Here is a 57,671-nt window from a genome sequence, read left to right as displayed (position 1 = left end):
ATAGAGATCATTGGATATTTCGCCACTCAATACGCCGTCTATTCTATTGAGGCCATAATCTGTTGTGGTGTACTTGAAGGTTCCTTCTGTATCTGATTGACCACGTTTAAGCTGAAAGTTCGTGGTCAACCCCGGTTGTCCGTTAGACACAACTGGGTTTGGGCCACCACGCAAGCCTTCCATCATACTAATGGTTTCATCGAGCCTGAAGATTGACGTATTTTCTAAAAAAGAGAGTGTAGGGGCAGGGTAAATAGGACTACCTTGCAAACTCACTGTTAAGAAAGGCGCGTCACCACCGCCCGGAAAGCCGCGAACAAAAACATTAGCACCGGACTCACCACCTGAACTTTCAACCCATATCCCTGGCACAGCTTTAAGTAAATCAGCTGTACTTTTGGGTGCAAGCTTATCGATTTGTACGGCATCAATATTGGTTACCGCAAAACTGGCATCAATTTTTCTTATACCGGCACCGCCAGGGGTACCTGATACAATAATTGTTTCTACTTTTTCTTTGTTTTTATTCGACTGTTGCTCAGCCTGTGCTGTTGTGCTTAACGCAAGTGTTACAGCTGCGGCGATCAAGCTTAATGAGTTCGTTTTTATCACGGCTAAAGCCCTCTTGTTGTTGTCATAGACTGGTATTTTACGACTGTCTATTTTTTAAAATAGATCTTAATGCAAACGTTTGCAATGGTGTTGTTTAAAAATTTGTCATAAAACGATGAAAGGCATGGCAAATATACTTTGATTGGTTATCTTTTATGCTTATTTAGGATAGGAGATTCAATTAGTTATGGTTTAAGATCAAAAAAATTGTAAGAATACTACTCTAGTTAACTGCATGAGTAAGGGGATTTGCTTGGCTTCAACACAATTAAAGTTATCAGACTTGGCAAAATTAGCTGGTGTTTCAACCTCGACGGCGTCCCGTGCACTCAACGATAACCCACTGATAAAAAAAGAAACTCGAGAGCGTATTCAGGCGTTAGCGAAAGAACATCACTTTAGTATCAATGCTGCAGCAAGTCGCCTGCGGATGCAAAAAACCAAAGTTATCGCTGTTATCATCAATCTTGAAGCAGAAACCAAGCAATCGGTTGATGATCCCTTCTTGCTAAAAGTTGTCAGTGATATAAACCGTGCCGTGAATCGTCAAGGGTATGAGTTGCTTCTGTCTAACTCACATATGGCAGGTGAGGATTGGCACGGCTACTTTATTTCTGGTCGTAGAGCCGATGGCGTAATCGTAGTTGGGCAAGGTAAGGAGCAAGCAAAAATCGAACTAGCTGCAAAAGCTGGTACTCCCATTGTAGTGTGGGGCGACCCGAAAACCTCTGCAAACTATCCGATTGTAGGTAGTGATAATTTTGTCGGAGGGTTAACAGCTACCGAGCACTTAATTGCCAAGGGGGCTTCTAAACTGCTGTTTATGGGAGATCCAGCACACGCAGAGTTGGGAGAGAGATATCGAGGCTTTTGCCACGGGGTGGAGAAGGCCGATGTTACTGCAAAGCTGGTTAGAATTGATATTACCTCAGAAGCCGCCTATGCCAGTATTAATACATTGCTAAGAGAAAATGGGCTGACTTTTGATGGTATTTTTGCGTGTAGTGATATGGTTGCGCTTGGGGCATTAAAAGCATTAAAAGAGCGCTATGTCAGCGTGCCAAATGATGTCAAAATTGTAGGCTTTGATGATATTGCTATGGCGCAGATAAGTTTTCCAGCGCTCACAACAATTAAACAAGACACCCATGCAGCAGCGCAATTACTAGTAGAAAAACTACTCATACAGCTAAGTGGTAAGATGTGTGAATCTCAAGAAGTACCTTCGTCACTGCTTATCAGGCAATCTAGTTAACCTGAAGTTCGGTTATGAGATGAACTAACTCATTGCTGTTAAAGCAGAGCTTAATTTTTCAACTCGTATTAGAAAATAACACTCTGGGTAGCGTGATAGCATGTTTCCAAGCAGAGGTATTTTAGTTGACTCACTAGTTCTAGCTTTGGTTCAGGTTAAATAAGAAAATACAATTACTATCGCAATCATAACGTTAAGGAACTCTTAATGGTTTTGAAATGCAAACGATTGCAAAAGCGAAAAAGTCTGTCTAGACTAAAAAGGAATCACAGTGTCTTAACGAGAATAACAATGAACCGAGCACGTATAATACTTGCGATGGCTGTTAGTTACTTTCTGTTCGCTATTTTGCTCAATAGTGTTGGAACAGTCATTTTACAATCAATTCATTCCTTTGGAATTACAAAACCACAAGCTGCGACATTGGAAGCATTTAAAGATCTTCCCATTGCTATCGTGTCATTTTTAGTCGCCTCCATCATTCCAAGAGTTGGATTTAAAATCGCTTTGACTGTTGTGCTAGGAGTTGTGGCGCTGATCTGTAGCATTACACCACTGGTTGCTGAGTTTTGGATTTTAAAACTGGGCTTTGCTTCTGTGGGCGCTGCTTTCGCGGTAGTGAAAGTGTCCGTTTACGCGTTAGTTGGGCAAGTAACCGAGGGGAGTAATCAGCATTCAAGCCTTCTTAATTTTATTGAAGGTGTGTTTATGCTGGGAGTGCTTGGCGGGTACTGGGTTTTTGCGGCCTTTATCGATAGCGGTGATAACACACTTGGCTGGCTAAATGTATATTTTGTACTGGCGGTATTAAGTGCATTTACTGCAATCATTGTATGGATCTCGCCCATTGCAAAACCAGAGCCGACACAAGCGGCGGGATCTAATATTTCAGCTTTTACGGCAATGTTGAAGCTCGTCACAAAACCTTTGGTACTGGTGTTTGTCATTTCCGCATTTTTATATGTATTGATTGAGCAAAGTATCGGAACTTGGCTACCTACGTTTAACAATGAAGTCTTGTCTTTACCAGTTGATATAAGCGTGCAAATTACCAGTATTTTTGCAGCCTGTTTAGCACTAGGTCGACTTGGTGCTGGAGTTGTGCTTACCAAAGTACACTGGTATGTGGTGTTAAATGTTTGCCTTATCGCCATGGCTGTACTTGTGGTGTTGACTCTACCCATGACGGAACATATTGAAAAGGCAGCCATAACGTCTTTATTTGACGCGCCACTGGTAGCTTTCTTAATGCCTTTGATTGGACTCTTTATGGCGCCTATATATCCGGTGATTAATTCGGTAATGCTAAGCAGTTTACCTACCACTCAACATGCCTCTATGACCGGGTTAATCGTGGTATTTTCAGCCCTTGGTGGTAGCACTGGCTCTATGATAACAGGGTTCGTATTTCAGCACTTTGGGGGGCAGCAAGCGTTTTATGGCGCGCTTATTCCTATGTGTGTCATTGCGGTATGTTTATATTTTTTCAAATCGATGAGTGAGTCTAGCCAAGCAAATCCAGCTCACACACCAAGTCAACAAAAGGTGAGCTGAGGTTTTACATGCAGTACCAATCAGATTTTTACAACACAGAAATTTTTAAGGCAGTACAAAAGGCCGGTTTGTTTACAGATAGTAAAGCCTTTGCTGACGCCATCGCAAAAATACCACTAGCAGAGATTGAACAGCTGTACGCCAAGCAAAAACCAACAGGAGCGGCGCTGCTGAACTTTGTTCATACGCACTTTGATTTTGTCGCCAGCAAAGAGTTAGAGGCCTTGCCTGACTTTGCTTGTGCACAGCAGTACATCAGTGCACTTTGGTCACGTTTATCCAGAAAACCGAGCACGGTTGCTACAGGCTCTTTATTACCGTTACCTTACCCTTATGTGGTACCGGGTGGGCGTTTCAATGAGATCTATTACTGGGACAGCTATTTCACTGCACTTGGACTATTAGATGCAAATCGAAACGATCTCGTTGAGGGAATGTTAGACAACTTTATCAGTTTGATTGACCGTATCGGGCATGTACCAAATGGCAATCGAGATTATTATCAAAGCCGCTCACAACCACCTGTGACGGCATTAATGGTGGATTTGCTGTGGCAACAAAAGTCTGATGACATGCAGTGGCTCAAGCGAGTTACCCAAGGGTTAATAAAGGAACATAACTTTTGGCAAACCGGTGGTGATGTTGGTAGCACTGAGGGTAATGCGCGGCTGCGTGTCGTCACAATGCCCTGTGGCGGTACATTGAATCGTTATTGGGATCCGCTGGCAGCACCACGTCCGGAGTCGTATGTAGAAGATGTTGAATTGGCTAGTAAAGCAGTAGACCCAAGTGTGCTTTACCAACATATTCGGGCTGCATGCGAGTCGGGATGGGATTTTAGTAGCCGTTGGCTTGCAAACCCCGATGACTTGGCAAGTATCCGCACAACCCAAATTATCCCCGTAGATTTAAATGCACTGCTGGTCTTGCTTGAATTGCAGCTCGCAAGATGTTTAAAGAAACTAAATAATGAAACACAAGCCGAACATTATGATTCGCTGGCGTCAAAACGCAGTGCACTTATCCAGCGTTACTGTTGGTGTGATGAAACAGGCTGGTTTTATGATGTTAACCTTGATGATTATCAACCAACCAAAATTGTTTCACTGGCAGGGGTTGTCCCCATGTTTGCTAAGCAGGTTACACCAGCACAAGCACAGCGAATGGGTGACAAACTAAGATACGATTTTTTAAAATCAGGCGGGCTCGTCAGTACGCTAACCCCTACCTCACAACAATGGGATAGTCCAAATGGTTGGGCGCCACTGCAATGGTTTGCGGTATCGGGGCTAAGATCATATGGTCAAAACCAACTTGCAAGCGAAATTATGCAAGCATGGATTTATGCTGTTGAAACAGGCTTTGCACATCTGGGTTGTTTGCTGGAAAAGTATAACGTGGTAGAGCCAGACAAGCAGGCAGAAGGAGGAGAGTATGTTGTGCAACAAGGCTTTGGGTGGACAAATGGCGTTACCAGTCGCTTTTATCGACTGTTATCACTTGAAAATTCGAGTACTTTGACGTGATGTTAAGGCACTCTTGGCTGTGTACAAGATTAATGGCGTTATCAGTCGCTTTTATCGACTTTTAGCGTCTGAAGTTGATAGTTTTTTGGTGTAATATTAAAGGCTTGTTTAAACGCTCGGCTAAATTGACTCGGGTGCTTGAAGCCGAGTGTAAAACTAACTGCGGTGATCTGAGCCCCAGCTTTTAATTTTGCCTTAGCTTCTGTGAGCCTCCTTGCTTGTAGCCACTGTTGTGGCGTAGTTGCAAATGATTTTTTGAATTGACTAAAAAATCGACTGCGACTCATGCAGCTGAGCTTACAGAGCTTATCTACATCCAAAGGCTGCTCTAAATGCGTCTCCAAATAATGCACTGCTTGGTATAATCCATTGCGATCCGGAGTGTGTTTGACCGCATTGAGCAGAAGATCTCGGCTTTGTTGTTGTAGGAGCCTCGCTATCAGTTCATCCATTGCTAAATCGATAAAGTATTCTCGATTATTTTCATTTTCGCTAAACAGGTGGAACAGCTTTGCCAAACAGTGTTGGGTTTGCCAGTTGTGCTCGGTATGAATTAGCTGTGTTTGGTAAGTCACTTCATCGCAGAGGCTCAGAGATAATCTGTCGCTAACCGCCTTAATTTTCTCTCGGCTGATCTCAATGGCTAAGCAGGTAGTTGGCGAAGATAAGCTCGCATCTGGAAAGTCGATATGTACAGTTTGCTCGGGTGCCAGCACAAAGCTTTGATGTGGCAAAAACGGTTGATGGTAATCACAACTGTCTACATGCATCACTTTTTTGCCACTTACCATAGCGCAAAACAGCACTTCACCGGAGGTAAGCTTTACTTTATTGGCACTTTCATATGTGTCATAGATACTTAGCTCAACATTGTTGGCAGCAAAGCTTACTTTGTTTTCGATCAAACGATCAATGTGACTAACACGTTTCGCAATCTGCAAGCAATATTCTCCTTATCCGATACTTTTTGGACTGTGTGTATATATTCCAAGACGCCTTGTTAAGTTTTTAAAGCTGAATTTGGCTAATGTCAAACAGAAAAACAAATCTGGAACAGTAAGATCCAGGATAAATAACACAAGTTGCAGAGGTCAAAATGATATACGCAAATCCAAATACTGAGGGTGCTGTCGTCAGCTTTAAAACACAATACAACAACTTTATTGGTGGCGAGTGGAGACCACCTGTTGAGGGGGATTACTTTGATAATATAAGCCCAGTAAACGGTGAAGTTTTTTGTAAAGTTCCACGCTCAAGCGCAGCTGATATTGAACTTGCACTAGATGCTGCGCACGCAGCTAAAGCGTCTTGGGGTAAAACATCCGTTACTGAACGCAGTAATATTTTACTTAAAATTGCCGATCGGATTGAAAAAAATCTTGAATATTTAGCTGTTGCAGAAACGTGGGATAACGGAAAGGCTGTGCGCGAGACATTGGCGGCAGATGTGCCTTTAGCGGCGGATCATTTCCGATATTTTGCAGGGTGTATACGCGCGCAAGAGGGGACAATAGGTGAAATTGATGAGTCAACCGTCGCGTATCATTTTCACGAGCCTCTAGGGGTAGTGGGGCAGATCATCCCTTGGAACTTTCCATTGCTTATGGCTGCTTGGAAACTTGCCCCCGCGCTTGCTGCAGGCAATTGCGTGGTGCTCAAGCCAGCAGAACAAACGCCGGTCTCTATTTTGTTACTAATGGAGCTGATAGCCGACTTACTACCAAATGGTGTCGTTAATATCGTTAATGGCTTTGGTCGAGAAGCCGGTGAAGCACTTGCTACTAGCCAGCGTATCGCAAAGATAGCATTTACAGGCTCAACTCCCGTTGGTTCACATATTTTGAAATGCGCGGCGGAGAATATTATTCCTTCAACCGTCGAGTTAGGCGGTAAATCTCCCAATATTTACTTTAGTGATGTGATGCAAGCGGATGATGACTATTTAAGTAAATGTATTGAAGGGGCGGTACTGGCTTATTTCAACCAAGGTGAAGTCTGTACCTGTCCTTCTCGATTACTCGTACAAGAAGACATATATGATGATTTTATCGCAAAAGTGATTGAGCGAACCAAAGCCATCAAGCGCGGTAATCCACTCGACACCGAAACTATGGTTGGTGCGCAGGCTTCACAAGCACAGTTTGATAAAATTCTTAGCTATATAGATATAGGTAAAAAAGAAGGGGCTGAAGTTTTAATAGGCGGCGAAGTAGAAAAGCTTGGTGAAGGTTATCATCAAGGTTTTTATATCCAGCCAACCCTGTTAAAAGGCAACAACCAGATGCGTGTATTCCAAGAGGAAATCTTTGGCCCAGTAATTTCTTTATGCACCTTTAAAGATGAGGCTGAGGCATTAAAATTAGCGAATAGTTCAGAGTTTGGTTTGGGTGCAGGCGTCTGGACGCGAGATATGAATCGAGCATATCACTTTGGTCGTCAAATTGAAGCAGGCCGCGTTTGGACTAATTGCTATCATATGTATCCAGCGCACGCAGCATTTGGTGGCTACAAAAAGTCGGGTATTGGCCGCGAAACGCACAAAAAGGCCTTAGATCATTATCAACAAACCAAAAACCTACTGGTGAGCTATAGCACCAGTCCACTGGGTTTCTTTTAGCCATAGCGGGAGATACCTCCCGCAATCTTAAAGCGCTGCGCCGCCCAGCTAGGGTTAAATACAACGGTATAGTGATAGGGCAATCTCTCACATCCCTAACAGAAATAACGTAAAAAGTAGTAATCTAGTACCTATACTCGCTAAATTTAAAGCGCTGATTTTTTAAAACTATTCCTTATATAACAGTACTTTATTATTTTTCTTGCTTCGAAGTGTATCGTTGGTTGTTTTATGAATATTGTTCGAAAATATAGGCTAATACTTTGGTATACTTGTTTTTTTAAACTAATAACTCTACAATTTTCGACTGATTCTTGGGAGTTCTGGAAAAGAAACTCAAGATTTACACCGCAAATATCACCAATAGCAAACGGAGCTGCTATGTTTAAGTTTATCTCTTGGATCTTTTCGATCACCGCATTTTCACTTTCTTTCTTTTTTATCACGCAAGGCCATTACACGTTGTGTGTGGTGTTACTACTCGCAGGGCTTATTGCTTTGCCAAAGCGTGATACTGAGCTGCAACCGTTAGGTATGCGCTTACATACTAAGCATTTTGCCAATGAATCACGTTCTATCAGTTCAAAAGAAGTCATTAATTTCTTAGTTGCATTTTCACTTGCAGGGCTGAGTCTGGCGTTTCAATGGCAGAGCGTCGTTATATAAAACGGCCAGTCTGATTTTGGGTATCAGCTTGAGGCTGCAAATATGTTTAAACTGATACCTAAAGTTGCTTGTTAAATTTGTGTTAGGGCATCTCCACTTCCTACATGTTGTTCTCAGGCAATCACTCTTGTAACTGGCTAAGCTCTACTCGGATATACGTAATTTAGCCGTTTTAAATTGCAAATTCTGAGCGGTCTACCGCAATATTTTATCTTCATGCAAAGGGTAAGTTTACAGCTTCAATAAAATTCTGAACAATAGTGTGTATAATACGCAAAATGATAAAACAACACAGGTTTTGCTGTTACTTCTATGTTTAACTTATGCTGACGATAAGTCATACGCTTTTGATAGTCTAATTCATTGCTAACTGTTTAATTTACTTTAATAATATACTGTTAGCACAAAGAGCCAAGGGTCAATACCTAGGGTAATACGAGAATGGCAATACTCTTGAAGCTTTCCAGTTAGGCTGATAAATAAAGCGACAATAGGCAAGTTGATTCTTTGCCTAAACTATAGAGTGATTAAGTGAAATCGTGTAATTGATATGTGTGGTTATGTAGTTTATGTGCGAGCTTTTAGGGATGTCGGCAAATGTACCGACGGACATTTGTTTTAGCTTTTCTGGTTTATTAGAGCGAGGCGGTAATACTGGGCCACATAAAGATGGTTGGGGTATTACCTTTTATGAAGGTAAAGGGTGTCGGACATTTAAAGATCCTGAGCCGAGCTGCCAGTCGGAAATCGCTAAATTGGTAAAAGCCTACCCGATTAAAAGCGTATCAGTGATCAGTCATATTAGGCAAGGTAATCGCGGCCGAACCTGTTTAGAAAATACTCACCCATTTACGCGGGAATTGTGGGGCAGAGAAATTACTTATGCGCACAATGGTCAACTGTCTGATTACAAAGACTTAAAAACAGACTTTTATCGCCCAGTGGGCAATACCGATAGTGAGTTGGCCTTTTGTTGGATTTTAGACAAGGTGAGAGAAAAGTATCCTAACAGGCCCTCAAATATGGTGTCAGTGTTTAGGTACATAGCCAAACTTGGGCACATACTTAGGGAGAAAGGAGTGTTTAATATGCTGATCACCGATGGTATTTATGTCTTAGCATATTGCACCAATAACTTACATTGGATAACGCGTAGAGCACCATTTGGCAAGGCAACCCTTATTGACGCTGACATGGTTGTTGACTTTCAAAAGGAAACAACTCCAGACGATGTGGTAACGGTAATAGCGACTCGACCGCTAACAAACGATGAACAATGGCAAAAACTACAGCCAGGTGAGTTTGCACTATTTAAGCTCGGTGAAAAGGTATAAGTTGCATTAGTTCCTTGCCATCAGCCTGTTGGGCATCTGGCAAGGGTCAAACCGAATAATTTTTCGCATCAGTAGCTAGACTAAGCGCTAACTGTACCTAACTATTGATACGTAGGCTGCCACTTAATGTGAATCTAGAAACAATGTGTTAGCTCATTGCTTATCTACACCTCAGGTTATCTAGCTATCTGATTTTGCCTCTAAGGTTTTCAGCTCTATTTGAAATTGTTCCATCCCATCCTTTCCTTTATACATTTTCACAAGCATGTGATCATGATCGGGGGCAAACCATGCTATGGCTTGACGGTCACTGTCGTCATAAATGCGCTTAACTTTTATTGTTTTTACATTTCCAAACGGGAGGGTTATTGTTTCTTCGCCTGCAATTTCAAAGTCATAGCTACGTTGACTGCCTTTTTTGTCAATAATTGGATAGCTAAATTTGGTTTTGCCAGACTTTAAATCTTCCCTCAATTGTACTTGATAGCTAATCAAATCTTGTTGATTTTCGAGCCACTTTACTTTTAACGGATATTTTTCTTCGCTCGAGGTAATGGCATGGTTTTGATGATCGAACTTAATTTTATAGCTTTTATCAGGTCCTGTACCTTCACGCTTCATACTATAGTGAAGTGGACTGATGACATGATCTGATAGCTTAAATAATGACTCCTCAATACGCACATCTGAAAAGATCATCCATTCGATGTCACTTTTATATCGCACTGCATAAGTGGACTCTGCTACTTTGGTGAGTGTCCGAGTTGCTGTGCCATGTACTTCCCCTTTGCGAGAAACTTGGTATTCTGCGTGATATTCTTTTAGAGGATTGGCAATCGTGGAGGTGGAAAGTAGAGCGCTAATACCAATTAGCACAGCGCTCCATTTTTTATTCTTTGATGTACGGCGCACCTTGAACTGGTAAGGTTTTGTTGTCAAAAACAGCATATTCTGCTTCCATGGTTAGTCTTTGTTCGCTGAACCATTTGACCACCAAAGGGTAAAGAATATGTTCTTGCTTATGAACACGTTGTGCTAGTGACTCTGCCGTATCACCGGGAAGAATTGCAACCTTGGCCTGGCAGACCACAGGACCGCCATCTAACTCTTCTGTGACAAAGTGAACGCTAGCACCATGTTCTGCATCGTTAGCATCGATAGCTCTTTGGTGGGTGTTCAGCCCTTGATACTTAGGCAACAAAGAAGGGTGAATGTTCAACATTTTTCCCTTAAATTTTTGCACTAAATATGGAGTTAGAATACGCATAAATCCTGCTAATACAACCAAATCAGGTGTAAAGCGCTCAATTAATTGACCAAGCGCAACGTCATAGTCCTCGCGTGAGGCAAATTGCTTATGGTCTAATACTTCGGTTGTTATGCCAGCTTGTTGGGCTCTGATCAAACCATAGGCACTGGCTTTATTGCTGACGACGGCAGCAATTTCACCGTTTATATAGCTTGACTTACAAGCGTCGATAATCGCTTGTAAGTTTGACCCGCTACCAGAAATTAATACAACCAGTCGAGTTGGTGCCATTACTCGGCACCACCTAAGATCTCAACTTGTTCTTCACCTGTTTGTGCGTTTTGGATCTCACCAATGTGCCAAGCATTTTCACCTTGTGCTTTAAGTATTTCAAGGCTCAGCTCTAGTTTGTCAGCTGGAACAACTAGCACCATACCGACACCACAGTTGAATGTGCGGTACATTTCGTGAGTTGCGATGTTGCCATTTTCTTGTAACCAATTGAAGATTGAGGGCCATTGCCAGCTATCCCCTTTGATCACTGCCTTTGCCGACTCTGGTAGCACGCGAGGAATATTTTCCCAAAAACCACCACCTGTGATATGCGAAAGTGCGTGCACATCGACTTCTTTTAACAATGCTAAGATTTGTTTTACGTAAATGCGCGTCGGCTCTAGTAGATGTTCACCCAGTGTTTTACCTTCGAACTCTGCGTTGGTGTCTGCGCCAGAAACCTCTAGTACCTTGCGGATCAGTGAGTAACCGTTGGAATGGGGACCACTTGAACCAAGCGCAATTAGTTGGTCGCCTGACGCAACTTTAGTCCCATCAATAATTTTAGACTTTTCTACAACACCGGTACAAAAGCCTGCCATATCGTAGTCATCGCCTTCGTACATACCAGGCATTTCTGCTGTTTCACCACCGATAAGTGCACAACCAGATAACTCACAGCCTTTACCGATACCAGATACAACGTCTGCTGCAACGTCAACGTCTAACTTGCCAGTGGCATAGTAATCCAAGAAGAATAGGGGTTCAGCACCTTGGACAATAAGATCATTAACACACATAGCAACTAGGTCGATGCCTACCGTATCATGTTTTTTTAAATCGATAGCTAAGCGTAGCTTAGTACCAACACCGTCAGTGCCAGCAACCAAAACAGGCTCTTTATACCCAGTTGGGAGTTCACATAGTGCACCAAAACCTCCAATACCGCCCATGACTTCTGGACGGCGAGTTTTCTTCACTACGCCTTTAATTCTTTCGACCAATGCGTTGCCCGCATCGATGTCAACGCCAGCGTCTTTATAACTAAGAGACTGTTTTTGTTCGCTCACAGGTTTTCCTCAAAAGTTGCTAGATAGATTTGCTTAGAAACGCCGACATTTTACAACAATTGCATCTGGGCGGCTAGCGACTTTACGAGAAACCCTCTGTATGTGGTCAAAGGTCCTCGATTTATTTGTGAGTCTAGTATAGGAAATTGCTAGATGTTTGCTTTCAATGTAAAGGTATTTGACTTGCGTTAGATCAATATTCAGTGGCGGCAGGAGCGTACTATGAAGACAGACCCAATCAAGCAGTAACTTCATGAGATTATTGAAGAACACTGTTGTTAAAGGCGCATTGATTGGGTTTTCTAAACACGAGAATGCGTTTTATACCACCACGATTAATGGGACTAAAAAGATGAATATTGAACGCCATAGTTTAGCAAAAGAGCTACCAGAGTTTAAAGATAGAATTCACGAACTTAAATTGTCAGATGGACACTTCTCAAGGCTATTTAAAGACTATCACGAAGTAGATAATGAAGTGATCCGAATTGAGGATGGTGTAGAACACTCAAGTGATGAATATTTAGAGTCGCTGAAAAAAAAGCGCCTATGGTTAAAAGATCAACTATATAGCATTCTTAAAAGTGCTGAGTGACGATATATAACAATGCGGGCTAAGCTGGCCCGCATGCCTGCCTTTGCTTATCTTTTGCCTCTGTTGATGCCGTTTTGAGCAGGATCAAAATTCTTATCTATACTGTAACCATTGTACTCCTTTCACGATATATCCTTTGATTGCACTCACTTTGGTCATTGCTGGTAGCTTTATTATGGGATTAGCGTTTTCTCCAGCAATAAAGATCTGCCGTTTGACTTCGTCCATGGGGTGGCGTGTTTTGTTGATCCTAATGGCCTTGTTTGAGCTTGGTTACGTAAGCTTTGCGTATTTTATGTATGCTCATCTAGAGAGCATTAGCATTATTGAGCAAGGATTGAGCCTCATCTTATTCTTAGGGTCAATTTTCGTGTTTGTTGTCAATTGCCTCAGCTTGACGAGCTTGCGTGAGCTAGACGAGATAGCAAAACAAGCAAAATATAACGCGGAGCATGATTTTTTAACCGATCTTGAAAATCGGCAGCGCTGTATCGATGCGATAAATGAACGGAAATTACGACAAGTTGATTTCAGTGTTATTCTAGTCGACCTCAATAATTTTAAGCAGATAAACGATGCCAAGGGCCATTTTTTTGGTGATAAATTACTGGTAGCACTTGCGAATAAAATGCGCGCTGCACTATTACCGCGAAGTCAATTATATAGGATGGGTGGGGATGAGTTTATTATCATTATGGATGTCAGTGATGCTAACTGTATCTATTCACAAAATAATGCTTTGCTAAGCGAACTAAGATCGGGGATCGAAATAGAAGACCTAGAACTGGATGTTACCTATAGTGCTGGTGCTAGCTTATGGACAAAACAACGACAGCTAGGGGTCTTTGATCTATTGAAACAAGCTGATATAGCAATGTATTCGGCAAAACACAGCCGCCAAAGTATCGTTATTTTTGACGAAGAACTTCACGAAGGAGTTGAAGCTGAGTTTCAATTACTTACAAACCTAAAAACGGCATTGGCACGGGGGGAATTAACGCTTTATTATCAGCCGATTGTGTGTACACAAAGCGGCGATATTTATGGTGTGGAGGCATTACTGCGGTGGCCGCAAGCTGACGGCACTGTGATTATGCCTGATAAGTTTATTACATTGGCTGAGCGGAACAACTTAATTAAGCAATTGAGTGCGTTTGTTATTAACCGTGTGTTTCAGGACTTAGTAATTTTGCTGGAAGTACATTCAAGTTTAGAAGTGCATATTAATCTTTCATGCCAAGACTTTGTGGAGCAAAATTTGATAAGCACACTAGCAATGTTGTTAGATACGCACCAAATTGATCCTAAGCATGTTGTTTTCGAATTGACCGAAAGTACGGTAATGCAGGAAGTTGAAAAAGCACGAAGCCTAATTGAAACCTTAATTGAAATGGGATTTTCGGTGAGTATTGATGACTTCGGTACTGGTTTTTCCTCCTTTTCAATTCTCAAGGAGTTGCCAATCTCACAAATAAAGATTGATGGCTCTTTTGTCAGTCTCAGCCATGAGAGTGAGAAAGATCAAGCGATTGTAGAAACCAGTATGTTTCTTGCCCGTAAACTTAACTGTAGTATAGTCGCCGAAGGTGTTGAGAGCGATGCCTGTTTACAGTACTTATCCCGCTTGGGTTGCCCTTACATCCAAGGTTTTCAAATTTGTGAACCACTATCATTGAGCGAGTGTATCAAATGGATGAACTCAAGATTAATGGTCAAAGGAGCGATGAAGCGCCTAGATGGGCGATAGCTAAAAAGTCAGTTTTGGTCTTGGCGGCACAAAACCATACATCTGCTCAAAGCCTGGTATTTCATTTTCCCAAATCGGTATTTCTTCACCTATATAAGCACGAAATGCGTCGAGGAATAGGCGTGTTCTTACAGGGAGATCACGATGAGGGTAAAGTGCGTACATCGCTGCAAAATCAATGAGCTTTGTCTCGGTAAGCAGTGGCTGCAGTTTTCCGTCGGCTACCTCTTGGCCAACTAAAAATGCGGGGGCGACGATGTAACATGTTCCGGATAACACGCTTTCTAAAAGAGTATCACCATCATTCGTTCTGAAGATACTCTTAATTGGCATTTGTTGCTCTTGGTTATTTTCATCCAAATAAGTAATGCTGGTGAAACGTAATGCGTCACTGGCGTAGCTTGCAGCTGGGAGTTGAGTTAATTCTTCAAGTGTCGTAGGTGTGCCATGTGTTTTTAAAAAGGTTGGGCTGGCTACTATCAAAAAACGATTACGTGCGATGCGCCGTGCTATCAAAGAAGAGTCTTTTGGCTCGCCGACACGAAAAGCTAAGTCAAATCCTTCACCGACTAAGTCAACCAGCCTGTCTTCTAGCCTGAGCTCGACTTCAACGTGAGGAAAACGTTTTTGGAAATCATTAATAACCGGCTGTACATAGCGTCTACCGACAACTGTTGAGCTGGCGATTTTGAGCAATCCCTTTGGCTCTGTGTGGTAATTTTGCGCGATCCGCTGTGTATCACTTAGCAGTAAACGCAGCTCTTCAGCTTTTTTTACCATTTCAGATCCTGCTGAGGTTAATGAAAAAGAACGTGTTGTTCTATTCATTAGTCTTACTCCAAGCTCTTCTTCAAGCTTGGTCATCTGCTTGGAAATGACTGAACGGTCAATGTTGCGAAGTTGTGCGGCGCTTGCAAATGAACCGCGTTCTACAACGTCTAAAAAGATTAATAATCGGCTGCTAATATCCATAGTGCAAAAAAGTTCACTGATACTGATGCCATTGTGACACTAAACAATTGGAATTGCGAGGGGCATATTTACACTAATAAAGTTGTGGCAAATAGCTAACAATGGTTTAATGAAAATAGACGCATAGCTTCTAAGCGTATTACATTATTTTGAAGCATAACGTAAAGGCACAAGATGAAAGCAGTCCGATTCAAACATACAAATGGACTTACCTTCGAGCAGGGAGAGATTAATTTACCCGAGGCGAACGATGATCAAGTTTTGATCAAAGTTGAGCATGTTGGTTTAAGCTTTATCGATACTAAAGTCGCCAATTGTCCTTGTGAAGACACACCAAATCGTGTGTTTGGTATTGACGCGGTAGGCACTGTTGAGAAAGCTTGTAAAACAGGCTTTCCTGAACCCGGCACTCGGGTATTTTGGCATGGAGATATACGTGAGCAGGGCACAATGAGCGAATTTGCAATCGTCCCTAGTCATGCCTTAACTGTGTTACCAGCCAATGTCGATGGTAAACTTGCAGCCGCGGCAATCGCGCCGGCTATGTGTGCATTAATCGCGCTATTCAAATTACAGCTGAATCGTGGTGATACCATACTTATTGAAGCGGCACATCATCCAGTTGGACAAATGGCGGTACAGTTTGCAAAGCAGCTCGGAGTTGGTGTTGCTGCTTGTACACAGGCAAAGCATAAAAAGCTGGTGGAACAACTAGGTGCAGATCTGGTTTATACAGAGGATAGTCTGTCTGCTTTAGCCGAGAGGTTACAGCAACATTTTGGTGAAGCAGAGGTTCAAGGTGCATTAGACCTTACCGGCACGCAAACACAGCAATTGATCAATCATTTGGTTTTTTGTGGACGAGTGAGTTGTTTAGCTGGGTTACCTGCAATTGAACAGCATGTATTAATGAAAAAGGCACCTAATATTGGCATTGTATCTTTATGTGGGAGCTGGCTTTCTAACAGTGTCTGTGCACAGCAAAGAATGGCATTTATTGGCAATGTACTGGCCGAAAAGCTAGAAAAAGACGAAGTAAAGTTGTCCCACTTAGGATCCGTCCTAGCTAATAACGACATTCTCATCGAGACACTCGATAAGCTTGCTGATGATGAAAATATTACTTTCTTCTGTGCTGAAATGCCGTTTAACTAATTCTTGCTTTTTTAGGGTGCCAAGGCTGCGTGTAAGCCCAGCCTTGCACTTCTACAATATTTGATACATTTTCTGACATTTTTTCTTATCTGAACACCGTATACTCAAGCTACCACTAGGCTATGGCAGTAAAGTGCAGTAAATCCTTCTGTCCATGCTGTTAGTGGGTATAACTTATTATTCGATCTTATACCGATGCGCTTAGTACATGCTCTATTTAAGGGAGTAAGTCTGGCGCGAACTACGTTAAGGTTTTTTGTCTGGAAATAGATCGTTTAGTTAAGCGGATCGGTATTAATCGTGTCATCTCATATTTTATAATAGGTTTATTGATGTCAACACAGCATCAATTTGGTGCGAATTGATATGTTTATTTGCACTCGTCAAATTGGATAGACTAGTGCCCAAGGTTTAATAAGGATTAAACGATGAAAAAGTTACTCATTATTTTTAGTTTACTCGTTTTTTCGAGTATTGCTGTGGCGAATACTTCTCCATACACGCTAATCAATCAAGTAGGCGATAAGCTTTTTACAGATATTAAAGCGGTAAATAAAGAAGGAAAGGCAACTGAAACCGAAATGAAGGGGATTGTACGTAGTCGCCTTATGCCACACATTGATGTGAAGTTTGTTTCTTTCAAGCTGCTTGGCAAGCATATCAAAGGGCTAAAAAGAGATGAAGCGGTCGACTTTATTAATGCCGTTGACGATTATTTAGTAGCAACTTATGCCAGCGCACTTTTGCAGTATAAAGGGCAAGAGGTGATATTTGAAGAGTTGCCAGTTTCTGACGGCTCTGATTTTGCTACGGTAAAAGTTGTGATCAAAGAGCAAGCAAAGCCTGATATCGACATGCACTTTAAGTTTCGCCAAAGTAAAGATGGCACTTGGAAAGTTTATGACATGGTAGCTGAAGGCATTTCTCTACTGAGTGCGAAGCAAAAAGAAATCACCATGCGGATCTCTGAAGTAGGTTTGGCACAAGTCACCGCTGAACTTAAGAGCAAAGCATAAAACGAATTACTTCCCCCGACTTTGAAGTAACCAAAAGAGCACAGTATCGTTGAGTGCTCTTTTTTTTGTTATTCACTCAACTTTGTTTAATAGTGGTTTACCCACCCTTGCTGCATCAAGGTTTTCGCAGGTGACAGTAGCTATTTGTTTAAGTGCTTCTTTAGTAAAAAACCCTTGATGGCCAGTTACTAATACATTAGGAAAGCTTACTAATCGAGAAAAGATGTCATCTTGAATGATCTCTTCACTGTGGTTTTTGAAAAAAAGTTCGGACTCTTGTTCATAAACGTCTAAACCAAGATAACCGAGTTGTTTTGACTTAAGTGCTGAGATACAGGCTTTACTGTCTAATAACGCACCTCGACTGGTGTTGATAAGCATCACTCCTGGTTTCATTTTTGCAAATGCAGCATCGTCAATAATATGATAGGTGTGTTCATTTAATGGACAGTGTAGGCTGATTATATCTGACTGTGCGAGCAAAATATCCAAAGAAACAAGGGTGTATGGCCCTTCACCAATATTGGGGTCGTAAACCAGTACATTCGCCCCAAAACCGTTAAGAATGCTAACCAGTGCCTGGCCGATTTTCCCACAACCAACAACACCAACAGTCTTGTTGTATATATTGAAGCCTAATAGGCCGTTTAGATCAAAGTTATCTTCTCTGACTCGATTATAGGCTTTATGTGTTTTTCTGCTCAATGTTAGCATTAAGGCAATGCAATGTTCGGCAACCGCTTCGGGACTGTAAGCGGGCACTCTTACCACATCTATGTTGCTTGCCGTTGCAGCCTTAATATCTACATTGTTAAATCCAGCGCAGCGAAGGGCAATTGTTTTGATGTTATATTCTTTGAGTGTGGCGATAACATCGGCATTCACAATATCATTTACAAAAACGCAAATGGCATCATATCCTTGGCACAGGGCTACGGTATTTGGATTCAGAGATTCATTGATAAAGCAAAACTCAAGAGCTGAAAAGGGCTCAATGGCTTGCTTAAAAAATGGCACTTCATAGTTTTGCGAACTGAATAGGGCGATTCTCATGGTTAATGTGGCTCTCTATCACTGATTTTAGCGTTTCTGGTTTTGTTCTTGGCGCATATCTAGATACTAGCATGCCATCAGAGTTTATTAGAAACTTAGTAAAATTCCATTTAATCGCGCGATTTTGCGCAATACCTCGGGTATGAGATTTTAAATAGCTAAATAAAGGGTGAGCATCCGGCCCGTTAACTTGTGTTTTAGTACAAATCTTAAAGCTCAAATTAAAGTGCGTATTATAAAACTCTTTGAGCATTTCATCTTCAAGTGGCTCATTACGGCCAAATTGATTGCATGGAAACGCCAGCACCTCAAAACCAAATTGTTTGTACTTGTTGTGTAGCTTTTCTAGTGCTGATAATTGCGGGGCAAAGCTACATTTGCTAGCAATGTTTACGATGAGCAGCGGTCTACCCGCAAATGATTGTAGCGGTATAACTTGTCCATCAATAAGCTGTGCACTAAAACGATAAATACTCTCCATCCTTTCAGGCTCCGTGTGTTTTCTTTATGTTATTCGGTATCAAAGCAGTTTTTTCATTTGCTATGACAGAGGTGCTCGGGTATAAAAACTCCATTCTTATTAAGATAACAATGAAATAGGACAGAAATATGTCAGTGAGAGTCGCTTTTTTAGGGTTAGGTGTCATGGGTTATCCGATGGCAGGACATTTGCAAAATGCAGGCTACCAAGTCACGGTATATAACCGTACGACAAGTAAGGCTGAAAAGTGGGCTTCAGAATATCAAGGAAGTTTTGCTGCAACACCAAAAGCTGCGGTGACTGACTGTGATTTTGTATTCATGTGTGTGGGCAATGATGATGATTTACGTTCGGTAGTATACGGCGATGATGGTGTGCTGGCGGGAATTAAATCTGGTGCAGTGCTGGTGGATCATACCACCACATCAGCAAAAGTCGCCCGTGAAGTCGCACAAGAAGCGCAATTACAAGGGGTTGAGTTTCTAGATGCTCCGGTATCGGGAGGACAGGCCGGAGCTGAAAATGGCGTATTAACAATTATGGTTGGTGGTCAAACTAGTACGTTTGAAAAAGCACAACCAGTCATGGCTGCATTTGCAAGATTCAGCCAGTTAATTGGTGAAGTCGGTGCTGGACAGCTTTGTAAAATGGTTAATCAAATCTGTATCGCCGGAGTAGTACAGGGGTTAGCAGAGGGACTACATTTTGCAAAACAAGCAGGCTTAGATGGCGAAAAAGTGATTGAAACGATTGCCAAAGGCGCAGCAGGGTCATGGCAAATGGAAAATCGCTATAAAACCATGTTAGCAGGAGAGTATGAATTTGGCTTTGCTGTGGATTGGATGAGAAAAGATTTGGGCATTGCACTGGATGAGGCAAGAAGTAACGGTTCAAATTTAGCGCTTACAGCGTTGGTTGATCAGTACTATGCAGACGTTCAAGCGTTAGGCGGAAATCGCTTCGACACATCAAGCCTACTTGCTCGACTTGATGCTATCCACGACAAGAAATGATGGTGTAATCTGAGGCGAATTTATACACAAGTAGCTGGCTATTGGCAGGGAGTTAAACGCTGTTAGCGTCAGATTTACTCTTTCAAATTGAGCAAGTATTAAGTCAAATTGGTATTATCCGAAGCTCAGGTTACTTGGGTGCTATATTAGCGATAAACTGCTGATGTAGCGCCTCTAGGTTATCAAGTATTGCTGTCTTTGCGCCGATATTCGTGTGTGCTAGCAAAGCTTTGAGCGTAGCCGGCGATTGTAAATCAGCCAGTGGCTTTGCGGTGCGCCAATGACTGATATGCCACGGTTCGGCAGCAACACCACCACGAAAACGGTCGTAAGGTCGGTAAAAACCATAGCGTTCGAGGTTGCTGTCTAGCCACAGAGAGAATTCGTATTGATGCCCGCCTTCCTGGTACTCCCACGGCTCAAGCTGCAATGATTTCTGTGCTGGTAGTCTATCCCTCGCGTATACATCTATATCTGTGCCAAAATGGTGGCGGCTTGCTCCTGGAAGGGCAGAAAACAGCATGATAGCTCTGACTTTTTCTATTTCAGACAGCTCACTCAAATCGACTGCTTGGTTGTTCAAGTCAAGCACCGGCCGTCGCATGGAGAACTTATGCTCCCATATCGATTTTTGCCTTTCAAAGCTGCGAAATGCTGAAGCCATGTAAAGCGTGAAACCGGCCAGTTTTGCAGCGTTGATAAGGGATGCCAAATCATCCACAATCTCTCGGTGCACATGACGACCGTTATAGCATATGAGATGCGATTCATTCACCCCACATGCTATACACTGTGCCGCCGTTAAGGAGCGGCTAGGCAAGTAACTTCTCCAAGATTTTTTCATAGATCAATGCGAGTTGGTCTAGATCTTTACAACTTACGCATTCGTTCACTTGATGAATGGTCGCATTTATCGGGCCAAGCTCAATGACTTTACAGCCTGTTTGTGCGATGAAGCGCCCATCAGAGGTGCCACCGGAAGTCTCAGGGGTTGTTGTTCTTCCCGTTACTTCTTGAATGGCTGCCATGGTAACATCGAGCAATGGGCCAGGCTCAGTTAAAAACGGTAAACCGTTTAATATCCAATCAAGTTCGTAATCAAGCTGGTGTTTATCCAAAATCGCAGTCACACGCTGCTTGAGTTCTTCGGCAGTTACCTCAGTGCTAAAGCGAAAGTTAAACTGAACTTGTAGGGTGCCAGGGATAACATTGCCGGCACCGGTTCCGCCATTAATATTAGATACTTGGAAGCTAGTTGCTGGAAAAAACGCATTGCCTTGATCCCACTCTGTATCGCTCAACTCTGCAATTGCTGCTGCGGATAAGTGGATTGGATTTTTAGCGAGGTGTGGATACGCGACATGACCCTGCTTTCCTATCACTTTAAGGTGTCCTGTGAGTGACCCGCGACGACCATTTTTAACCACATCACCAAGCTCATGACGAGATGAGGGCTCACCGACCAAACACATATCAATTTTTTCGTTTCGCGCCTCAAGTAAGTCGACAACGCGAGTCGTCCCATTCACAAATGGGCCTTCTTCATCAGAGGTGATCAAAAAAGACAAAGATCCTTTGTGATTAGGGTGGTTATTAATAAACCGCTCTGTGGCAACAATCATCGCAGCAAGTGAGCCTTTCATATCGGCAGCGCCACGCCCATGTAACATATCGCCTTCAATCGTTGCTGCAAATGGCGGGTGCTGCCATTGGCTCTCGTCGCCAACAGGTACAACATCGGTGTGACCGGCAAAGCAAAAGTGTGGCCCTCTTGTCCCTTTTCGTGCCCATGTATTGAGCGTATCGACAAAAAAGTGTTCTTCTACATTGAACCCTAATTTTGCTAGACGCTCGTTAATCAATTGCTGGCACCCTGCATCATCGGGTGTGACTGAAGCCCGTTGGATCAAGGTCTGTGCAAATTCTACTACTTCACTCATCAGGCAAAAATCTCATCATATTGGGCTGCTTTAAAGCCTAAGTGGTATTGACCTTGATAAAGTAAGATTGGACGTTTGATCATGGCTGGCGCATCTAGTAAATGCTGTTTTGCACTCGTTTCACTTAAATTCTGCTTTTGTTCATCGCTCAGCGCACGATAGGTGGTACCACGTTTATTTAACACATTTTCCCAGCCTAAATGTTCAAAAAAAGTAGCGAGCAGGGTTTCGTCGATCCCTTCTTTTCGATAGTCATGGAAAGTAAACTCGATATTGTTGTCTTGAAGATATTTTTTTGCTTTTTTAATGGTATCGCAGTTGCTGATCCCATACATCATAACTGTCATAAAGCACACGCCCTCGCAATGGTTATTATCGGCTCTTTGGCCGCTGTAACTTGTTTTAAAGGATAATAACATGCACCAAGTTTTTGTGCATTGAGTAGCACAATTGCCGCCATTGTTTTTGCTTCACTTAGAGGAACATCGTAAAAACATAGTGGCTCACCGAGCGCGATCTTAGACTTACCAAAGCTATTAGCTTTAAGGTATTCAGGCTTGGTAAACTCACTACTGATGTCAAGGCTTAGTAACATTTTAAGGCCGTTGTTTGCCTGCACAATATACTCGCAGCCATTTCTGCGCGTTTGGAGTAACTGGCCGTGACAAGGAGAAAGCAGCAGTGGCACTCGAACCTGCACGCATACACCAATTCCCAATGCTCCCGATGCAATTACTGCGTTTGAGTGTGCTGTGAGCGGAAACACCTTACCGGTGAAAGGGCTAGGAATATGTGCGATAGGGTTGGCAATTTGTGATATTGGTCGATACTGAATAGTTGGTGAAAGTTCAATCAAAGTAGTAAATACCCGTCTTTTTTAAGCGCTTGTATAGCATGTTGAATTTGGCTCTGCTTCACAAGAATATAGTCTGTATCATACGTTGATAAGGTAAATATTGAGATGTTCGATTTTGCCAGCACGCCAGATATATTTGCCATAATGCCAGTTAAAGAAAATCCAAGCGGTCCTATTACCTCTAGCGCGCGCCAGTGAGTTTCGGCTGCAAGGCTATCGACTTTAATAGCTGACTCACAGACTATGGATAGCTCATCTGATGTTTTGGCTATAAAGAAAATTTCACTGTTTAACACCGCTTGCGGTACTGCTTCATCACAATCTAGACTATGTATCGTAAATTCTTGCTTGAGCAGCTGCAGTGTTTGCTTTGACATTACCAACCCTTTATTTGGAAAAATACCAAGTGCTTAAAACATAGTATAGTGAAGTCAAATTAAAGACCAGAGCAGATGGGTAAAAGTAAAAAATTAATTATTAAGAGCTGATACCAATTAGACTTAATAATTGCTTACTTAGAACAACTAAATAGCAAAATTTTTGTCTGGTTACGACAAGATTTTCTCGCCTCAAAATAGACCACTGAATTAAGATAATTGGTATTAGAATAACCAATGGCTTTTCAGTCACAATTTTCGTGGTTTTTGTGTCGATTTCAATGCAGCGTTATGGCGTTGTATGAGGAAATAGGGCATCCCCAGTAATTATTGTCAAAAAGATATAAATCAAGGTGTACTTTGAGAGGAAAGGGCTCAGTATTGAGCCCTTCGTCTAATAGTAGTGATTAAGCTTCGATTTGCGTCGCTTGAATTGCGGTCAACGCGATTGTATATACGATGTCATCGACTAATGCACCCCTACTTAAATCATTGACGGGCTTGCGCATACCTTGCAGCATAGGCCCTATGCTGATCAGCTCCGCACTTCGTTGTACAGCCTTATATGTAGTATTACCGGTGTTCAGATCTGGAAAGACAAATACAGTTGCTTTACCAGCCACTTTGCTGTTTGGTGCTTTTTTACGCGCGACATTTTCCATTATTGCGGCATCGTATTGAAGTGGCCCATCTATATCTAGGTCGGGGCGTTTTTCCTGTGCAATTTCTGTTGCAGCTCTCACTTTTTCCACATCAGCGCCTTGCCCAGAAGTACCAGTACTGTAACTGATCATTGCAACTCGCGGTTCGATACCAAATGCTGAAGCTGAGTCAGCTGACTGGATGGCGATATCTGCTAATTGCTCCGCAGTGGGATCAGGGTTAATTGCACAGTCACCGTACACTAATACTTGATCTGGTAACAGCATAAAAAATACTGAGCTAACTAAGGATGCGCCAGGCGCGGTTTTTATCAACTGCAGAGGCGGCCTGATAGTATTTGCTGTGGTGTTCACTGCGCCTGATACCAAGCCATCAACTTTGCCTTCAGCTAACATCATAGTGCCAAGAACTACGTTGTCTTGTAACTGCTCTTCAGCAACAACTTCAGTGAGACCTTTGTTTTTGCGTATCTCAACCATAGGCGCAATATATTTGTGCACTTCATCTTGTGGCGATAATATGGTCACATTTTCATTTAGCTCTACACCTTGCTGCTGGGCGATGCGCTCAATTTCTTCGCGGTCGCCAAGTAACACGGTCTTCGCAATGTTGCGAGCGCCACAAATCGCAGCAGCCTTTATTGTACGAGGCTCATTGCCTTCGGGTAGTACAATTGTTTTACCTGCACGTCTTGCCAGATCAGTGAGCAAGTAACGAAAAGCCGGTGGTGACAGCTTACGAGTTTTGGCAACGCCTTTAGCAAGACCCTCTAGCCACTCACTGTCAATATGGCGAGCATTGTGCTGCTTCACCCTTTCAATACGTTGCTCATCATCACTGGGTACTTCCATATTAAAGTTATGTAGTAGTAATGACGTACGCCATGTATCGGCCTCAGTGGCGAGAATAGGTAAACCAGTATCCATGGCCTGCTCACACAAGGTCATGATCTTCTCTTCGGGCTTAAAACCACCGGTTAATAATATGGCACCAATCTTTGTACCATTCATAGCCGATAAACAGGCTGCGACCAATATATCTGAACGGTCACCTGGAGTGACCAACAGGGCACCTGGGGTAAAGTGGTTCAGAATATTTGATACCGTTCGAGCACAGAAGGTCACGCGGCGCAGACGACGGTGTTCCATGTCACCTGCATTGATGACTTCGGCTTTCATGTAATTACTCAGATCAATAACCCGAGGTGCAACAAGATCAAAGTCCCACGGAATTGCGCCTAACAGCTGAAATGGGTGCTTTCTAAAAATCGGTAGCGACGCTAATCGATTCATTTCATTTTCTAGTTCATCAGGCTTGTACTGATCAACTAAGTCTGCACGTGCTCGACCATCTTCATCCAGTGGTGCATTGACTTTGTTAAAAATACAACCCAGCACACGAGGGTGGTTGACCCCGCCGTAATTACCCGCGGCGATTTCTAGTCGATCTTCAAGCTCGTCAATGGAGTCATTTCCTGGTGTTAGAACAAAAACAATGTCTGCGCCCAGAGTTTGAGCGATTTCACGATTCACACGTCCAGCATATGGCTGACGACGCGTGGGCACCATCCCTTCAATGATGGCAACCTCATCATCTTGCACCGCACCTTCGAAGCGCTCTACAATTTCCTCTAGCAAGTCGTCGCCTTTACCATCACCAATCATCTGCTCAGCATAGCTCAGCTCAAATGGTGTTGGCGGAGTAATCGTTGACCCTTGTTGTACGATAAGGGTCGATTTTTCTGGACCTGTGTCTTCTTTTCTTGGTTGTGCAATCGGTTTAAAAAAGTTCACTTTGACCGCTTTTTGCTCAAGCGCTCGGACTATACCTACAGAAACCGACGTTAAGCCAACGCCAGTTGAAATAGGAATGAGCATGATACGACGTCCCATTACTATGCTCCTTTTGCAAGTGTTGCAGCGTCGTTCGCGATCACCCACTCTTCATTCGTTGGAATAACCATCGCAACCGGAGAATGTGCGGCGTCAGTGATAATACCCTGACCACCAAATCGAGCTTTGAGGTTTTGCTCAGCATTTACCTTCATGCCAAGGAAGCCCAGTTGGTTAACCACTTTTTCACGGATAACATCCGAGTTTTCACCGATACCACCTGTGAATACGAGTGCATCTAAACCACCTAACGGGACTAAGAAGCTAGCAATTTGCTTAGCCAAACGGTAACAAAAAATATCCAAGGCGAGACTCGCTTGAGGGTGATTTTCCTGAGCCGCTTCTTCTATTGTGCGGCAGTCATTTGATAGCTCACTGATCCCAAGTAAACCACTTTGCTTGTTCAACAGCGTATCAATTTGCTGGGTTGAGTAGTTTAGGTGGTTGATAAGGAATGAAAATAAACCTGGGTCTATATCACCACTTCGGGTCCCCATAACCAGACCCTCCAGTGGGGTTAACCCCATACTAGTATCGACAGATTTACCATCTTTTATGGCCGTAACAGAACAGCCATTACCCAAATGCGCAGTGATAATACGAGATGGTGCCTGTTGCAACCCTAAAACTTCAATGGCTTGTGCCGATACGTAAGCATGACTAGTCCCGTGGAAGCCGTAACGTCGTACACCATGTTCACGGTAGAGTGAGTAGGGTAGCGCGTAAAGGTATGCGGTTTGATCCATACTTTGGTGGAAGGCCGTATCAAACACTGCAATCTGCGGTAAATGGGCAAATGCCGCCTGTGCTGCGCGTATGCCAAGTAGATTGGCAGGGTTGTGCAAAGGCGCGAGACTTGCCGTTGCTTCGATTGCTTGAATAACGGAGTCATCAATAATGACTGACTGTGTAAAACGCTCTCCGCCATGCACTACGCGATGGCCGACAGCGACAAGATCAGCATCTAAAGAAAGATCTTTGATGAGTTTTACAAGTGTAGTGATTGCAACTTGGTGTGCATCACCACTGTTAAGGGGAACGATTTCTTTGTTGCCTTGGAACTTGTACTTTATTTGTGGTGCTTGTTCAGCGAGGCGCTCGCCCAGACCTGATAATATTTCCTCTCCGGTTGCGTTATCAATGATTGCAAACTTGAGACTGGAGCTTCCACAATTAAGAACCAAAACATGCTGAGATGACATAATGACTTTCCGTTTTGACAATAACAGTTATTGCGTATTAAGCTTAAAGCTATAGCGCATATAAGCTACGCATTTAGACTAAGGTATAGTTGACAGTAAAGACGTCGATTTTACCTCATTTTTTATATAAAAGTTAGCACCTAGGAGTTATGATGCAAAAAAGTCTTATTTCGCAAGTGCAACTTGGACGTCAATACTCAAAAGAGTGGCCTATGCGCAAGGAATTAGCACCACTATTCCCCGAGTTTCGGGTGATAAAGGCGACAGAGCTTGCTTTAAATACTATGCCTATGCTGGCGGTGTTTACTCTATTTCTGCAAACTAGTCAGTTGGGGTACCAATATTTACCACAGGCGATAGCGGTTGCGCTGTTCTTTTTATCGTTGCCTGTTCAAGGGCTGTTATGGTTAGGAAAAAGGGCGGAAACACCATTAAATCCAGCACTGAATTCTTGGTACACAGAGCTTCACCAAAAGATGGTTGCGAATGGCTACGATACCCCTTTATCCTCTAGAAAGCCAAGATATCGGGAATTGGCGAGATTATTGAAAGATATGTTTGAAAAGATGGATAAAGCATTCACCAAAGAAAACCTGTGAGGTAATGTATAAGCCTACCCCTAAAAACAGTGGGTAGGCTACAGCGTGCAAGTGCTAATTTAGTGAATCACCCTTGGACTTCAACATATCCATGTTAGTTCGTAAGATAGTGCTATTCGTTGCGCTGATATTCATTAATAAAAAATGATAGCGTCACTTTAACTTTATCCATTTTTTGCAATCTGTCTAAGTGCTGCTGCTTAAATTTCCACGCAAATGGTGTCATCATGATCAGGTGCTGTACGCAAGTAAAGTCCATAGTGTGAGTCTGTTGTAACTTGGTACGATCAACTAATGTAAAACCAGCAGGGGTGTCCGGCGCTTTGTGTAGTTTCACATCGTCGTAAATGAGAGACTTTAGCTCAAACAGATGATGCTCTGCTGGTGATATCACAAATAAGCTGCCTTTTGGTTTACACAGACGCGCTAACTCTTGATCAAAAATCGGCGCGAAAATACTGACGATAACGTCAGCAAACTTATCTTCAAATGGCGCCTCCTTAATAGACGCGACACTAAACGCGACTTGAGCGTAGCGTTTTGCTGCATAACGTATTGCTGGCTTGGCAATATCTACGCCATATACCGTGGCATTTGGACAGTGACTCGCAATTTCTCGTGTATAAAACCCTTCTCCACAGCCTAAGTCCAATACTTTTTCAGGCGTTTTCTGTGCTACAAGAGAGGCGAGGTTATCTCTTAGAAACTCATAATGGTGGGTTTCAAAAAATGCACGACGTGCAGCCACCATTTCTTGGTTGTCACCAGGCTGTTTAGACTTTTTATTCTGAACTGGCAATAAGTTGACATAGCCTTCTTTGGCTATATCAAATTGGTGATTTTGATCACAGGTATAGCTAGCACCACCTCGAAACAAAGGTAGTTTACAAAGCGGGCAGCGGTAATGGGATATCATTTGTCTAAGTATTCCCTATCAAAAAAGGTTTTAACCCAATGTGGGCGGTATGTAATAAGCAAAGTGATAGCCATGCCATTTAGCATTGCTTCTGGGAACCACATGATGACAGCAAAGTGCAGGTAATTATCTGCAAGCTCGAACCAAGTATAGGCATCGACGGTGTAATAGTACATTGCGCTGAGTAAGATTTTTAAGCACCCGACGGTACCTGCAAATATAAATGCACAGACGAAGATATATACAAAAAAGTGCCTCGGTAGGTAATGATAGCAAAGCACAAATAACCCGTAACTAATGTACACTGGGAGTAAAGCGGTAAAGAGCCATAAATTACCAAACTCCGGCAATGAGAAGCCGTTGAAGTAACCATGTAATATACATGCTAAGCTTGCACTTAGCGCACCTAAACGCCATCCCAGTATAAGGCTTACAGCGGTAACACCCAAAATATGAATATCAAGTTGTGGTAAAATGCCCGCCTTAATTTGCCACAGCAACGTGAGTACGACAGCGCAACTTAACACCCCAGTTTGTCTTGCTGCAACCAGTAATAATTGTTGGTACTCTTGACGATTAAAGCTAAATAAAAATAATCCGAGCGCGGCGATAAAAGTCACGGCTTCTTCCACATGTTAATGAGATTGGCAATACTAGTTCGAGCAAAACTGTGAGTTACAGCTCAATATAGTGCGATCCTATTTGGTTTTCAGATTTACTCAGTGTGAGGGAGTACCTTGATGCTAACCGGTTAAAACCTTCTCATCTAGATAAGCTTTTGCCTTAGCGATAGCTACGTAATTGACAAGGTTTACTCCCCTCAAAAAAAGTCACTTCGTTGATATGATACGATCAGAGACTAAAAGTAGCCCAAACTGGGGCGTGATCTGAAGGCTTTTCAATTCCTCTTAACTCGTAATCGATATCACTTTCAAGGCACTTAGCCATCAAAGGCTCTGTAGCGAGTACCACATCAATACGTAATCCACGGTTGTCATCAAAGCCTTTAGAGCGATAGTCAAACCAAGAGTATTTCTCTGTGGCATCAGGTGTTAACTCTCTAAATGTATCTTTGAAACCCCAGTCCAATAACGTTTTTAACCATTCACGTTCCTCTGGCTGGAAAGAGCACTTTCCGGTTTTTAGCCATCGTTTACGATTTTGCTCACCAATACCAATATCAGCATCTATTGGAGAGATATTAATGTCACCCATCACGACTAAATTTGATTTAGGATCAGCAAACTCATTTAAATGTGTCATCAGATCAGCATAAAATTGTCTTTTATACGGAAATTTTGTTTCGTGGTTAATATTGTCGCCTTGTGGGAAGTAGCCATTCATTACAGTGACCTCAGCGCCAGAGTCACTTTCAAATGTACCACTAATCATTCTACGTTGTGATTCATCAGTGTCGGTTGCAAAGCCTTTTTGAATCACTTTGGCTGGCTTTTTGGAGAGTATCGCAACACCATAATGAGCTTTTTGTCCATGAAAATAAACATGGTACCCCAGTGCTTCGACATCATCTTTAGGAAAAGCTTCATCATGTACTTTGATTTCCTGAAGCCCAATCACGTCAGGTTGATGTTTTTCTATTAATGCTTGTAATTGATGTAGCCTAGCTCTTAGGCCATTAATGTTAAACGAGACAATTTTCATAGCACTCTCTATTGACTTTGCTGTTTTGTAGCAGAGTTTATCATTTAAAAAGAAGAGGATCAGCGATTGAAGGCAATTAACCTGAGCTTTGAGAAATTATTGCCTTTCTATCGGTGAATTTTAGCAATCACAACCACAATCAAAAGGTTGTACCAATTTGATCCGTCAAGTTGAGCCAATGTATTGGACAATGATACTTGTGCTGTGGAGAGTGAAGCACGCTACAGTAAAATTTATATAGCGCCTAACACCTTTTTTGCAGTTTAAGACAAGAAAAACTGGTTAGTAGCATTTGAACGTACCTAAAACCTAGCTATCGCAGTCGTTGAAGAAAGCGTTTGTCCCGGTATTGGTATATATGAACTTGTTAAATTTTGTACAAGTTTAGGTGTGCCATAGCGATAATTTTACCCTAGTGTAAATAGAACATTAAATAAGCAGTTTTGCATGATTTAGCTGTTTACTTATTCTACATTGTAATTATAATCCGCACCGAATCGTTCATTTGGGGTATATTATGCTTAAATCTCTCTCTTTCTTAGGTCTTGTTTCTCTAGCTTCTTCAACTGCGTTTGCGTCTCAAGTTGAGTACACGCAAGCTGACTCGTCGCCTGCGACAAAAGTGTGCGCTGTTGCTGCGGAGCAGGGGTTCAGTGCAGCACGTAAAGAAGCTGCATCACTAGGCTTATTTATTTCTCGCTTTTCACCGAGCATCAAGTGTAATGGTGAAGATATTCGTGAGTTTGCAAAAGCATCTCAGCGTATTCAAAAGCAAGAAAAGAAAGTTGAGTTAGTTGCTGAAAAATCTGATGTAGCAACTGGATTATGTATTGACGCTGTGCGTCACGGTGTGAATCATTTACGCCTTAGCAATCAACAGGTACGTAACCTTCGTTGTAACGACATGCCTGTTAAGCAGTTTGTTAAAGAATTCAGAAACGCAGCGATCTAATACCATTTGTTCTAAAACTTACTTAGTTGGTATTACTGCTACGTATCAAAATATACCGACGAATAAGGTTGGTAAAAAAATCCGATAAACAGTCGTTTATCGGATTTTTTATGTTAAAGCCTAAAAACTCTTTACTACTGGGTGTGTTGAACCATCTATTGTTTATGCTTGCGCTTTTAGATGCTCAATAACGACTTGATGATGATCTTTTGTTTTAAACTTATTGAATACATGTTTGATGGTTCCATCCTGACCCACCAGGAACGACAATCTGTGGATCCCGTCATACTCTTTACCCATAAATTTCTTCAGACCCCAAACACCGAACTCATCTGCGACGGCATGATCTTCATCAGAGAGTAGATCGAAGTTTAGCTCTTTTTTGTTTTCAAAGTTTTTTAACTTTTTCACAGGATCAGGGCTAATACCAACGGCAACGGTGTTAAGTGCAGCGAGTTCTGTTTTGTGATCGCGTAAGTTTTCCGCTTGAACTGTGCAGCCTGGTGTAAGCGCTTTGGGGTAAAAATAGACTAAGACTTGATTGCTCTTAAGTAAGCTCGCAAGTTCAATGGTTTCGTCATTTTGATTCTGTAATGAAAATAATGGTGCTTTATCACCTGCTTTCAAAGTGTTCATGTAAAATCCTTAGCGAATGCGTCTAAAAATGTAATCTACGTTTAAGGCGTGAGAAAGATCTTCAAACTGAACTTTAAAGTTATCGATATCAACATCTACAGGAATATTGAATTCAAGCTCACAGCGCATGTGAAGTTCGTCATCTTGCTCAAAGGTATCCGATTTTAGTGAACAAATACTGACGCCTTGCGCTGCAAAATAGCGAGTCACTTTGCTCAATGTACCGGGAGAATCCAGCCCTTCGTACTCCAAGGTATAACCGGCACTAAATTCCCCTTGTTGATGACTTGAGGTTCGTTTCATCATGGTCAACAAACCCAGCTCCATGCTTTTAGCTGGTAAGGTATGTTCGACACGACTGATAGAGGCCATATCACCGGCGAGTAACATAATGAAAGTAAATTCGTTACCTAATATTGCGATACGGCTGTCGATAATATTACAGTTGCAGTCGCTCACAAGTTGTGTCAATTCACCAACAATACCAGATCTGTCTTCACCTATCGCTGTTAAGACTAGCTGATGGTTTGTATGATGCGTGGCCATTTTAAAACCTCTGATTTCATGTAACGCGCCCAATTAGTTAACGCGAAATACTACCATATCTGAGTTTTAGCGCTAGCGGGATGTAATAAAAAATAGAATCGTGGATGACTGTGTGGTTGCTTGTTTTTCTGGTGCATGACAAGTAACATAGGGCAAATTTTTGGCTATGTAATAGATAGGTCAGCAAAAAGTGCTAAATCTATACTGTCATAGCGCTAATAGTTCAACGTTGCCAATATTTGGTAACTTTGTGTGAACCAATTCGGCAATCCTAAATCATAACTTTGATTCGAATAATAATAGGGTTTGCTAAGGAGTAAATGAGTGCAGTATTGGATCCCAAAATCACTGGTTCTTGGAATTGCCGTTAGTTTGAGCGGCTGTAGTATTTTCACAAATGATGCACATCATGAGAGAAATTATCGAGCAAATGCGCCAGTTAAGGTTCCTGAAGGGCTAGAGAAGCCTTATCGCGACCCTGAATTTGCGATGCCTGTAGGGCAATATGAAAACACCCCAGAACCGGTCAGTTACCGTGCTCCTCAACAAGTATTGACTGTTGCGCAAGGTAGCTGGGTTGAGCAAGGCGAAGAAGCGGCAAGGATCTTTTTTGATAAAAACGATGGTATAGACGATTTACCACAGTTTATCTGGCGTGCTGTTGATGGCGTCATTGCTTTACACGAAGCAGGTTATGAGGTTGAAAATAAAGCACAAGGTACCGTAACAACCACTTGGTATTCGCTCATTAAACCAAAAGATGGCTGGTTTTGGGAAGAGAGCAAAGCCCCTGCTAAACAAAAATTTACCTTCACGGTAGAGCAAAAAGCACACCAACGTACGGCATCAGTTTTAGCTGAACTAGTTGATTATCAAGGTGAAGAAGCGCTCACGCCATTATTAAAGCGTCACCTAGAGGTTCGAGCGCTTAACGAAGTAGTATCGGAATTTGACTATCAGTATCGTCTACTTCAGGTTGAGCTTCGCAAGCGACAAGGCGTGTTGGCATTAGAGCTAGGCTTTGATAAAGCGGGGAATTCGGCACTACTTACCGAAAAAGGTCAGCAAGCGGTGTTGGATCGTTTTTCAAACTTCCTAGAAAGAAGTAACTTTACCGTTGTCCGCGTTGATAGGGAAAAACAAGAAGTGTTAGTTCGCTATGAAGCGCCGGAAAGCAGCGTTTGGGACTCTATCTGGGGCGAAGAAGCTGTGGTGTTGCCTATTGAAAATGGTGACTACACAATAAGTGTTGCCGAAGCGCAAGACACACGCACATCAATTACGTGGAAAGATGGACAAGGCAATGTGCTAGATGCGAACACCATGAATAACTTGCATCAGGCTTTAATTGAGCTGCTTAGGCAGAAGGGTCTAACGATCTAACAAGTATAATAATTTAGAAACGAAAAGAGCTTCGGCTCTTTTCTTTGTTTTTGTGGAAGTAAAAAAATGACACAGAGCACTATGGCTACACGCAGTACCTTACAAACATGGTTTGCGTTTATCGTACCGTCATTGATTGGTATTTTTTTATTTATGACGCCCGTTGCTGTTGGCGAGGCGATGACTATTCCAATAGCCGTGATGGCAAAGTGGTTGCAAGCGCAGGTTGCGCCTTTTATCAAAGATATGATTGTTGCTATTGTTTGTATCACAGGGGTGATGAGTTTGATTATTAAGCTCTTTAAACCGCAAGCACTATTAAAAATAAACATAATAAGACACTTATTTGATGTCAGTTGGGTTTGGCTTGTAACCAGACTTATCGGCATGGTGTTTATTGTGCTTACTTTCAATGGTGTTGGTCCGGAGGCTATACACTCAGAAAACACTGGCGCACTTGTACTTAATGACCTGTTACCGGTGCTGTTTTCTGTTTTTATCCTCGCTGGGTTATTGTTGCCACTATTACTTAATTTTGGTTTACTCGAGATGGTTGGCACTTTACTCACCAAAGTGATGCGTCCCTTATTTGGTGTACCAGGCCGTAGTGCGGTAAATTGCGTCGCTTCGTGGCTAGGAGATGGTAGCGTCGGTATTTTGATGACAGCGCGTCAGTATGAAGATAAACATTATACACAGCGAGAGGCGGCCATCATAGGCACTACTTTCTCAGCAGTTTCCATCACGTTTTGTTTGGTCGTGATAGGCCAAGTGAAGCTCGAGCATCTATTTGCGCCATTTTACCTTACCGTATGTGCAGCAGGCTTCGCCGCGGCAATCATTGTTCCACGTCTACCACCACTTAGATTTAAAAAAGACATATATATTGATGGCACAGATCATAACCAAGATTCAGAAGCGGTTCCTGAAGGTAAAGGATTGCTTCGCCACTCTTTGGATGTTGCATTAACCAAAGCCAAAACAGCACCAGGTATAAAAGGTACGGTGGAAGAAGGGCTTCATAATGCACTTGATATGGTATTTGCTGTGTTACCTGTAGTTATGGCTGTGGGTACTTTTGCTCTTATCATTGCTGAATATACACCAATATTTCAGTATCTAGGTACTCCATTCGTACCTTTCCTAGAGTTTTTAAATGTGGCTGAGGCAGAAAAGGCCGCACAGACAATCGTTGTAGGCTTTGCGGATATGTTTATTCCATCAATTCTTGCGGCAGGCTCCATTGAAAGTGATACAACAAGATTTATTGTTGCGGCAATGAGTGTTACTCAATTAATTTATATGTCTGAAGTGGGTGCACTGCTTCTGGGAAGCAAAATACCAGTAAACTTATGGGAATTGTTTCTGATTTTTATTCTAAGAACGCTGGTAACATTACCCGTTATTGTACTTATGGCTAAATGGTTAATTGGTTAACTAACGCATTAGTAAGCTCCCTACGAGAGGTAGGGAGCTATAAGCATACTACCTAACGCCAGCTCGCTACAGGCCTTTCTTATCAGTGCTTGCTCTACACATAAATACCAGCTTTGCCTCTGGTTATTATGAGGAGACGGAGAACCTATCCAAGCGCAAGGCAGCGCCTTGGATGGTAAGTTCCAATATGTTGAAACTGACTATGCTCGCCAGTGTTTAGACTAATTCAGATTATCTATGTCCTTTTTTAATTGGTAACCTTCATCCGTTACAATTTGCTCAAGTGCTGCTACTCGGGATTTTAGCGCATTAATTTCAGCTTGCAGCTGTGCTTGTTGCTCCTTAGTGTGAGTGCCCGCTTTTTTAAATTCCAAACGTCGCTTGTACATCTCACTAATGATGCCGCCGCCGACACAAATTAGTACGATGAGAAAAACCATTGTAGTGCCTGACATGACAGTATTACTCCTTATAAAGAATATCATCTAGACTTTGTTTCGACTCAACTTGAAGGTTCAAATCTAGAGTTTATTAAAATTGGTATAATTTCGTAATGTTATCCGCAATAAAAAATGGCATCACGAAATAGCCCATGATGCCATTAAGTATATTAAAAAGTGAACTGACAATTGTCAGTTAGCACTCAATGATATTTACTGCCAGCCCGCCACGAGCTGTTTCTTTATATTTTGTTTTCATGTCATTACCAGTATCGAGCATGGTTTTAATGACTTTATCCAACGACACTTTTTGATCGCCAGTACCGCGCAGTGCCAGTCTCGATGCGTTAATCGCTTTAATTGAACCCATTGCATTACGCTCTATACAAGGTACTTGCACTAAGCCTCCAACAGGATCGCAAGTAAGGCCTAAATTGTGCTCCATACCAATTTCAGCTGCATTTTCAACATGGACAACGTTACCACCCATAATTTCAGTGAGCGCGCCTGCGGCCATAGAGCAGGCAACACCAACTTCACCCTGACAACCAACTTCAGCGCCTGAAATTGAGGCATTTTTCTTGTATAGAATACCAATAGCGGCTGCTGTCAGCAGGTAGCGAGTCGCAATTTCCATATCAACTTCTTTGATAAAGGTATGGTAATACATCAACACAGCAGGAAGAATCCCCGCGGCGCCATTTGTCGGTGCAGTCACAACACGGCCACCTGCTGCGTTTTCTTCATTAACCGCAAGGGCAAAAAGATCGACCCAGTCCATTGCTCGCAGCGGATCTTGATGCGTCTCAACACTTAACTTTAAGTATAAACTTGGTGCCCGTCGACGTACTTTTAGTCCGCCCGGTAGGATGCCTTCGGTCTTCATGCCGCGCTCAATACAGGCTTTCATGACTTGCCAAATGTGAAAAAGCGCTTCTTTAATTTCACTTTCGTTTCTTAGCGTCTTTTCGTTTGCCATCATCAAGGATGACACACTAAGACCAGACTCTTTGCACATCTCCAATAGCTCAGCTGCTGAATTAAATGGATAAGGTGCCGGATTTTCCGTTCTAATATCAAGGGCCGCTTGCTTCTCAGCTTCGAAGTTTTGGTCTGTAACAATAAATCCACCGCCAATTGAATAATATATTTGACTGTGGACGAGCTCTTCACCATTAAATGCCTTGATTTCCATTGCATTTGAATGTTTTGGCAGTGTTTTTCTGCGGTGAAAAACAATAGCCCCTTGTTTGGGAAACTTAACTTTATACTGTTTATCAAGATAGATAACTTGTTCATTCTCAATAGTATCAAGAATTTCAGGAACGAGATCTGCGTCAATTGTTTCAGGGTCGTAACCTGCAAGTCCTAGAATGACTGCCTTGCCAGAGCCATGCCCAATTCCAGTTTGACCCAATGAGCCATAAAGCTCTACTTTCACCGAGGTGATATTATCAATAATGCCTTGTGCTAATAAGTCTTGAACAAAAAGCCTAGAAGCACGCATTGGTCCAACAGTATGAGAGGAGGAAGGTCCAATACCGATACTGAACATATCGAATGCACTGATCATAAATTTTACTCACATTGCCTTTAAAACGGACGTCATCATAACGTGTCTGTAGAGGGAAGTAACCCAAATTCGGCAAAACTGATGGGGTAAGGCTATTTTTATGGACCACAAGCGCCAAAAAAGGGGAGAGCGAGCGCGAAACTACATAAAAGATCTCAAAACAATGAGTCGAATCACTTATGGCTACACTAGCTGGATAAACTGTTTTACGATTTTAGCTGTCGCGCCCCATAGTAAACCATGAGGCGTCATAAACCCTTCAAGAGAGACTGACTCTCCTTTATGGATAAAATTGAAGGTCTGCCAATTTTTTTGTGCCTTGAGCTGTTTCAAAGGAAGCACAAAAGTATGCTGGACTTCAGCACTTTGTCCTAGCCATTTGGCATGCTGATGTACCTTAGCTACGACGGGAGTGATTTGATAGCCTGTCAACGTGCTCAATAAGGGCAGCGTACCTAACACTTGAGATTCTGTGATAGACAAACCAATTTCTTCTTCGGTTTCCCTAAGCGCTGTATTAATAATATTGGCGTCTTGTTGTTCGACTTTACCACCTGGGAAGCAGATCTGACTTGGATGACTGTTTAGAATATTACTGCGTTTACAAAAGAGTAGGTGTGCGCGGTCATGGACGCTTACGATAGGAAGTAATACTGCACTGTGCACAGTATTTTTTCGTGCAGCTTGATTTATAGTCGTATGCACAGCGCCTTTTGTTTGCTGCACTGGCGCAGCTGATGACGCCAGTAAAAATTGCGAGATTACTTGATCAGTTTTCATTTAATACTGGTAAAATCTTGTTTACTTTATGATACGTTTCCTCGTACTCAAGCTGGGCTTGAGAGTCCTTTACTATACCACCACCTGCCCAACAATAAATTTTATTTTGATGACAAACTAATGTACGAATAGTAATGGATGTATCCATATTTCCACATGCACTTAGGTATCCTATCGACCCACAATAAACGCTACGTCTATGCGGCTCAAGCTCTTCGATTATCTCCATTGCTCTTATTTTGGGGGCGCCAGTAATTGAACCGCCAGGGAATGCGGCCTCTAATTGATCCACCGCGCATTTGCCTTCGGCCAATTCGGAAGTGATTGTGCTGACTAAGTGGTGAACCGCAGGAAAGCTCTCAATATCAAAAAGAGCAGGTGCTGTGACTGAGCCTGGTTTAGCTACTTTACCTAAATCATTTCTAAGCAAATCAACAATCATGACATTTTCAGCGCGATCTTTGGTGCTGTTGCGAAGTGCTTTTGCTTGCACAAGGTCGGCTTGCTCATCGGGCAAACGAGGCAGGGTTCCTTTAATTGGTTTAGTCTCAACAACATTATTTTTTACTTGGATGAAACGCTCAGGAGATACAGATAGCACTGCGCTATTTCCAAGTGTGTAAAACGCTGAAAATGGTGCACGATTGCTATTTCTAAGTTTCTTATAGGCAAGCCAAGGAGCACCATCATATGTTGCGCTGAAACGCTGTGCGAGATTGATTTGGTAGCAGTCCCCACTGAGTAAATATGCTTGAATCTTGTTAAACTTATCCTCGTACTGTGTTTGAGACATGTTTGAACGCCACGTTGATGTGAGAGTAAATGCGTTGTAGCACGAGGGCGCTTCTATACGGCTCAAGTAATTTGCTAGTCTATCGGTTTTTGGTTGAGAGACGTAGAACCACGCATTAGCGGTTTTATCAAAAATAAGTGCATCAGGGTACAGCCCGATATGCGTATCAGGAAGCGAAATATCTTGGTCGGCTGTACTGGGAATTTGTTCAATGTAGCGGCCAAAGTCGTAACCAAAATAGCCAAGCCATCCCCCAGTAAATGGTAAACCATGGCTAGCTTGACTTTGATTCATTAATGCCAGTTTACTTTTCATGATGGTAAAAGCAGATTGATCCATTATTTTACCGTCTAAATAAATGGCACCGTCCCGCGCTTCAAGTGTATGCAAAGGTTCAAAAGCGATAATGTGGTAGCGACTGTTGATATGTTCAGAATCACACGAATCTAACAGGATCGCTTGCGTTTCGTTTGCAAAGTATTCAAAAAGTTCAACTGCACTCAGTTGAATGTCTAATTTAACACAGTTTATTTGCTCATTTATCATTTACTTGACCTGCAAAGCTAGCCCCAAACGGGCGAGGAGGTTATCATAGTTGCTTGCTATTCCATAGTTCAAGGTATTGAAATTGACTTTCTGACGCTGAATAACAACAATTGCCAGCGTAGCGTTTCAATCCTGAACCATACCGTCGAAAATTGAGGAACCGTCATGAGCACAATCCGTCAGCAAGACTTTATTGATAGCATTGAAGATGCGCTTCAATATATCTCATTTTATCACCCACTTGATTTTGTCCAAGCGTTAGAGAAGGCCTACGAAAAAGAACAAAGTAAGGCTGCAAAAGATGCGATTGCGCAAATTCTTATCAACTCACGGATGTCAGCTGAAGGTAAACGTCCGTTGTGCCAAGATACCGGTATCGTTACTTGCTTTGTTAAAGTAGGTATGGATGTTAAGTGGGACAAAACGGACTTAACTGTTCAACAGATGGTAGATGAAGGTACACGACGCGCATACACCAATCCAGACAACCCGCTGCGTGCATCAATTGTCGCTGATCCTGCTGGTAGTCGTAAAAACACCAAAGACAACACGCCATCTGTTGTTCATATTGATATGGTACCAGGTGCAGAAGTTGAAGTGATGATCGCTGCCAAAGGCGGTGGCTCAGAAAACAAAACTAAAATGGTGATGTTAAACCCATCTGATGATGTAGCCGAGTGGGTAGAGAAAACGTTACCTGCCATGGGCGCTGGCTGGTGTCCACCGGGGATGTTGGGTATAGGTATCGGTGGTACTGCGGAAAAAGCAGCGGTACTTGCGAAAGAATCATTAATGGATCCGGTCGATATCCATGAATTAATGGAGCGTGGCGCTGAAACAGCGGAAGAAAAGCTACGTCTAGAAATTTTTGAGCGTGCTAATAAGTTAGGTATTGGTGCACAAGGTCTTGGTGGCTTAACAACGGTTGTTGATGTCAAAATTAAAACTGCACCAACCCACGCTGCATCTAAGCCAGTTGTTATGATCCCTAACTGTGCAGCTACTCGTCACGTGCATTTTACTCTTGATGGTTCAGGCCCTGCCGACTTGAAAGCACCAAAACTTGAAGATTGGCCAGAAGTAACTTGGGAAGTCGGTGAAGATACTCGACGTGTTAACTTAGACACACTGACTAAAGACGATATCCAAGAGTGGAAGATGGGTGAAACAGTATTACTTTCGGGTAAAATTCTCACTGGTCGTGATGCTGCTCACAAGCGCCTCCAAGAAATGATCAACTCAGGTGAAGGGCTACCAGAAGGCGTCGACTTTACTAATAAGTTTATTTACTACGTAGGTCCTGTGGACGCTGTTGGCGACGAAGTTGTAGGCCCTGCAGGTCCTACCACATCTACACGTATGGATAAGTTTACTGACTTAATGTTAGAGAAGACGGGACTTATCGGTATGATTGGTAAGGCTGAGCGTGGGCCTGCGACGGTTGAGTCGATCAAACAAAATAAATCCGTCTATCTAATGGCTGTTGGCGGTGCTGCATATTTAGTGGCAAAAGCGATTAAGAAGTCACGCGTTGTAGCATTTGAAGACTTAGGTATGGAAGCTATCTACGAGTTTGAAGTAGAAGACATGCCAGTAACCGTTGCTGTCGACAGCAACGGTGAAAATGCCCACACTCAGGGCCCTGCTATTTGGAAAGCCAAAATTGAAGAGCTAGATAGTAAGCTTAGTTAAGGCATCGTAACAGAGAAAAGGGAGGCATATGCCTCCCTTTTTCTGTATGTGATAGTTTACATTATCAAAGTGCTTTCCGTTTACGTAAACAGTAACTTCGGGAAATTCAAATAACTTAGATTAAATTCTGATTAAAGACTGTTTTTTAGGATATATTTGCCTTGATTTTATAATTTGTTGGATTTTATATTTGTATTTGAGTGCAAATGGGTTTATATCATCTCAATTTGTGGAATGGTGCTAAAGTTAGTGATAGAGTCTAGCCAATTTCAGCGCTATTTGCGTTTGATGAGTCGTAATATTACCTAATACCAATTTGACTTAATACTTGCTCAATTTGAAGGAGTAAATCTGACGCTAACTGCGTTAAAAATTTCTTATTTAGAACAACTAAATAGCAAAATTTTTGCCTGGTTATCGACAAGGTTTTCTCGCCCCAAAATAGACCACTTAATTAAGAAAATTGGTATAACATCAAACAGCATGCCCAAGTGGGATTGATAATTTTGGAGAAAAAGAAAGTGGCTGTATTTAACCAAGTTGAATTTGATAATCATGAGCAAGTCGTGTTTTGCTCGGACGAAGCGTCTGGCTTAAAAGCTATCATTGCTGTTCACAATACTAAGTTGGGGCCAGCGGTAGGTGGCTGCCGATTATGGAACTATGCGTCAGATGAAGATGCTGTGTATGATGTTTTACGTCTATCAAAAGGGATGACATATAAAAATGCCGTTGCACGACTGCCTTTTGGTGGAGGTAAATCGGTGATCATTGGTGACGCGAAAACAATAAAATCAGAAGCGTTATTTCGTGCATTCGGAAGACATCTTGAACGTTTAGGTGGCAGCTATTACTCAGCCGAAGATGTAAACATCACAACTGGTGATGTAATGACCATGCATAAAGAAACAAATTATGTGATGGGGCTAGAGGGCAAAAGCGGTAACCCATCTCCTTTTACCGCATTAGGTACTTTCCTTGGCATCAAAGCGGCATATCAACATAAGCATGGTCACGAAGATCTCGCTGGAGTTAAAGTTGCTGTACAAGGTTTAGGCGCTGTGGCATACACATTATGCAAATACCTTCACGAAGCAGGCGCAGAGCTTTTTGTTACCGACATTAACCAAGAGTCAGTACAGCGTGTTGTTAATGATTTTAACGCAACAGCTGTCAGTATCGATGAAATTTATGACTTAGACGTTGATGTTTATGCGCCGTGTGCGTTAGGTGCAACCATTAATGACGACACTATCCCTCGCTTAAAAGCGAAGATTATTGCTGGATGTGCAAATAATCAGCTGGCTGAATCGCGCCATGGTGAAATTATTCGCGAAAAGGGCGTTTTGTATGCCCCTGATTATGTGATAAATGCTGGCGGTATCATTAACGTTTATTATGAAACGAAACCTGAAGGTTATGATGAAGCGGCAGCAACTAAGCATGTTGAAGGTATTTACGATACGCTGACAGAAATCTTCAAGCGATCTGAACAAGAGCAAATTTCTACGCATATAATTGCAGACAAATTAGCACAAGAGATCATTAAAAACGGGCTATAATAGTGGAGCCGTTTAACTGATTTAGAGAGGGGCGCAAGCCCCTTTTTTTGTATGAAAAAGAAAATTTCTCTAGAAGCTTGGCCCCGTAAAGAACACTACGCTTTTTTCAATGAGTTTGAACAGCCGTTTTTCTCTGTGACTGTTACTTTGCAAATGCGGCGCTTATACGAGCTGAGTAAGCGAACTGAAACGCCTTTCTCACTAACATGCTTGTATGCTCTACAACTGGCATTACAGCAATACGCCCCAATCCGTTATCGTATTGAGTCAAGTGATGTTGTTGAGTACGATGAAGTGGAAATTAGCAGTGTATTTCTGCGTGATGATGAAACATTTAGGTTTGTAAGGTTGGCTCCCGAGCGTGACTTTAAGCGCTTCATTAGTATGAATCTTCACTGTAAAGCTGAACAACTGGATGGGCCGTTACTTAGTGAGCAGTTTTTATCAGAAAGTCTATCCCCAAATTGTGTCCATGTGTCAATTCTACCCTGGTTGTCATTTTCTAGTTTCAATCATGCAAGGCACAGTAGAGATGACTTTGGCATTCCTAAATTTGTTTTCGGAAAATATAATAAAGCAGATGGAACTATGCCGTTTTGTATCGAGGTGCACCATGCGTTAATGGATGGTCTACACGTCGCTGAATTCGTACGAATTTTACAGGAAAAAATAGATCAAGAGATTTGGGATAGATAAACAAATTTTGCGCTAATTTGCAGACGATGAAATAATTTTCGCATAATACAATGACATACTTTGTTTATCTTGCTGTTTTTTATGTTTATTCATTATATTTATGTGGAATATCTATTCAGCTTATTGGAATAAATCTGATGTAAAGCATTGTAAATAGCGTATGCAAAAGGTTGGTTTTACGAGAGTTCTGTATCTTTTGCTGTGTTTTTGATGTTAATTTTTTGTTTTCTATATAATTATTACTTATTTATTGACAAAAAATGTTTTCACAGCGAAGTTGACACATCGTGTTGCATTTAGCATTATTGAACGGTTGATATCTGTCAAATGATGTCAGGGTTGCTCTTACTACGTATTAAGAGCGCAAAAATTATAAAAGTAACATTACTTAATTGGTTGGGAACTATGTCTGTTAAAATCAGAAAGAGCCTTGTAGCTACGGCGCTTTTAGGCGCGACAGCTTTTGCAAGCAGCAATGTGATTGCAGATCCTTTGAATGACATACAAAAAGTAGGTCAACAAACTCAAACGGCTGCTAAAAAGTCTCAAGAAAAGATTGATAACCTATATGGTCAGTCTCAAGAAATGATCGCTGAATACCGTGGTCTTATCGACGAAACAGAACTGCTAAAAGTGTACAACGACCACGTTGCACGCCTTGTAGCAGACCAGAATGCTGGTATTGAGTCTCTTGAGCGTCAAATTGGTACTATTGATAAGACAAAACAGGACGTTGTGCCTTTGATGTATCGCATGATCGATACGCTTGAGCAATTCATCAAAGCGGACGTTCCGTTTAATCAAGAAACACGTTTAGAGCGTGTCGAGAGACTTCGTAGCATTATGACGAACTCTTCTGTAACGACTTCTGAAAAGTTCCGTCAGGTGCTTGAAGCTTACACACTTGAAACAGGTTACAGCACAACTATGGTTGCAAGCCAAGGTTCACTTGAACAAAACGGCAAAAATATCAATGTTGACTTCGCACGTCTTGGCCGTATCGCATACGTTGCTCAGTCGTTCGACCAAAAACACGCTTGGGTTTGGAATAACAACACCAAGAAGTGGGATCAACTGGGTGAAGAATATCTTAAGCCAGTTAAGAGCATGATCCGTATTGCTCGTAAGCAAGCGGCTCCTGAACTTGTAAACCTACCAATTTTTGGCGCGGAGTAATTAATGATGAAGAAACTATTTAAAGGTTTTGCAGTTGCTGCAGCGTTAACAGTTTCTGCTGGTGCCGCGCTGAATGCACACGCGAACACTGAAGCGTTGGACAAAATCTTAGAGCAGGTTAAACAAAACCGTATCTCTGAAGGCAAAATCAACAAGCAACGTGAGCAAGAGTTCTTAAACGACCGTGCTGACAAGCAAGCTTTATTGAACAAAGCAAAACGTGACTTAGCCGCTGAAAAAGCGCGTGGCGATCGTTTAAACGAGCAGTTTAAGCAAAACGAAATCACACTTGCTGAAAAAGAAGTTGAACTAGAGAATGCCAAAGGTACTCTAGGTGAAATGTTCGGTGTTGTTCGTCGTTCAGCAGCTGATGCTATTGGCTCAATTGAAGCATCACTTGTAAGTGCTGAAAAGCCTGGGCGTGCTGAAGTACTTCGTTCACTAGCGGAAGCGAAAGAACTTCCTACTACTCGTGAACTTGAAGAACTTTGGATTGCATTCCAGACTGAAATGACAGAGTCTGCAAAAGTTTCAAAATTTGAAGCTGAAGTTGCAGAGCTAAGCGGTGACATTAACGTTAAAGAAGTAACGCGTGTAGGTAACTTCAACCTAGTAACAAAAGACGGTTATGTAATCTACGATTCTGAAAACAAACAAATCGTTCCACTAGGTAAGCAACCAGGTGGTGAGCTTGCTGGTGTTGAGCGCTTAATCGGTGCATCTGCTGATCAATACGTTAAGTTTGCAGTAGACCCAACTCGTGGTTCACTACTACAACTTAATACTCAGCGCGCAACAATGGAAGAACGTTGGCACCAAGGTGACACGGTTGGTTATATCATCACAGCACTACTTATCTTAGGTGCGTTGATTGCGGTTATCCGTATGCTTGACCTATTCATCGTGAGCGGCAAAATCAAAGCGCAAATTAAAAACGCGAATAACCCGAACACAAACAACCCGCTTGGTCGTATCTTGAAAGTATACCACGATAACAAAGACCAAGACGTTGAAAACCTAGAGCTTAAACTTGACGAAGCTATCTTACGTGAAACTCCACGTATTGAGATGGGTGTAAATATCATCAAGATCCTAGCGGCTATCGCGCCACTACTAGGTCTACTAGGTACGGTTGTTGGTATGATCATGACGTTCGAATCAATCACGCTACACGGTACAGGTGATCCGAAGATCATGGCTGGTAATATCTCTCTAGCGCTAGTAACTACAGCACTAGGTCTAATTGCAGCTCTACCACTAATTCTACTTCACGCTGTTGTTGCTGGTCGTAGTAAAGCGGTTCTACACATCCTAGATGAGCAAAGCGCAGGTATTGTTGCCGCTCACGCGGAGAAGGAGAAAGCCTAATGTTAGTCCTGATGGAGATATGGGAATCTATCAGGGATTTTGTTGCTACAGGCGGCGATGTATTATACGTGGTCGCAATAGCACTCTTTCTAATGTGGGTTTTAATGATTGAGCGCTATTGGTTCCTGCTGGGCGAATTTCCTAAAATACACAAGGAAATAGTCACTAAGTGGGACGCCCGCCAAGATACTACGTCTTGGTACGCACACAGAATCCGCGATGCTTGGATTTCTGAAGCGTCTGAAAAATTAGATGAGCGTATGTTGATTATCAAAACATTGGTTGCAATGTGTCCTTTAATCGGTCTTTTAGGTACAGTGACAGGTATGATCACAGTATTTGAGACAATGGCTACTCAAGGTACGGGTAACGCACGATTAATGGCTTCAGGCATTTCAATGGCTACGGTACCAACAATGGCTGGAATGGTTGCGGCACTATCAGGTGTTTTCTTTAGCACGCGTTTAGAAGCACGTGCAAAAATGGCTAAAGAGAAGCTAGTTGATAGCTTGCCTCATCACTAGAGAGAGATTGAACTATGGCACGTAAACAACGTTTTCGTGAAGAGGAAGATGCAGCAGTAGATATGACGCCGATGCTAGACATCGTATTCATCATGCTTATCTTCTTCATCGTAACCACTTCTTTTGTTAAAGAAGCTGGTATTGAGGTTAACAAGCCAAAAGCGGCACAAGCACAAAAAACTAAGAACGCGAACATCTTCATTGCAATCCGTGAAAACGGTGAGATTTGGATGGATAAGCGTCAGGTAGATGTTGAACGTGTTAGTGCTAACCTTGAAAGTCTAATGGCCGAGCAACCTACAGACGTGGTAATTATTCAAGCTGACAAAGGCGCGAAACACGGCGTAGTAGTGAAGGTTATGGATCAGATCAAAGCGACTGGCGACAACCTGAAGATTTCAATAGCTGGAGATCAGTAATGATTCGACTTCTGTTTTCACTTCTAGCAGGTGGGGCAGTAACTCTCGGCTTGTTCTTTTTTATGTCGTATCTTATCTCCGGCGGAGCAGATAGGGCAGATGTTCAAAAAGAACAGATAATAGTTGAGATTATGTCGAATCCACCTGAATCAAAGGTGCAGCAGCGGAAGCGTGTCCCGCCTCCGCCGCCGCCACCGCCTAAACAGCCGCCTAAGCCGCAGCCGCCTCAGCCTGACGTTGCTGATCCGACAGGTGGTAACATCGGCTTTAATATGCCTAGTATTGATCTAGGTGGTACAGCAGGTGGTTTATCTGGACCAGGTGAGTTCGGTCGCGATGGTGATGCAACACCTATCGTTCGAATTGAGCCTAAATATCCACCGCAAGCTGCTCGTGATGGCAAAGAAGGTTGGGTACGCTTATCATTCACAATCAATGAACTTGGTGGTGTTGAAGACATCGAAGTTATTGAAGCTGAACCAAAGCGTATATTTGACCGTGAAGCTAAACGTGCGCTTCGTAAGTGGAAATACCGTCCAAAGGTTGTTGATGGTAAACCACAGAAACAGCCGGGCATCACTGTTCAGCTTGATTTCACATTGAACCAAGACTAAGGAGGCAGGATATGAAAAGTTTACCTAAATTTACAGCTCTTGCTCTTCTTATCGCACTGACTGGTGGTACGTACTCAGGATCAGTTTCTGCTGCGCCAAACTATGAAGAAATAGAAAAGCGTAAAGCGGCAAAAACTAAAATCATGGGTGAGCGGGTAGGTAAAAAAGTTGCCCAAGCTTTCGACTTATATAACGAAGAGAAAGTGGATGAAGCAATAGCAATGCTTCGTGAGCTAGACCCTTCTGATGAGTTTGACAAAGCAACGGTTAACCGTTATCTGGGTCAGCTGTATGCTCAAAAAGAAAATTACGCCGAGGCCATTAAATATACTCGTCAAGCAATTGCACCAGATGCGCTTAATTTTAAAGATCAAGCGGACATCATGAAGCTATTAGGTGACCTTTTATTGGGTACTGAAAAGTACGCAGAAGGTATTAAAGCCTATGAAGCTTGGATGGATTTCACTGGTGAAACTGATGGAAAAGTATATGGTCGTATTGCACAGGCATATTATGAGTTGAAGCAATTCAAAAACGTTATTGCTCCTGCTGATAAAGCAATTGCCGGTGTAGAAGAGCCTAATAAACAGTACTATCTGATGAAAGTAGCGGCTTACTTTGAACTGAAGCAGTTCAAAAATGCTGTGAAAGTTGGTGAAGAACTGGTTAGAGTTTTCCCAGAAGACCCTAAAGTGTGGACTCAACTTGGTGGTTTTTATTTGCAAACTGAAGATTACAGTAAAGGTATGACTGTAATGAAGGTTGCGTATGACAAAGGCTATTTTGCAAAAGAGAATGACTACAAAATTCTTGGTAGTTTATACTCTTTAACAGATAGTCCTTGGCGCGCTGCTCAAACTTTCGAAAAAGCCATCAAAGATGGCAAGATTGAACGTACAAAGCAGAACCTAACAGCACTTGCAAGTTATTATCATCAAGCTAAAGAAATCACTGACGCTGCAAAATTCTATGAAGAAGCAGCGAAAATTGATAATGATGCCGATCTTTATCGCCGAGCAGGTAGCTTGCTACATCAAGCACAAAAATATAGTGCTGCGGTAGTAAGGCTGAATAAGGCGCTTGAACTTGGTACTGATAAAAAAGGTAGTGCATATGCAGATCTTGCAGAAGCTTACTTCTATCAGGGCAAATTTAAGCAAGCCCACGCAGCAATCGTGAAGGCGCAGGATGACCCGAGTACTCGTAAGTTTGCGAAGAGTTGGGAAACCTACATTAAAGACAAAGCACAGCGCAAAGGCATCAGCCTTTAATAAAAAAGCCCCGAAAGGGGCTTTTTTGATTCTCAGATATGAAGTTAAGCCATGAAAAAGTATTCTTTAGCCTTGTTAATCTCAATCCTACTTTCCACGTTAACTGCATGTGGAGATAATAACCTCTCCCTCAATGAGCAAGAGTTCAGCTCAGAATTACGCGCGTTAAATAGCGCACTGTATAGACAGTCTGACTTGGAGATCAACGAGCTTCCGTTTACTGAAGCGTATCTAGAGCGTAGGCATTCAATCCTTTCAAATAAATTGCTCTCATCCAATGTAGCTATACATTCTGAATTAGATTATCTAAGAATTCAGCAGCGCTACCCCGAGCGCTACTTGCCCTGGCCTGGTAATGTACCTGTGATAGCGTATATTCAAGAAAAGGTGAGTACTGAAGTAGTTGATAAATGGTTTTTATTCGTCAAATCAAAGCTGGTAGAGGCAAGTGAAAGCAATATTAGGCTGAACCGACTTGAACACCAGGGATTACTGGAACAGTTGACTTCTGCTGATATAGCACTCCAATCACGTGATGACTTGATTAGTTACTTAAACAGCTACAAGCCAAGAGCAATGCTTGGTTTACATCAGCTTCCCAATGGTAAAGAGTGGTATCAATCTAAACTAAACTTTTATGGTTCCATAAAGACTTCACCTAACAAGGTATTGGCTAACTTAACTAAGCTTACTGTACATGATACAAATACAGTACCGCCAGTGATGCCGAATCTACATCGCCCTTACATTTTAGAGTTGCTACCAGATAGTTGTAAAAAGTTAACTGGGCTGAACTGGCGAGACGGCTTTGTTAATTTGCCAGCATCGGTTGCCAAATGTAAACAAGTAAGAAAACAGCATAAGATGTTATTGCTAACAATAATGGAAGTAGATTTGGGCTTGCACTACCAAGGGTGGTCACAACAGCAAGCATTTGTTGTGCTCAACTCAAGACTAGCGCTGAATGAACAACAAGCACAACAATTGATTGCTAATATCGTGTATTTTCCTGCAACTATTTTTGCTGCATATCCATACTTCTTGCAGCCTTAGCTTTACAACTTATACAGCGCTGAGTTGCAGGGTCTTGCTCTAGCAGCTCAGGCTCAATCGTTTGTTCACAATCGCAACAGTAACCAAATTGGCCGATCTCCATTTGACAAAGTGCAGCCTCGACTTTCATCAGCCGATCGTATTGTGGGAATTGCTCCGGATTAATCTTTTCCACCACAATATCTAACCACTTATTTGGCGGATTAACTTCTAAAGTGTTGGCAAGGTTATGTGTAAACTCATTGGGTGAGGATTTCAACTCACCTAAAAAGTCATTTCTCAGTGCAGTAAGTTCAGCCTGAAGGCTTTGCTCGTAGTTTATTACATTTTCATTCATGGGCGCTCTCCTATCCGACGCCCCATTATCATTTGGGTATAGCTTTGCTGTTATGATTTGAATCAAGGTCTGGAGATATTGCATATTTCTCAAGCACTCTAACGACATCTTGTTTGCTTTTAAGTGTTTTGATTTCGTCAAACACAAGATGGGCATCGTTATACTGACGCTTTAGATAGCTTAACCACTGTTTCGTTCTAGACGAAAAGTACTTGTCACTCATATTTTCATCTTGGTGCATTGAAGAATGCAATATGTGATAGACCACATTTTCCCATGAAAGCGGTGAGTAGGGCTTATCTGCTTTGTATGCTTTGATTTTAGCTGCTAAATCTGGCGTTGCTAATGCTCCGCGACCCAACATAAGATCTTGGCATTGGCTACGCTCCTGGCAACGCAGTGCATCCTCAACTTGCCAAATTTCACCGTTTGCGATAACAGGAATGGTTAACCTTGACAGTAAAGGCGGTATTTTTTCCCAATATGCAGGCGGCTTATATCCATCTCTTTTTGTCCGCGCATGAATAGCTAGGCTTGAGGCTCCGGCTTGCTGAACTGCATCGACAATCTCAGTGCTGTTTGCGTCGTCATCAAAACCAAGTCTAATCTTGGCACTCACCTCTTGCTCAGTTGGTACTGCTTCTCGCACCGCTTTAATAATTTGGTATATTTGCTCCGGTTCTTTTAGTAATACGGCGCCGCCTCTGCTTTTATTAACTGTTTTTGCAGGACAGCCAAAGTTAAGGTCAACTCCGTGAGAGCCGAGCTTTACAGCTTTTCTTGCATTGGCAGCAAGGGCGTGTGGGACTTGCCCTAGCAGTTGGATCCTAACAGGAGTTCCAGACTTCGTATAACCGCCATTGAGTAGCTCTGGGCAGTACCTGACGAAAACTCGGCGAGGAAAGGTGAGGTCAACAACACGAATAAACTCTGTGACGCAGAGATCAAACCCTCCAATATCAGTGAGTAGTTCACGCATTTTAAAATCGACGACCCCTTCCATTGGCGCAAGAACAAGTTTCATATAACAACCTCAGATACAGCAACATGGTGCCGCAGCAGATGACACCTTCAAAGCGCGCCATTTTAGCTAATCGTGCAATGTAAGTCATCAATAGTAGGGAGTTGGACTAAAGGTGTAATATTTGTAGGGAGAGCTTTGTTAATTTTTTAATTACTATTAGACTGGAGTAGGGTGAATTTAATACAAACACCGCGACGGTAAAGGATAGTTATCCCAAGCATACTTGAGCATGATACGGTAAACATGAAATTTTTAAAAAAGAGCGAAATAAAACTCTAGCCAGCTTGGTCTACTAATTGAATCAACTATTTTCGAGAGAGCATACAGTATGAATACAATTAAAAATAACTCTATCGCGCTTACGTTAAGCGCTGTGGTTGCAGGCACTGCGGGTCTTACTGCTACTGATGCAAACGCCAATCCATTTAGCTTTGAAACAATGACCTCGGGTTATCAACTAGATGCTGGTGAAGGCAAGTGCGGCGAAGGCAAATGTGGCGGCGATGCTAAAGGCAAAAAAGAAGGTAAGTGCGGCGAAGGTAAATGCGGCGGCGATGCTAAAGGCAAAAAAGAAGGCAAATGCGGCGAAGGTAAATGTGGCGGCGATGCTAAAGGCAAAAAAGAAGGCAAGTGCGGCGAAGGTAAATGCGGTGGTCATGCTAAAGGCAAAAAAGAAGGCAAGTGCGGCGAAGGTAAATGCGGCGGCGACGCTAAAGGCAAAAAAGAAGGCAAGTGCGGCGAAGGTAAATGCGGCGGCGACGCTAAAGGCAAAAAAGAAGGTAAGTGCGGCGAAGGTAAATGTGGCGGCGACGCTAAAGGCAAAAAAGAAGGTAAGTGTGGCGAAGGCAAATGTGGTGGTAGCCACTAATTACTGGTTATAAAACACACTTAACCCTACCTTATGGCACAGTGGATTTTGATGAGCTGTGCCATGATGTACCTCAGACTAAGCAAAACATCACCACAGAAATTGTTTTAGCTTTTCAGTATTATATCCGTCAACAGTAATCACTAAGGTGAGAGTAAATGGCAGCGAAGCTAGGTAATCTAGGACTTGGCCTACGTCGAGAAATGATTGAGGATGTGTTAAACAACCCTCCCGCGCAAATTGACTTTTTTGAAGTTGCACCAGAAAACTGGATAAAATTTGGTGGTAAGTTAGCCAAGCAATTTCAAGCGCTAACTCAAGCACACACGTTTATTTGCCATGGCTTATCCTTGTCTTTGGGGTCACCCGCACCGCTCGATACCGAGTTTCTATCACAGCTTAAAACATTTTTTAAGCAGCATAATATCCATACCTACAGTGAACATCTTAGTTATTGCTCTGGTGACGGTCACATGTATGACCTTATGCCCATACCGTTTACCGAGGAGGCTATTCGCCATACCGCAAAGCGGATCAAAAAAGTTCAAGATATACTTGAGCGTCGTATCGCGGTAGAAAATGTTTCTTACTATGCCGCTCCAGGTCAAGAAATGTCGGAGTTAGAATTTACGCTGGCGGTATTAGAAGAAGCAGATTGTGACTTACTTTTAGATGTAAATAATATTTACGTTAACTCTATTAATCATGGTTATGATGCGGAGCAGTTTTTGGCAGCGATGCCAACCGAGCGCATCACATACGGACATATTGCAGGGCATTTTGTGGAAGCTGATGATTTATTGGTAGACACTCATGGTGCTGAAGTATCTTCGCCTGTATGGCAATTGCTGCATCGAGCCTATGAGCTACACGGCGTATTTCCTACTTTGTTAGAACGAGATTTTAATATTCCACCTATGCCTGAATTACTGGCTGAGGCAGGGCAAATATCAGCCATTCAAGTTAAGTATTTCAATGTGGAAGAAAAGGTATAAACATGTCATTTGTTGAAACACAGCAAGCTTTTATGGCGTACATTCGCGATCCTGACAACCAGCCAGCGCCTAGTGGTATTGAATCTCGTCGTTTAAAAATATATCAAGAGCTGTTTTTCAATAATATAGAAGGGTTTGTGAGTAGTGCGTTTCCTGTACTTAAGAGCTTGTATCCAGCAACACAATGGCTTGCCTTAGTCAGGCAGTTCTTTGTCAAACACCATTGTAAATCACCGTATTTTCTGGAGATCAGTCAAGAATTTCTGCTGTTTTTACAAGGCGAATATGAACCCACAGCAACAGATCCGGAGTTTATGCTTGAACTTGCGCACTATGAATGGTTGGAACTTGATGTTGCCACAACAGTAGAATCACAGGATGAATATTCACTCGATGCCGATGCGCTGCGACATGCCAACCTCTATTTAGCAAGTACCACTCGAATTGCCCATTATCAATACCCAGTACATCAGATAAGCGAGACCTTTAAACCGGACAAAGTAGAGGGTCAAACCTTTAGCTTTGCGCTATTTCGTGACGACGAAGACGATGTACAGTTTATCGCATTAAATCCAATGACGGCACTAATGCTATCTGTTATTGAATCAAACGGTGGGGCGCAACTTTATGAAATTACTAGTGATATAGCCAAGCAAGTGCCTCAATTTAGTCAAGAGCAGCTATTTCAGGGAGCATTGCATACCCTTGGTGAATTGGCAAAACTAGGCATTATCAAAACGAAAAACCTTTAAGCAACGCGTAACATCGACTATTATACAGCCTGATTTTCGTCGTGCTTAAACTCGGACTAGGGCGCTGGTCAATACCATCTATATTAACTGGTGGTGCGAGTTATAAAATTAAAGGTAGTATCTATGTCTAAAGGTGACTTTAAAGATCCGTTTAATGCAAAATACTTTATTGCATTTGTTGCTGTTTTTGTTGGAATTGGCTGTCTAAACGCTATTCTTGGTTGGGCAACAGCGGTAGTTTAATCACGCAATTCATAAGGCTGCACTCGCAGCCTTTTTTGACTCTCGGCGCTTAATATACGAGTGTAAATGATTCATCCTGGCCGCGCGACTTAGAACATTAATCACATTATCATCGCCTTTTCGGCGCTAAATTGTTCGCTTTTTCCTCATCCTCACCTGTAAAATCAATCAGTCGGTTTCAACCTGATAGAAAATTGTTATAATCTGGCTCTTTTGTAATAAACTTAAAGCACAGTAATTATGACGACAGAGAATATGTCATTAATCAAAAATAGTATCGCAACGGTTCCAAACTATCCAAAACCTGGGATCATGTTCCGCGATGTTACTTCACTGCTAGCAGAGCCAGCTGCATTTAAAGCAACCATCGACGCATTCATTGCTGCATATAAAGATGGTGGATTTACTAAGATAATTGGTACCGAGTCACGAGGCTTTATTTTTGGAGCGCCGCTTGCTTATGCGCTTGGCATTCCATTTATTCCAGTACGTAAGCCAGGGAAATTGCCACGCGAGGTGATCAGCCAATCTTATCAACTGGAGTATGGCGAAGATATCCTAGAGCTACACGCTGACGCCATTGAAGCGGGTGATAAAGTACTATTAGTTGACGACTTATTAGCAACAGGTGGTACTATTGAAGCAACCGCAAAATTAGTTAAGCGTCTAGGTGGTGAAGCGACTGACGCGGCGTTTGTTATTTCGTTACCAGAGCTTGGTGGTGAAAAGAAAATCCAAGATCTTGGGATCAACATTCTCTCTTTAGTAGAGTTCGAAGGCGAATAAGCATGAGCTATCAGGTTCTGGCGCGTAAATGGCGTCCACAAAATTTCCACGAATTAATGGGGCAGGAGCATGTAAAGCAAGCTCTAGTAAACGCACTTAATGAAAAGCGTCTACACCATGCCTATTTATTCACAGGAACACGAGGTGTGGGCAAAACAACGATTGCTAGGATCTTCGCTAAAAGCTTAAACTGCGAACAAGGCGTGACTTCAACGCCTTGTGGTCAGTGTAGTGCGTGTACTGAGATTGAAAGTGGCAAGTTTATCGATTTAATCGAGATTGATGCCGCGTCTAGAACCAAAGTTGAAGACACCAGAGAGATTTTAGACAACGTACAGTACGCACCGACTCGTGGCCGATTTAAAGTTTACCTTATCGATGAAGTGCATATGCTATCTAAGCATAGTTTTAATGCGCTACTAAAAACGTTAGAAGAGCCGCCCGAACACGTAAAGTTTTTGCTGGCCACAACGGATCCGCAAAAGCTACCAGTAACGATTTTATCTCGCTGCTTGCAATTTAACCTCAATGCGATGACACAAGACCAAATTGTTGAGCAGCTGCAAAAAATACTGCCAATGGAGCAGATAGAGTTTGAGCTTAGCGCGTTACAAACGCTCTCAAAAGCCGCTGACGGTAGTATGCGTGACGCTCTTAGCCTCACGGATCAAGGTATAGCACAAACTAATGGTAATTTAACATTGCCAGCTGTACAGTCCATGCTTGGTCTAATGGACAGCGCACATGCGATTATTCTTCTGTCTGCGGTGTTGTGCCACGATGGCGAAGCATTACTTGACGGTATAGAAAGAATAGCGCGACAAAATGGTAATTTTGTCAGTGTGCTAGACGACTTGATCGCACTTTTGCACGTTATTCAATTAGCGCAGCTAGTGCCTAGTGCTGCACGTCTATCAAATTTTGATAATAACGATATCAAGTTATTTGCAGAGCAGCTAGCGCCGCAACAAGGTCAACTACTGTACCAATTACTCTTAAATGGTAAAAAAGACCTAAAATGGGCACCAGAACCTAAACTTGGCTTTGAAATGGTGATGTTACGCCTCATGGCGTTTGAAAAAGAAAGTCACGTTAGTATGAGCAACATGCCGTCTGCATCGCAGAAAGAGGCAAAGCCAAGTAAAGTAGGCAACCTGCGTGAACTTTTAAAAAAGCCAACGGCTGAAAATACCTCGGTTGCAAGCGCACCACAGAGCCAGCAGGGTACTGCACCAGTTGCACCTGCACCGACTTTGCCACCAGCCACACCCCAAGCGCCAATATCATCAGCACCCGTGGGGCCAAGCTCACAACCTGAAGCTGACGAAACACAGATAGCAAGCCAATATGATAGCGTGATGTCACAGGCCGTAGCGCAAGGCTTTCAAGAGCAGGTTGTAACGCCACAACCAGAGTATCAGTCTGCAAGTAGTACTTTTTCACCAGCACCAGATGAACAACAAAGCGAACAAGCGATATTGTCATCATCAGATGATGCGGTAGAGTCAGTAACATCTCCTGCAAGTACCCCGGTGTCAGAGCAACAAAGCCAAGCGCAGTCTGCTATAGCGAGGATTTTGAAAAATCGCAACATCTCAGGTGCTGGTAAATTGGTGGGAGCCGATGGTGAGGTAAAAAAGTCTGAGGCGCCGAGTGCGCCCATGCAAATGCCAAAGCCTGCGGCTATGGAGAATGTGCATGTCGAGCCACAGGTAGCGCAAACGGTTGAGCCTCGTCCGGTAATAAAAAAGCCAAAGAAAGAGGCGTTCCAGGCGCGTCATCGGCCAATCACAGAAAATCTAGCGCCGGAATTGCTTGAGCAGTTATCACCTGTAAAACATGATGATAATGAGCAAAAGACACAAGTTGAAATTCCAGCTCCGGAGAACTTTGTCAGCCCAATTAGCGACATTAAATTTGCATACCAAAGTGATGATTGGGCAAATATGATTGAAAAAATGCAACTAGGCGGGCGCATTCGTCAATATGCACTTCACAGCGTGTTTACGCAAGAAGGCGAGCAGGTGCAACTGCAAGTAGATGCAAGTCAACAGCACTTAGACTCTGGAGTTTTGAGAGAAAAATTAACTGAAAGCCTCAGTGCTTTGTTAGAGAAGCCAGTATCGCTGGAAATTAATTACATAGAAGCACTAAGCAGTACTCCGTTTTTAGTGCAGCAGCAGCTTGATGAGCATAGATTGATGCAAGCAAAAACAGCAATGCGCGAAGATCCACTCGTCAGCGCATTTGTTCAAGAATTTGACGCAATGCTGGATGAAAATAGCGTCCAAGCATTGTAATTAGGGGCGTTAGCCCTTATCTTTTATCACAGTAAACCAAATTGAAGTATAAGAGAGCAGAATATGTTTAAAGGCGGAATGGGCAACATCATGAAACAAGCGCAGCAAATGCAAGAGCGCATGGAAAAAGCCCAAGAAGAAATCAAAAGCTTAGAAGTCACTGGTGAAGCAGGTGCAGGCTTGGTAAAAGTCACTATGCTTGGTAGCCATAACGTACGTCGCGTTGAGATCGACGAGAGCCTTATGGAAGACGACAAAGACATGATTGAGGATCTACTTGCCGCTGCGGTAAACGACGCTGTCCGTCGTGTAGGTGAAGAAACACAAAAGCGTATGTCAGAAGTTACCGGCGGCATGCAAATGCCTCCAGGCTTCAAAATGCCGTTCTAATTTAGAATTCCATAAAAATAGCGCCTTCAGGCGCTATTTTTTTGTTTTAAATTGCGGGATACCAAATAGATACCAAATCAAAGTATCCGATATTAAATTTTGATGTGAGTACATACACATGACATTGTAACTCCACCCAATTCAGTACAGCGCTTTCGTAGAATTTTATGCAGCTTCAAGATAACCAATTGGTGTCATATCGCCAAGTGAATCATGAGGC

The 57,671-nt window shown here is 42.5% G+C and carries 57 protein-coding genes (1 of these 57 running past the window's edge); 31 read left to right on the top strand and 26 right to left on the bottom strand.

The features are described from left to right. On the bottom strand, window positions 1-612 hold the 5' end (the start) of the coding sequence (locus HUZ36_RS14745) for a TonB-dependent receptor (RefSeq protein WP_176033240.1). It extends 1,641 nt beyond the left edge of the window; the window shows 612 of its 2,253 coding nt (coding positions 1-612); the start codon lies at window positions 610-612; the stop codon falls past the left edge of the window. Between the two features lie 253 nt (window positions 613-865). Here HUZ36_RS14745 and HUZ36_RS14740 point away from each other — a divergent pair, with 253 nt between their 5' ends. The 3 genes from HUZ36_RS14740 to HUZ36_RS14730 all read left to right on the top strand — a co-directional run bounded on the left by HUZ36_RS14740 (window position 866) and on the right by HUZ36_RS14730 (window position 4,947). After that, on the top strand, window positions 866-1,867 hold the full coding sequence (locus HUZ36_RS14740; RefSeq protein ID WP_176033239.1) for a LacI family DNA-binding transcriptional regulator: 1,002 nt from the start codon (window positions 866-868) through the stop codon (window positions 1,865-1,867). Between the two features lie 291 nt (window positions 1,868-2,158). Next, window positions 2,159-3,421 (top strand): MFS transporter, encoded by a 1,263-nt coding sequence (locus HUZ36_RS14735; RefSeq protein ID WP_176033238.1) that lies wholly within the window; start codon window positions 2,159-2,161, stop codon window positions 3,419-3,421. Between the two features lie 8 nt (window positions 3,422-3,429). Next, window positions 3,430-4,947, top strand: a complete 1,518-nt coding sequence (locus HUZ36_RS14730; RefSeq protein ID WP_176033237.1) for a trehalase family glycosidase — start codon at window positions 3,430-3,432, stop codon at window positions 4,945-4,947. A gap of 41 nt (window positions 4,948-4,988) precedes the next feature. Here the strand turns inward: HUZ36_RS14730 and HUZ36_RS14725 are convergent, their stop codons facing one another. After that, window positions 4,989-5,888 carry a helix-turn-helix transcriptional regulator gene (locus tag HUZ36_RS14725; RefSeq protein WP_176033236.1) on the bottom strand — a complete coding sequence of 300 codons (900 nt, stop codon included), beginning with the start codon at window positions 5,886-5,888 and terminating at the stop codon, window positions 4,989-4,991. A 155-nt stretch (window positions 5,889-6,043) separates the two neighbouring features. On the opposite strand from HUZ36_RS14725, the gene exaC reads away from it, so the two are divergent. The 3 genes from exaC (at window position 6,044) to HUZ36_RS14710 (ending at window position 9,564) form a co-directional block, all read left to right on the top strand. Then, on the top strand, window positions 6,044-7,564 hold the full coding sequence (gene exaC, locus HUZ36_RS14720; protein WP_176033235.1) for an acetaldehyde dehydrogenase ExaC: 1,521 nt from the start codon (window positions 6,044-6,046) through the stop codon (window positions 7,562-7,564). Window positions 7,565-7,945: 381 nt separating this feature from the next. Further along, window positions 7,946-8,230: a hypothetical protein gene (locus HUZ36_RS14715; protein ID WP_128731219.1), complete on the top strand. Its 285-nt coding sequence runs from the start codon at window positions 7,946-7,948 to the stop codon at window positions 8,228-8,230. 569 nt (window positions 8,231-8,799) lie between these two features. Next, window positions 8,800-9,564, top strand: a complete 765-nt coding sequence (locus HUZ36_RS14710) for a class II glutamine amidotransferase (RefSeq protein ID WP_176033234.1) — start codon at window positions 8,800-8,802, stop codon at window positions 9,562-9,564. Between the two features lie 180 nt (window positions 9,565-9,744). Here the strand turns inward: HUZ36_RS14710 and HUZ36_RS14705 are convergent, their stop codons facing one another. Genes HUZ36_RS14705 through purM form a run of 3 tightly spaced genes read right to left on the bottom strand, consistent with a single transcriptional unit; the run spans window position 9,745 to window position 12,156 of the window. Next, a complete protein-coding gene (locus HUZ36_RS14705) occupies window positions 9,745-10,440 on the bottom strand; it encodes a DUF3108 domain-containing protein (RefSeq protein ID WP_128731218.1) in 696 nt (231 codons plus the stop codon). A gap of 13 nt (window positions 10,441-10,453) precedes the next feature. Continuing rightward, a complete protein-coding gene (gene purN / locus HUZ36_RS14700) occupies window positions 10,454-11,104 on the bottom strand; it encodes a phosphoribosylglycinamide formyltransferase (RefSeq protein WP_176033233.1) in 651 nt (216 codons plus the stop codon). Next, entirely contained in the window at window positions 11,104-12,156 is a 1,053-nt protein-coding gene (purM, locus tag HUZ36_RS14695) for a phosphoribosylformylglycinamidine cyclo-ligase (RefSeq protein ID WP_128731216.1), read from the bottom strand. The genes purN and purM overlap by 1 nt, the downstream gene beginning before the upstream one ends. Window positions 12,157-12,409: 253 nt before the next feature. On the opposite strand from purM, the gene HUZ36_RS14690 reads away from it, so the two are divergent. Further along, on the top strand, window positions 12,410-12,751 hold the full coding sequence (locus tag HUZ36_RS14690) for a YdcH family protein (protein ID WP_373865588.1): 342 nt from the start codon (window positions 12,410-12,412) through the stop codon (window positions 12,749-12,751). A gap of 175 nt (window positions 12,752-12,926) precedes the next feature. After that, entirely contained in the window at window positions 12,927-14,498 is a 1,572-nt protein-coding gene (locus tag HUZ36_RS14685; RefSeq protein ID WP_225740691.1) for a putative bifunctional diguanylate cyclase/phosphodiesterase, read from the top strand. Here HUZ36_RS14685 and HUZ36_RS14680 read toward each other — a convergent pair whose 3' ends face one another. Then, the gene (locus HUZ36_RS14680) at window positions 14,499-15,470 is read right to left on the bottom strand and encodes a LysR substrate-binding domain-containing protein (protein WP_125252411.1); all 972 of its coding nucleotides are present in this window, start codon (window positions 15,468-15,470) and stop codon (window positions 14,499-14,501) included. Window positions 15,471-15,644: 174 nt separating this feature from the next. Between HUZ36_RS14680 and HUZ36_RS14675 the strand changes: the two genes are divergently transcribed. Beyond that, window positions 15,645-16,625, top strand: a complete 981-nt coding sequence (locus tag HUZ36_RS14675) for a zinc-binding dehydrogenase (protein ID WP_176033232.1) — start codon at window positions 15,645-15,647, stop codon at window positions 16,623-16,625. A 428-nt stretch (window positions 16,626-17,053) separates the two neighbouring features. After that, on the top strand, window positions 17,054-17,641 hold the full coding sequence (locus HUZ36_RS14670; protein ID WP_125252413.1) for an MlaC/ttg2D family ABC transporter substrate-binding protein: 588 nt from the start codon (window positions 17,054-17,056) through the stop codon (window positions 17,639-17,641). Between the two features lie 72 nt (window positions 17,642-17,713). On the opposite strand, the gene HUZ36_RS14665 is transcribed toward HUZ36_RS14670, so the two are convergent. Beyond that, a complete protein-coding gene (locus HUZ36_RS14665) occupies window positions 17,714-18,694 on the bottom strand; it encodes a 2-hydroxyacid dehydrogenase (RefSeq protein WP_128730523.1) in 981 nt (326 codons plus the stop codon). Then, window positions 18,660-19,175, bottom strand: coding sequence for a glutathione peroxidase (locus HUZ36_RS14660; RefSeq protein ID WP_125252415.1), 516 nt, complete (start codon window positions 19,173-19,175; stop codon window positions 18,660-18,662). Before HUZ36_RS14660 ends, HUZ36_RS14665 begins: the two co-directional genes overlap by 35 nt. Before the next feature lie 128 nt (window positions 19,176-19,303). Between HUZ36_RS14660 and HUZ36_RS14655 the strand changes: the two genes are divergently transcribed. After that, entirely contained in the window at window positions 19,304-20,188 is an 885-nt protein-coding gene (locus tag HUZ36_RS14655; RefSeq protein ID WP_176033231.1) for an NAD(P)-dependent oxidoreductase, read from the top strand. Window positions 20,189-20,318: 130 nt separating this feature from the next. On the opposite strand, the gene HUZ36_RS14650 is transcribed toward HUZ36_RS14655, so the two are convergent. The 7 genes from HUZ36_RS14650 to HUZ36_RS14620 form a co-directional block, all read right to left on the bottom strand. Further along, window positions 20,319-21,032 carry a M15 family metallopeptidase gene (locus HUZ36_RS14650; RefSeq protein WP_254879561.1) on the bottom strand — a complete coding sequence of 238 codons (714 nt, stop codon included), beginning with the start codon at window positions 21,030-21,032 and terminating at the stop codon, window positions 20,319-20,321. Further along, window positions 21,001-22,128, bottom strand: a complete 1,128-nt coding sequence (dapE, locus tag HUZ36_RS14645; protein WP_147391448.1) for a succinyl-diaminopimelate desuccinylase — start codon at window positions 22,126-22,128, stop codon at window positions 21,001-21,003. The genes HUZ36_RS14650 and dapE overlap by 32 nt, the downstream gene beginning before the upstream one ends. Further along, window positions 22,128-22,475: an ArsC family reductase gene (locus HUZ36_RS14640; protein WP_128730520.1), complete on the bottom strand. Its 348-nt coding sequence runs from the start codon at window positions 22,473-22,475 to the stop codon at window positions 22,128-22,130. Before HUZ36_RS14640 ends, dapE begins: the two co-directional genes overlap by 1 nt. After that, window positions 22,472-22,984, bottom strand: a complete 513-nt coding sequence (locus HUZ36_RS14635; protein ID WP_128730519.1) for a PTS glucose transporter subunit IIA — start codon at window positions 22,982-22,984, stop codon at window positions 22,472-22,474. Before HUZ36_RS14635 ends, HUZ36_RS14640 begins: the two co-directional genes overlap by 4 nt. After that, window positions 22,981-23,361 (bottom strand): ACT domain-containing protein, encoded by a 381-nt coding sequence (locus HUZ36_RS14630; protein WP_128730518.1) that lies wholly within the window; start codon window positions 23,359-23,361, stop codon window positions 22,981-22,983. The genes HUZ36_RS14635 and HUZ36_RS14630 overlap by 4 nt, the downstream gene beginning before the upstream one ends. 407 nt (window positions 23,362-23,768) lie before the next feature. Next, window positions 23,769-25,916: a phosphate acetyltransferase gene (gene pta, locus HUZ36_RS14625; protein WP_128730517.1), complete on the bottom strand. Its 2,148-nt coding sequence runs from the start codon at window positions 25,914-25,916 to the stop codon at window positions 23,769-23,771. A 2-nt stretch (window positions 25,917-25,918) separates the two neighbouring features. Further along, window positions 25,919-27,118 carry an acetate kinase gene (locus HUZ36_RS14620; RefSeq protein ID WP_128730516.1) on the bottom strand — a complete coding sequence of 400 codons (1,200 nt, stop codon included), beginning with the start codon at window positions 27,116-27,118 and terminating at the stop codon, window positions 25,919-25,921. 152 nt (window positions 27,119-27,270) lie between these two features. Between HUZ36_RS14620 and yfbV the strand changes: the two genes are divergently transcribed. Continuing rightward, complete coding sequence (gene yfbV / locus HUZ36_RS14615) at window positions 27,271-27,717, top strand: terminus macrodomain insulation protein YfbV (protein WP_125252423.1); 447 nt, start codon at window positions 27,271-27,273, stop codon at window positions 27,715-27,717. 112 nt (window positions 27,718-27,829) lie between these two features. Here the strand turns inward: yfbV and rlmA are convergent, their stop codons facing one another. The 3 genes from rlmA to xthA form a co-directional block, all read right to left on the bottom strand. Further along, window positions 27,830-28,633, bottom strand: a complete 804-nt coding sequence (gene rlmA / locus HUZ36_RS14610) for a 23S rRNA (guanine(745)-N(1))-methyltransferase (RefSeq protein WP_176033230.1) — start codon at window positions 28,631-28,633, stop codon at window positions 27,830-27,832. Continuing rightward, window positions 28,630-29,253, bottom strand: a complete 624-nt coding sequence (locus HUZ36_RS14605) for an energy-coupling factor ABC transporter permease (protein ID WP_125252425.1) — start codon at window positions 29,251-29,253, stop codon at window positions 28,630-28,632. The genes rlmA and HUZ36_RS14605 overlap by 4 nt, the downstream gene beginning before the upstream one ends. Window positions 29,254-29,485: 232 nt before the next feature. After that, on the bottom strand, window positions 29,486-30,295 hold the full coding sequence (xthA, locus tag HUZ36_RS14600) for an exodeoxyribonuclease III (protein WP_125252426.1): 810 nt from the start codon (window positions 30,293-30,295) through the stop codon (window positions 29,486-29,488). 517 nt (window positions 30,296-30,812) lie between these two features. On the opposite strand from xthA, the gene HUZ36_RS14595 reads away from it, so the two are divergent. After that, window positions 30,813-31,247 carry an exonuclease III gene (locus HUZ36_RS14595; RefSeq protein ID WP_176033229.1) on the top strand — a complete coding sequence of 145 codons (435 nt, stop codon included), beginning with the start codon at window positions 30,813-30,815 and terminating at the stop codon, window positions 31,245-31,247. A 162-nt stretch (window positions 31,248-31,409) separates the two neighbouring features. On the opposite strand, the gene bcp is transcribed toward HUZ36_RS14595, so the two are convergent. Next, entirely contained in the window at window positions 31,410-31,883 is a 474-nt protein-coding gene (bcp, locus tag HUZ36_RS14590) for a thioredoxin-dependent thiol peroxidase (RefSeq protein ID WP_176033228.1), read from the bottom strand. A 9-nt stretch (window positions 31,884-31,892) separates the two neighbouring features. Next, window positions 31,893-32,429, bottom strand: a complete 537-nt coding sequence (locus tag HUZ36_RS14585; protein WP_176033227.1) for a glycine cleavage system protein R — start codon at window positions 32,427-32,429, stop codon at window positions 31,893-31,895. Between the two features lie 324 nt (window positions 32,430-32,753). Here HUZ36_RS14585 and bamC point away from each other — a divergent pair, with 324 nt between their 5' ends. Both bamC and HUZ36_RS14575 read left to right on the top strand, forming a co-directional pair. Beyond that, on the top strand, window positions 32,754-33,812 hold the full coding sequence (gene bamC / locus HUZ36_RS14580) for an outer membrane protein assembly factor BamC (RefSeq protein WP_125252430.1): 1,059 nt from the start codon (window positions 32,754-32,756) through the stop codon (window positions 33,810-33,812). Window positions 33,813-33,878: 66 nt separating this feature from the next. Beyond that, window positions 33,879-35,249, top strand: a complete 1,371-nt coding sequence (locus tag HUZ36_RS14575) for a YjiH family protein (protein ID WP_147390186.1) — start codon at window positions 33,879-33,881, stop codon at window positions 35,247-35,249. Between the two features lie 221 nt (window positions 35,250-35,470). On the opposite strand, the gene HUZ36_RS14570 is transcribed toward HUZ36_RS14575, so the two are convergent. The 4 genes from HUZ36_RS14570 to pabB all read right to left on the bottom strand — a co-directional run bounded on the left by HUZ36_RS14570 (window position 35,471) and on the right by pabB (window position 39,381). Further along, a complete protein-coding gene (locus HUZ36_RS14570) occupies window positions 35,471-35,704 on the bottom strand; it encodes a hypothetical protein (protein WP_128730510.1) in 234 nt (77 codons plus the stop codon). 181 nt (window positions 35,705-35,885) lie between these two features. Beyond that, window positions 35,886-37,262, bottom strand: coding sequence for an L-serine ammonia-lyase (locus HUZ36_RS14565; protein ID WP_147390187.1), 1,377 nt, complete (start codon window positions 37,260-37,262; stop codon window positions 35,886-35,888). A gap of 183 nt (window positions 37,263-37,445) precedes the next feature. Further along, complete coding sequence (locus tag HUZ36_RS14560; protein WP_128730508.1) at window positions 37,446-38,042, bottom strand: NUDIX hydrolase; 597 nt, start codon at window positions 38,040-38,042, stop codon at window positions 37,446-37,448. Continuing rightward, the gene (gene pabB / locus HUZ36_RS14555; RefSeq protein ID WP_176033226.1) at window positions 38,032-39,381 is read right to left on the bottom strand and encodes an aminodeoxychorismate synthase component I; all 1,350 of its coding nucleotides are present in this window, start codon (window positions 39,379-39,381) and stop codon (window positions 38,032-38,034) included. The genes HUZ36_RS14560 and pabB overlap by 11 nt, the downstream gene beginning before the upstream one ends. Before the next feature lie 165 nt (window positions 39,382-39,546). On the opposite strand from pabB, the gene HUZ36_RS14550 reads away from it, so the two are divergent. The 10 genes from HUZ36_RS14550 to HUZ36_RS14505 all read left to right on the top strand — a co-directional run bounded on the left by HUZ36_RS14550 (window position 39,547) and on the right by HUZ36_RS14505 (window position 49,756). Beyond that, on the top strand, window positions 39,547-41,073 hold the full coding sequence (locus HUZ36_RS14550; RefSeq protein WP_125252436.1) for a fumarate hydratase: 1,527 nt from the start codon (window positions 39,547-39,549) through the stop codon (window positions 41,071-41,073). Between the two features lie 521 nt (window positions 41,074-41,594). Beyond that, window positions 41,595-42,635: a Leu/Phe/Val dehydrogenase gene (locus HUZ36_RS14545; RefSeq protein ID WP_128730506.1), complete on the top strand. Its 1,041-nt coding sequence runs from the start codon at window positions 41,595-41,597 to the stop codon at window positions 42,633-42,635. Window positions 42,636-42,686: 51 nt separating this feature from the next. Then, complete coding sequence (locus tag HUZ36_RS14540) at window positions 42,687-43,331, top strand: CatA-like O-acetyltransferase (RefSeq protein ID WP_128730505.1); 645 nt, start codon at window positions 42,687-42,689, stop codon at window positions 43,329-43,331. A gap of 405 nt (window positions 43,332-43,736) precedes the next feature. Further along, entirely contained in the window at window positions 43,737-44,507 is a 771-nt protein-coding gene (locus HUZ36_RS14535) for a DUF3450 domain-containing protein (protein ID WP_176033225.1), read from the top strand. A gap of 6 nt (window positions 44,508-44,513) precedes the next feature. Beyond that, the gene (locus HUZ36_RS14530; RefSeq protein ID WP_176033275.1) at window positions 44,514-45,875 is read left to right on the top strand and encodes a MotA/TolQ/ExbB proton channel family protein; all 1,362 of its coding nucleotides are present in this window, start codon (window positions 44,514-44,516) and stop codon (window positions 45,873-45,875) included. After that, window positions 45,875-46,399 (top strand): MotA/TolQ/ExbB proton channel family protein, encoded by a 525-nt coding sequence (locus HUZ36_RS14525; RefSeq protein WP_125252440.1) that lies wholly within the window; start codon window positions 45,875-45,877, stop codon window positions 46,397-46,399. The genes HUZ36_RS14530 and HUZ36_RS14525 overlap by 1 nt, the downstream gene beginning before the upstream one ends. 14 nt (window positions 46,400-46,413) lie before the next feature. Further along, the gene (locus HUZ36_RS14520; protein WP_099642010.1) at window positions 46,414-46,818 is read left to right on the top strand and encodes an ExbD/TolR family protein; all 405 of its coding nucleotides are present in this window, start codon (window positions 46,414-46,416) and stop codon (window positions 46,816-46,818) included. Next, entirely contained in the window at window positions 46,818-47,432 is a 615-nt protein-coding gene (locus tag HUZ36_RS14515; RefSeq protein WP_176033224.1) for an energy transducer TonB, read from the top strand. The genes HUZ36_RS14520 and HUZ36_RS14515 overlap by 1 nt, the downstream gene beginning before the upstream one ends. A gap of 11 nt (window positions 47,433-47,443) precedes the next feature. Further along, window positions 47,444-48,703 (top strand): tetratricopeptide repeat protein, encoded by a 1,260-nt coding sequence (locus HUZ36_RS14510; RefSeq protein ID WP_128730504.1) that lies wholly within the window; start codon window positions 47,444-47,446, stop codon window positions 48,701-48,703. 51 nt (window positions 48,704-48,754) lie between these two features. Continuing rightward, the gene (locus HUZ36_RS14505; protein ID WP_254879560.1) at window positions 48,755-49,756 is read left to right on the top strand and encodes a hypothetical protein; all 1,002 of its coding nucleotides are present in this window, start codon (window positions 48,755-48,757) and stop codon (window positions 49,754-49,756) included. On the opposite strand, the gene HUZ36_RS14500 is transcribed toward HUZ36_RS14505, so the two are convergent. Continuing rightward, complete coding sequence (locus tag HUZ36_RS14500; protein WP_176033223.1) at window positions 49,719-50,093, bottom strand: TraR/DksA family transcriptional regulator; 375 nt, start codon at window positions 50,091-50,093, stop codon at window positions 49,719-49,721. The two genes, HUZ36_RS14505 and HUZ36_RS14500, sit on opposite strands and share 38 nt — an antisense overlap. A gap of 28 nt (window positions 50,094-50,121) precedes the next feature. Next, window positions 50,122-51,117 (bottom strand): tRNA-dihydrouridine synthase, encoded by a 996-nt coding sequence (locus HUZ36_RS14495; protein ID WP_176033222.1) that lies wholly within the window; start codon window positions 51,115-51,117, stop codon window positions 50,122-50,124. Between the two features lie 328 nt (window positions 51,118-51,445). Between HUZ36_RS14495 and HUZ36_RS14490 the strand changes: the two genes are divergently transcribed. From HUZ36_RS14490 to HUZ36_RS14465, 6 genes are all read left to right on the top strand, one after another. After that, the gene (locus HUZ36_RS14490; protein ID WP_176033221.1) at window positions 51,446-51,985 is read left to right on the top strand and encodes an HvfA family oxazolone/thioamide-modified RiPP metallophore; all 540 of its coding nucleotides are present in this window, start codon (window positions 51,446-51,448) and stop codon (window positions 51,983-51,985) included. Between the two features lie 158 nt (window positions 51,986-52,143). Then, on the top strand, window positions 52,144-52,980 hold the full coding sequence (locus tag HUZ36_RS14485; protein ID WP_125252446.1) for an HvfB family MNIO-type RiPP peptide maturase: 837 nt from the start codon (window positions 52,144-52,146) through the stop codon (window positions 52,978-52,980). 2 nt (window positions 52,981-52,982) lie between these two features. Continuing rightward, entirely contained in the window at window positions 52,983-53,732 is a 750-nt protein-coding gene (locus HUZ36_RS14480) for an HvfC family RiPP maturation protein (RefSeq protein WP_176033220.1), read from the top strand. Window positions 53,733-54,215: 483 nt separating this feature from the next. Beyond that, window positions 54,216-54,761 carry an adenine phosphoribosyltransferase gene (gene apt, locus HUZ36_RS14475; protein ID WP_128730500.1) on the top strand — a complete coding sequence of 182 codons (546 nt, stop codon included), beginning with the start codon at window positions 54,216-54,218 and terminating at the stop codon, window positions 54,759-54,761. 2 nt (window positions 54,762-54,763) lie between these two features. Continuing rightward, complete coding sequence (dnaX, locus tag HUZ36_RS14470) at window positions 54,764-57,061, top strand: DNA polymerase III subunit gamma/tau (protein ID WP_176033219.1); 2,298 nt, start codon at window positions 54,764-54,766, stop codon at window positions 57,059-57,061. 63 nt (window positions 57,062-57,124) lie between these two features. Next, window positions 57,125-57,451 (top strand): YbaB/EbfC family nucleoid-associated protein, encoded by a 327-nt coding sequence (locus tag HUZ36_RS14465; protein ID WP_010368987.1) that lies wholly within the window; start codon window positions 57,125-57,127, stop codon window positions 57,449-57,451. Window positions 57,452-57,671: the final 220 nt, after the last annotated feature.

Origin of the sequence: Pseudoalteromonas sp. McH1-7, from assembly GCF_013366255.1 — a bacterium.
Taxonomy (GTDB): Bacteria; Pseudomonadota; Gammaproteobacteria; order Enterobacterales; family Alteromonadaceae; genus Pseudoalteromonas; species Pseudoalteromonas peptidolytica.
The sequence above is the reverse complement of the archived record's forward strand: the minus strand, read 5'-3'. Positions and strand labels throughout refer to the sequence as shown.

Excerpts from the sequence above, each read along its gene's own strand:
- HUZ36_RS14550 (WP_125252436.1), top strand. The coding sequence starts at position 39,547 with ATGAGCACAATCCGTCAGCAAGACTTTATTGATAGCATTGAAGATGCG.
- HUZ36_RS14505 (WP_254879560.1), top strand. The coding sequence starts at position 48,755 with ATGAAAAAGTATTCTTTAGCCTTGTTAATCTCAATCCTACTTTCCACG.
- HUZ36_RS14685 (WP_225740691.1), top strand. The coding sequence starts at position 12,927 with ATGGGATTAGCGTTTTCTCCAGCAATAAAGATCTGCCGTTTGACTTCG.
- HUZ36_RS14690 (WP_373865588.1), top strand. The coding sequence starts at position 12,410 with ATGAGATTATTGAAGAACACTGTTGTTAAAGGCGCATTGATTGGGTTT.
- pta (WP_128730517.1), bottom strand. The coding sequence starts at position 25,916 with ATGGGACGTCGTATCATGCTCATTCCTATTTCAACTGGCGTTGGCTTA.
- HUZ36_RS14480 (WP_176033220.1), top strand. The coding sequence starts at position 52,983 with ATGTCATTTGTTGAAACACAGCAAGCTTTTATGGCGTACATTCGCGAT.
- rlmA (WP_176033230.1), bottom strand. The coding sequence starts at position 28,633 with ATGATATCCCATTACCGCTGCCCGCTTTGTAAACTACCTTTGTTTCGA.
- HUZ36_RS14530 (WP_176033275.1), top strand. The coding sequence starts at position 44,514 with ATGAAGAAACTATTTAAAGGTTTTGCAGTTGCTGCAGCGTTAACAGTT.
- pabB (WP_176033226.1), bottom strand. The coding sequence starts at position 39,381 with ATGATAAATGAGCAAATAAACTGTGTTAAATTAGACATTCAACTGAGT.
- HUZ36_RS14540 (WP_128730505.1), top strand. The coding sequence starts at position 42,687 with ATGAAAAAGAAAATTTCTCTAGAAGCTTGGCCCCGTAAAGAACACTAC.
- HUZ36_RS14730 (WP_176033237.1), top strand. The coding sequence starts at position 3,430 with ATGCAGTACCAATCAGATTTTTACAACACAGAAATTTTTAAGGCAGTA.
- HUZ36_RS14495 (WP_176033222.1), bottom strand. The coding sequence starts at position 51,117 with ATGAAACTTGTTCTTGCGCCAATGGAAGGGGTCGTCGATTTTAAAATG.
- purN (WP_176033233.1), bottom strand. The coding sequence starts at position 11,104 with ATGGCACCAACTCGACTGGTTGTATTAATTTCTGGTAGCGGGTCAAAC.
- HUZ36_RS14710 (WP_176033234.1), top strand. The coding sequence starts at position 8,800 with ATGTGCGAGCTTTTAGGGATGTCGGCAAATGTACCGACGGACATTTGT.
- xthA (WP_125252426.1), bottom strand. The coding sequence starts at position 30,295 with ATGAAAATTGTCTCGTTTAACATTAATGGCCTAAGAGCTAGGCTACAT.
- HUZ36_RS14500 (WP_176033223.1), bottom strand. The coding sequence starts at position 50,093 with ATGAATGAAAATGTAATAAACTACGAGCAAAGCCTTCAGGCTGAACTT.
- HUZ36_RS14560 (WP_128730508.1), bottom strand. The coding sequence starts at position 38,042 with ATGAAAACTGATCAAGTAATCTCGCAATTTTTACTGGCGTCATCAGCT.
- HUZ36_RS14535 (WP_176033225.1), top strand. The coding sequence starts at position 43,737 with ATGTCTGTTAAAATCAGAAAGAGCCTTGTAGCTACGGCGCTTTTAGGC.
- bcp (WP_176033228.1), bottom strand. The coding sequence starts at position 31,883 with ATGAACACTTTGAAAGCAGGTGATAAAGCACCATTATTTTCATTACAG.
- HUZ36_RS14735 (WP_176033238.1), top strand. The coding sequence starts at position 2,159 with ATGAACCGAGCACGTATAATACTTGCGATGGCTGTTAGTTACTTTCTG.
- HUZ36_RS14675 (WP_176033232.1), top strand. The coding sequence starts at position 15,645 with ATGAAAGCAGTCCGATTCAAACATACAAATGGACTTACCTTCGAGCAG.
- HUZ36_RS14665 (WP_128730523.1), bottom strand. The coding sequence starts at position 18,694 with ATGAGAATCGCCCTATTCAGTTCGCAAAACTATGAAGTGCCATTTTTT.
- yfbV (WP_125252423.1), top strand. The coding sequence starts at position 27,271 with ATGCAAAAAAGTCTTATTTCGCAAGTGCAACTTGGACGTCAATACTCA.
- HUZ36_RS14585 (WP_176033227.1), bottom strand. The coding sequence starts at position 32,429 with ATGGCCACGCATCATACAAACCATCAGCTAGTCTTAACAGCGATAGGT.
- exaC (WP_176033235.1), top strand. The coding sequence starts at position 6,044 with ATGATATACGCAAATCCAAATACTGAGGGTGCTGTCGTCAGCTTTAAA.
- HUZ36_RS14670 (WP_125252413.1), top strand. The coding sequence starts at position 17,054 with ATGAAAAAGTTACTCATTATTTTTAGTTTACTCGTTTTTTCGAGTATT.
- HUZ36_RS14620 (WP_128730516.1), bottom strand. The coding sequence starts at position 27,118 with ATGTCATCTCAGCATGTTTTGGTTCTTAATTGTGGAAGCTCCAGTCTC.
- HUZ36_RS14640 (WP_128730520.1), bottom strand. The coding sequence starts at position 22,475 with ATGACAGTTATGATGTATGGGATCAGCAACTGCGATACCATTAAAAAA.
- HUZ36_RS14570 (WP_128730510.1), bottom strand. The coding sequence starts at position 35,704 with ATGTCAGGCACTACAATGGTTTTTCTCATCGTACTAATTTGTGTCGGC.
- HUZ36_RS14485 (WP_125252446.1), top strand. The coding sequence starts at position 52,144 with ATGGCAGCGAAGCTAGGTAATCTAGGACTTGGCCTACGTCGAGAAATG.
- HUZ36_RS14680 (WP_125252411.1), bottom strand. The coding sequence starts at position 15,470 with ATGGATATTAGCAGCCGATTATTAATCTTTTTAGACGTTGTAGAACGC.
- HUZ36_RS14630 (WP_128730518.1), bottom strand. The coding sequence starts at position 23,361 with ATGTCAAAGCAAACACTGCAGCTGCTCAAGCAAGAATTTACGATACAT.
- HUZ36_RS14715 (WP_128731219.1), top strand. The coding sequence starts at position 7,946 with ATGTTTAAGTTTATCTCTTGGATCTTTTCGATCACCGCATTTTCACTT.
- dnaX (WP_176033219.1), top strand. The coding sequence starts at position 54,764 with ATGAGCTATCAGGTTCTGGCGCGTAAATGGCGTCCACAAAATTTCCAC.
- HUZ36_RS14490 (WP_176033221.1), top strand. The coding sequence starts at position 51,446 with ATGAATACAATTAAAAATAACTCTATCGCGCTTACGTTAAGCGCTGTG.
- HUZ36_RS14565 (WP_147390187.1), bottom strand. The coding sequence starts at position 37,262 with ATGATCAGTGCATTCGATATGTTCAGTATCGGTATTGGACCTTCCTCC.
- HUZ36_RS14655 (WP_176033231.1), top strand. The coding sequence starts at position 19,304 with ATGTCAGTGAGAGTCGCTTTTTTAGGGTTAGGTGTCATGGGTTATCCG.
- HUZ36_RS14465 (WP_010368987.1), top strand. The coding sequence starts at position 57,125 with ATGTTTAAAGGCGGAATGGGCAACATCATGAAACAAGCGCAGCAAATG.
- HUZ36_RS14510 (WP_128730504.1), top strand. The coding sequence starts at position 47,444 with ATGAAAAGTTTACCTAAATTTACAGCTCTTGCTCTTCTTATCGCACTG.
- HUZ36_RS14525 (WP_125252440.1), top strand. The coding sequence starts at position 45,875 with ATGTTAGTCCTGATGGAGATATGGGAATCTATCAGGGATTTTGTTGCT.
- HUZ36_RS14595 (WP_176033229.1), top strand. The coding sequence starts at position 30,813 with ATGCTTAAATCTCTCTCTTTCTTAGGTCTTGTTTCTCTAGCTTCTTCA.
- apt (WP_128730500.1), top strand. The coding sequence starts at position 54,216 with ATGACGACAGAGAATATGTCATTAATCAAAAATAGTATCGCAACGGTT.
- HUZ36_RS14515 (WP_176033224.1), top strand. The coding sequence starts at position 46,818 with ATGATTCGACTTCTGTTTTCACTTCTAGCAGGTGGGGCAGTAACTCTC.
- HUZ36_RS14660 (WP_125252415.1), bottom strand. The coding sequence starts at position 19,175 with ATGGAGAGTATTTATCGTTTTAGTGCACAGCTTATTGATGGACAAGTT.
- HUZ36_RS14575 (WP_147390186.1), top strand. The coding sequence starts at position 33,879 with ATGACACAGAGCACTATGGCTACACGCAGTACCTTACAAACATGGTTT.
- HUZ36_RS14520 (WP_099642010.1), top strand. The coding sequence starts at position 46,414 with ATGGCACGTAAACAACGTTTTCGTGAAGAGGAAGATGCAGCAGTAGAT.
- dapE (WP_147391448.1), bottom strand. The coding sequence starts at position 22,128 with ATGAGTGAAGTAGTAGAATTTGCACAGACCTTGATCCAACGGGCTTCA.
- HUZ36_RS14650 (WP_254879561.1), bottom strand. The coding sequence starts at position 21,032 with ATGAAAAAATCTTGGAGAAGTTACTTGCCTAGCCGCTCCTTAACGGCG.